Annotated in this window: 51 protein-coding genes (1 of these 51 only partly in view); 29 read left to right on the top strand and 22 right to left on the bottom strand. The window is 74.2% G+C overall.

Features of this window, described 5'->3' with window-relative positions; all coding sequences use genetic code 11:
* The 3 genes in view from ACGFZL_RS03245 to ACGFZL_RS03235 are tightly spaced (at most 38 nt apart) and all read right to left on the bottom strand, a layout consistent with a single transcriptional unit that may run on beyond the window.
* Positions 1–471: the 5' portion of a nuclear transport factor 2 family protein gene (locus ACGFZL_RS03245; RefSeq protein ID WP_393688767.1), read on the bottom strand. The gene continues 36 nt to the left of window position 1, outside the view; 471 of the gene's 507 nt are visible here — the first part of the coding sequence; the start codon lies at positions 469–471; its stop codon lies off the left edge, out of view.
* Complete coding sequence (folP, locus tag ACGFZL_RS03240; RefSeq protein WP_393688765.1) at positions 468–1,328, bottom strand: dihydropteroate synthase; 861 nt, start codon at positions 1,326–1,328, stop codon at positions 468–470. The genes ACGFZL_RS03245 and folP overlap by 4 nt, the downstream gene beginning before the upstream one ends.
* 38 nt (positions 1,329–1,366) lie before the next feature.
* A complete protein-coding gene (locus tag ACGFZL_RS03235) occupies positions 1,367–3,196 on the bottom strand; it encodes a phosphatidylglycerol lysyltransferase domain-containing protein (RefSeq protein ID WP_393688763.1) in 1,830 nt (609 codons plus the stop codon).
* A gap of 164 nt (positions 3,197–3,360) precedes the next feature.
* On the opposite strand from ACGFZL_RS03235, the gene ACGFZL_RS03230 reads away from it, so the two are divergent.
* Both ACGFZL_RS03230 and ACGFZL_RS03225 read left to right on the top strand, forming a co-directional pair.
* A complete protein-coding gene (locus ACGFZL_RS03230; RefSeq protein WP_393688761.1) occupies positions 3,361–4,494 on the top strand; it encodes an alpha/beta hydrolase in 1,134 nt (377 codons plus the stop codon).
* Positions 4,495–4,628: 134 nt separating this feature from the next.
* Positions 4,629–5,759, top strand: coding sequence for a hypothetical protein (locus ACGFZL_RS03225; RefSeq protein WP_393688759.1), 1,131 nt, complete (start codon positions 4,629–4,631; stop codon positions 5,757–5,759).
* 21 nt (positions 5,760–5,780) lie between these two features.
* On the opposite strand, the gene ACGFZL_RS03220 is transcribed toward ACGFZL_RS03225, so the two are convergent.
* On the bottom strand, positions 5,781–7,325 hold the full coding sequence (locus tag ACGFZL_RS03220) for a PH domain-containing protein (protein WP_393688757.1): 1,545 nt from the start codon (positions 7,323–7,325) through the stop codon (positions 5,781–5,783).
* Positions 7,322–7,831, bottom strand: coding sequence for a PH domain-containing protein (locus tag ACGFZL_RS03215; protein WP_393688755.1), 510 nt, complete (start codon positions 7,829–7,831; stop codon positions 7,322–7,324). Before ACGFZL_RS03215 ends, ACGFZL_RS03220 begins: the two co-directional genes overlap by 4 nt.
* 31 nt (positions 7,832–7,862) lie before the next feature.
* On the opposite strand from ACGFZL_RS03215, the gene ACGFZL_RS03210 reads away from it, so the two are divergent.
* Positions 7,863–9,014: an NADH-quinone oxidoreductase subunit D gene (locus ACGFZL_RS03210; protein WP_355176121.1), complete on the top strand. Its 1,152-nt coding sequence runs from the start codon at positions 7,863–7,865 to the stop codon at positions 9,012–9,014.
* Here ACGFZL_RS03210 and ACGFZL_RS03205 read toward each other — a convergent pair.
* Complete coding sequence (locus ACGFZL_RS03205) at positions 8,979–10,049, bottom strand: SAM-dependent methyltransferase (protein ID WP_393688752.1); 1,071 nt, start codon at positions 10,047–10,049, stop codon at positions 8,979–8,981. The two genes, ACGFZL_RS03210 and ACGFZL_RS03205, sit on opposite strands and share 36 nt — an antisense overlap.
* Before the next feature lie 118 nt (positions 10,050–10,167).
* On the opposite strand from ACGFZL_RS03205, the gene ACGFZL_RS03200 reads away from it, so the two are divergent.
* The 3 genes from ACGFZL_RS03200 to ACGFZL_RS03190 are packed head-to-tail and all read left to right on the top strand — an operon-like array spanning position 10,168 to position 12,781.
* On the top strand, positions 10,168–11,391 hold the full coding sequence (locus ACGFZL_RS03200) for a sensor histidine kinase (RefSeq protein ID WP_355176123.1): 1,224 nt from the start codon (positions 10,168–10,170) through the stop codon (positions 11,389–11,391).
* Between the two features lie 46 nt (positions 11,392–11,437).
* Entirely contained in the window at positions 11,438–12,109 is a 672-nt protein-coding gene (locus ACGFZL_RS03195) for a response regulator (RefSeq protein ID WP_393688750.1), read from the top strand.
* Between the two features lie 39 nt (positions 12,110–12,148).
* Complete coding sequence (locus tag ACGFZL_RS03190) at positions 12,149–12,781, top strand: AAA family ATPase (RefSeq protein WP_393688748.1); 633 nt, start codon at positions 12,149–12,151, stop codon at positions 12,779–12,781.
* Between the two features lie 27 nt (positions 12,782–12,808).
* Here the strand turns inward: ACGFZL_RS03190 and ACGFZL_RS03185 are convergent, their stop codons facing one another.
* The gene (locus ACGFZL_RS03185) at positions 12,809–13,915 is read right to left on the bottom strand and encodes a DUF5937 family protein (protein WP_393688746.1); all 1,107 of its coding nucleotides are present in this window, start codon (positions 13,913–13,915) and stop codon (positions 12,809–12,811) included.
* 160 nt (positions 13,916–14,075) lie between these two features.
* On the opposite strand from ACGFZL_RS03185, the gene ACGFZL_RS03180 reads away from it, so the two are divergent.
* Entirely contained in the window at positions 14,076–14,291 is a 216-nt protein-coding gene (locus ACGFZL_RS03180) for a hypothetical protein (RefSeq protein ID WP_393688743.1), read from the top strand.
* Between the two features lie 104 nt (positions 14,292–14,395).
* Here the strand turns inward: ACGFZL_RS03180 and ACGFZL_RS03175 are convergent, their stop codons facing one another.
* Complete coding sequence (locus ACGFZL_RS03175) at positions 14,396–15,577, bottom strand: threonine aldolase family protein (RefSeq protein ID WP_393688741.1); 1,182 nt, start codon at positions 15,575–15,577, stop codon at positions 14,396–14,398.
* 172 nt (positions 15,578–15,749) lie between these two features.
* On the opposite strand from ACGFZL_RS03175, the gene ACGFZL_RS03170 reads away from it, so the two are divergent.
* From ACGFZL_RS03170 to ACGFZL_RS03125, 10 genes are all read left to right on the top strand, one after another.
* Positions 15,750–16,700 carry a Rossmann-like and DUF2520 domain-containing protein gene (locus ACGFZL_RS03170; protein ID WP_393688739.1) on the top strand — a complete coding sequence of 317 codons (951 nt, stop codon included), beginning with the start codon at positions 15,750–15,752 and terminating at the stop codon, positions 16,698–16,700.
* Positions 16,697–17,779, top strand: a complete 1,083-nt coding sequence (gene panC / locus ACGFZL_RS03165; RefSeq protein ID WP_393688737.1) for a pantoate--beta-alanine ligase — start codon at positions 16,697–16,699, stop codon at positions 17,777–17,779. The genes ACGFZL_RS03170 and panC overlap by 4 nt, the downstream gene beginning before the upstream one ends.
* Positions 17,776–19,521 (top strand): L-aspartate oxidase, encoded by a 1,746-nt coding sequence (locus tag ACGFZL_RS03160; protein ID WP_393688736.1) that lies wholly within the window; start codon positions 17,776–17,778, stop codon positions 19,519–19,521. Before panC ends, ACGFZL_RS03160 begins: the two co-directional genes overlap by 4 nt.
* Before the next feature lie 5 nt (positions 19,522–19,526).
* Positions 19,527–20,507, top strand: a complete 981-nt coding sequence (gene nadC / locus ACGFZL_RS03155; RefSeq protein ID WP_393689574.1) for a carboxylating nicotinate-nucleotide diphosphorylase — start codon at positions 19,527–19,529, stop codon at positions 20,505–20,507.
* Positions 20,508–20,511: 4 nt separating this feature from the next.
* Positions 20,512–21,309 carry a type III pantothenate kinase gene (locus ACGFZL_RS03150; protein ID WP_355176131.1) on the top strand — a complete coding sequence of 266 codons (798 nt, stop codon included), beginning with the start codon at positions 20,512–20,514 and terminating at the stop codon, positions 21,307–21,309.
* Positions 21,310–21,628: 319 nt separating this feature from the next.
* On the top strand, positions 21,629–22,237 hold the full coding sequence (locus tag ACGFZL_RS03145) for a hypothetical protein (RefSeq protein WP_393688733.1): 609 nt from the start codon (positions 21,629–21,631) through the stop codon (positions 22,235–22,237).
* A gap of 23 nt (positions 22,238–22,260) precedes the next feature.
* Positions 22,261–22,440, top strand: coding sequence for a hypothetical protein (locus ACGFZL_RS03140; protein WP_355176133.1), 180 nt, complete (start codon positions 22,261–22,263; stop codon positions 22,438–22,440).
* An 86-nt stretch (positions 22,441–22,526) separates the two neighbouring features.
* Positions 22,527–22,964: a BlaI/MecI/CopY family transcriptional regulator gene (locus ACGFZL_RS03135; RefSeq protein ID WP_393689572.1), complete on the top strand. Its 438-nt coding sequence runs from the start codon at positions 22,527–22,529 to the stop codon at positions 22,962–22,964.
* A gap of 9 nt (positions 22,965–22,973) precedes the next feature.
* Positions 22,974–23,483, top strand: a complete 510-nt coding sequence (locus tag ACGFZL_RS03130) for an amino-acid N-acetyltransferase (RefSeq protein WP_355176135.1) — start codon at positions 22,974–22,976, stop codon at positions 23,481–23,483.
* A gap of 220 nt (positions 23,484–23,703) precedes the next feature.
* Entirely contained in the window at positions 23,704–24,039 is a 336-nt protein-coding gene (locus tag ACGFZL_RS03125) for an Lsr2 family protein (protein WP_355176136.1), read from the top strand.
* Here the strand turns inward: ACGFZL_RS03125 and ACGFZL_RS03120 are convergent, their stop codons facing one another.
* On the bottom strand, positions 24,040–24,627 hold the full coding sequence (locus tag ACGFZL_RS03120; RefSeq protein ID WP_393688730.1) for an SCO3374 family protein: 588 nt from the start codon (positions 24,625–24,627) through the stop codon (positions 24,040–24,042). It abuts the gene before it with no gap.
* 430 nt (positions 24,628–25,057) lie between these two features.
* On the opposite strand from ACGFZL_RS03120, the gene ACGFZL_RS03115 reads away from it, so the two are divergent.
* A complete protein-coding gene (locus ACGFZL_RS03115) occupies positions 25,058–27,583 on the top strand; it encodes an ATP-dependent Clp protease ATP-binding subunit (RefSeq protein WP_355176138.1) in 2,526 nt (841 codons plus the stop codon).
* A 74-nt stretch (positions 27,584–27,657) separates the two neighbouring features.
* On the opposite strand, the gene ACGFZL_RS03110 is transcribed toward ACGFZL_RS03115, so the two are convergent.
* Positions 27,658–30,198 carry an NACHT domain-containing protein gene (locus tag ACGFZL_RS03110; RefSeq protein ID WP_393688728.1) on the bottom strand — a complete coding sequence of 847 codons (2,541 nt, stop codon included), beginning with the start codon at positions 30,196–30,198 and terminating at the stop codon, positions 27,658–27,660.
* A 375-nt stretch (positions 30,199–30,573) separates the two neighbouring features.
* Here ACGFZL_RS03110 and ACGFZL_RS03105 point away from each other — a divergent pair, with 375 nt between their 5' ends.
* On the top strand, positions 30,574–31,266 hold the full coding sequence (locus tag ACGFZL_RS03105) for a M23 family metallopeptidase (RefSeq protein WP_393688726.1): 693 nt from the start codon (positions 30,574–30,576) through the stop codon (positions 31,264–31,266).
* Between the two features lie 12 nt (positions 31,267–31,278).
* On the opposite strand, the gene ACGFZL_RS03100 is transcribed toward ACGFZL_RS03105, so the two are convergent.
* The gene (locus tag ACGFZL_RS03100; protein ID WP_355176141.1) at positions 31,279–31,875 is read right to left on the bottom strand and encodes a helix-turn-helix domain-containing protein; all 597 of its coding nucleotides are present in this window, start codon (positions 31,873–31,875) and stop codon (positions 31,279–31,281) included.
* A 157-nt stretch (positions 31,876–32,032) separates the two neighbouring features.
* On the opposite strand from ACGFZL_RS03100, the gene ACGFZL_RS03095 reads away from it, so the two are divergent.
* A complete protein-coding gene (locus tag ACGFZL_RS03095) occupies positions 32,033–33,616 on the top strand; it encodes an MDR family MFS transporter (RefSeq protein ID WP_355176142.1) in 1,584 nt (527 codons plus the stop codon).
* Positions 33,617–34,056: 440 nt separating this feature from the next.
* Here ACGFZL_RS03095 and cseC read toward each other — a convergent pair whose 3' ends face one another.
* From cseC to ACGFZL_RS03070, 5 genes are all read right to left on the bottom strand, one after another.
* The gene (cseC, locus tag ACGFZL_RS03090) at positions 34,057–35,418 is read right to left on the bottom strand and encodes a two-component system sensor histidine kinase CseC (RefSeq protein WP_355176143.1); all 1,362 of its coding nucleotides are present in this window, start codon (positions 35,416–35,418) and stop codon (positions 34,057–34,059) included.
* An 8-nt stretch (positions 35,419–35,426) separates the two neighbouring features.
* The gene (gene cseB, locus ACGFZL_RS03085) at positions 35,427–36,131 is read right to left on the bottom strand and encodes a two-component system response regulator CseB (RefSeq protein WP_355176144.1); all 705 of its coding nucleotides are present in this window, start codon (positions 36,129–36,131) and stop codon (positions 35,427–35,429) included.
* Positions 36,132–36,209: 78 nt separating this feature from the next.
* Positions 36,210–36,911: a hypothetical protein gene (locus ACGFZL_RS03080; RefSeq protein WP_393688722.1), complete on the bottom strand. Its 702-nt coding sequence runs from the start codon at positions 36,909–36,911 to the stop codon at positions 36,210–36,212.
* A complete protein-coding gene (locus ACGFZL_RS03075) occupies positions 36,899–37,438 on the bottom strand; it encodes a SigE family RNA polymerase sigma factor (protein ID WP_355176145.1) in 540 nt (179 codons plus the stop codon). Before ACGFZL_RS03075 ends, ACGFZL_RS03080 begins: the two co-directional genes overlap by 13 nt.
* Before the next feature lie 189 nt (positions 37,439–37,627).
* Positions 37,628–38,557, bottom strand: a complete 930-nt coding sequence (locus ACGFZL_RS03070; protein ID WP_393688720.1) for an A/G-specific adenine glycosylase — start codon at positions 38,555–38,557, stop codon at positions 37,628–37,630.
* A 221-nt stretch (positions 38,558–38,778) separates the two neighbouring features.
* Between ACGFZL_RS03070 and ACGFZL_RS03065 the strand changes: the two genes are divergently transcribed.
* Complete coding sequence (locus tag ACGFZL_RS03065; RefSeq protein WP_393688718.1) at positions 38,779–39,648, top strand: hypothetical protein; 870 nt, start codon at positions 38,779–38,781, stop codon at positions 39,646–39,648.
* 18 nt (positions 39,649–39,666) lie between these two features.
* On the opposite strand, the gene disA is transcribed toward ACGFZL_RS03065, so the two are convergent.
* A complete protein-coding gene (gene disA, locus ACGFZL_RS03060) occupies positions 39,667–40,791 on the bottom strand; it encodes a DNA integrity scanning diadenylate cyclase DisA (RefSeq protein WP_355176148.1) in 1,125 nt (374 codons plus the stop codon).
* An 80-nt stretch (positions 40,792–40,871) separates the two neighbouring features.
* On the bottom strand, positions 40,872–42,281 hold the full coding sequence (gene radA, locus ACGFZL_RS03055) for a DNA repair protein RadA (protein WP_393688715.1): 1,410 nt from the start codon (positions 42,279–42,281) through the stop codon (positions 40,872–40,874).
* 220 nt (positions 42,282–42,501) lie between these two features.
* On the opposite strand from radA, the gene ACGFZL_RS03050 reads away from it, so the two are divergent.
* On the top strand, positions 42,502–44,238 hold the full coding sequence (locus ACGFZL_RS03050; RefSeq protein WP_393688713.1) for a BACON domain-containing protein: 1,737 nt from the start codon (positions 42,502–42,504) through the stop codon (positions 44,236–44,238).
* Positions 44,239–44,243: 5 nt separating this feature from the next.
* Here ACGFZL_RS03050 and ACGFZL_RS03045 read toward each other — a convergent pair whose 3' ends face one another.
* Positions 44,244–45,083, bottom strand: a complete 840-nt coding sequence (locus ACGFZL_RS03045; RefSeq protein ID WP_393688711.1) for a hypothetical protein — start codon at positions 45,081–45,083, stop codon at positions 44,244–44,246.
* A gap of 61 nt (positions 45,084–45,144) precedes the next feature.
* On the opposite strand from ACGFZL_RS03045, the gene ACGFZL_RS03040 reads away from it, so the two are divergent.
* From ACGFZL_RS03040 to ilvD, 3 genes are all read left to right on the top strand, one after another.
* A complete protein-coding gene (locus tag ACGFZL_RS03040; protein WP_355176152.1) occupies positions 45,145–46,074 on the top strand; it encodes a Ppx/GppA phosphatase family protein in 930 nt (309 codons plus the stop codon).
* A gap of 236 nt (positions 46,075–46,310) precedes the next feature.
* Entirely contained in the window at positions 46,311–47,132 is an 822-nt protein-coding gene (locus tag ACGFZL_RS03035; RefSeq protein WP_393688708.1) for a sugar phosphate isomerase/epimerase family protein, read from the top strand.
* Between the two features lie 100 nt (positions 47,133–47,232).
* Positions 47,233–49,086 (top strand): dihydroxy-acid dehydratase, encoded by a 1,854-nt coding sequence (ilvD, locus tag ACGFZL_RS03030; protein WP_393688706.1) that lies wholly within the window; start codon positions 47,233–47,235, stop codon positions 49,084–49,086.
* Between the two features lie 31 nt (positions 49,087–49,117).
* On the opposite strand, the gene ACGFZL_RS03025 is transcribed toward ilvD, so the two are convergent.
* The gene (locus tag ACGFZL_RS03025) at positions 49,118–51,316 is read right to left on the bottom strand and encodes a protein kinase domain-containing protein (RefSeq protein WP_393688704.1); all 2,199 of its coding nucleotides are present in this window, start codon (positions 51,314–51,316) and stop codon (positions 49,118–49,120) included.
* Between the two features lie 196 nt (positions 51,317–51,512).
* On the opposite strand from ACGFZL_RS03025, the gene ACGFZL_RS03020 reads away from it, so the two are divergent.
* The 4 genes from ACGFZL_RS03020 (at position 51,513) to proC (ending at position 54,145) form a co-directional block, all read left to right on the top strand.
* Entirely contained in the window at positions 51,513–51,827 is a 315-nt protein-coding gene (locus ACGFZL_RS03020; protein WP_393688702.1) for an SH3 domain-containing protein, read from the top strand.
* 88 nt (positions 51,828–51,915) lie between these two features.
* On the top strand, positions 51,916–52,437 hold the full coding sequence (locus ACGFZL_RS03015; RefSeq protein ID WP_393688700.1) for an EamA/RhaT family transporter: 522 nt from the start codon (positions 51,916–51,918) through the stop codon (positions 52,435–52,437).
* A 41-nt stretch (positions 52,438–52,478) separates the two neighbouring features.
* On the top strand, positions 52,479–53,252 hold the full coding sequence (locus ACGFZL_RS03010; protein WP_393688698.1) for a class I SAM-dependent methyltransferase: 774 nt from the start codon (positions 52,479–52,481) through the stop codon (positions 53,250–53,252).
* Between the two features lie 80 nt (positions 53,253–53,332).
* Complete coding sequence (gene proC, locus ACGFZL_RS03005; protein WP_355176159.1) at positions 53,333–54,145, top strand: pyrroline-5-carboxylate reductase; 813 nt, start codon at positions 53,333–53,335, stop codon at positions 54,143–54,145.
* Between the two features lie 24 nt (positions 54,146–54,169).
* On the opposite strand, the gene ACGFZL_RS03000 is transcribed toward proC, so the two are convergent.
* Positions 54,170–54,754, bottom strand: coding sequence for a cysteine hydrolase family protein (locus tag ACGFZL_RS03000; protein WP_355176160.1), 585 nt, complete (start codon positions 54,752–54,754; stop codon positions 54,170–54,172).
* A gap of 15 nt (positions 54,755–54,769) precedes the next feature.
* Positions 54,770–55,795 carry a tryptophan--tRNA ligase gene (gene trpS, locus ACGFZL_RS02995; protein ID WP_393688695.1) on the bottom strand — a complete coding sequence of 342 codons (1,026 nt, stop codon included), beginning with the start codon at positions 55,793–55,795 and terminating at the stop codon, positions 54,770–54,772.
* Positions 55,796–56,340: the final 545 nt, after the last annotated feature.

Here is a 56,340-nt window from a genome sequence, read left to right as displayed (position 1 = left end):
CTCGGCCAGCACCGGTGAGGCGTGGTGCGACCAGAGCCGCCAGCCGGCCGGGGTACGCCGCCAGGCGTTGGTGGCGACGACGAGCTGGCCGACCAGCGGCCCCAGCTCTTCGTCCTCGCCCTCGGGGGCGGGCCCGCCGCTGAGGATGTTCTCGGTGCAGGTCACCAGGGCGGTGTCGCCGGTGACGGAGACGTGCACGTCGGTGAGGAAGAACTGGATGTAGTCGGTGTTCGCCATGATCAGCGCGTACGACCGCAGCACCTCGCCGCGCCCGGTCAGCACCGGCCAGCCCGGGTGCACGCAGGAGACCACGCCGGCGTCGGCCGGGTCGTGGTACGTCTCGTCCACGCCCAGGTCGGCCGGGGTCAGCCAGGCGGCCGAGACCCGCTCGAAGTCGCCCTGCTCCAGTGCCTCGTAGAAGGCGGTGTTGGCGGCCTCGACCTGTTCGACGTCGATGTGCGGGGCGTTCACCGGGCGGCCTCCACGGCGCGGGCGACGCGTACGGCGTCCGCGGTGGCGCGCACCTCGTGCACCCGTACCGCCCAGGCGCCGGCATGCGCCGCGAGGGCGGAGACGGCGGCGGTGGCGGCGTCCCGTTCGCGCGCGGGCGGCGGGGCGGCGCCGGGTCCTGCGAGCACCCGGCCGAGGAACCGCTTGCGGGAGGCGGCGACCAGGACGGGGTGGCCCAGGGCGAGCAGCCGGTCCAGGTGGGCGAGGAGCACCAGGTCGTGCTCGGCGTCCTTGGAGAAGCCGAGCCCGGGGTCGACCACGATCCGGTCGGCGGCCACGCCCCCGGCGAGGACGGCCTCCACGCGCGCGTGCAGCTCGTCCACGACCTCGCCGACCACGTCCGCGTACTGCCCCCGGACGTTGCCGCCCGCCAGGAAGCCGCGCCAGTGCATGACGACGAAGGGCGCGCCCGCGTCGGCGACGACCGGCACCATCCGGGGGTCGGCGAGGCCGCCACTGACGTCGTTGACCAGGGCGGCGCCGGCCGCGAGGGCCCGTTCGGCGACCGAGGCGCGCATGGTGTCGACGGAGACGGTCAGGCCCTCGGCGGCCAGCGCGCGCACGACCGGCACGACCCGGCGCAGCTCCTCCTCCTCGTCCACCCGCGCGGCGCCCGGGCGGGTGGACTCGCCGCCGACGTCGACCAGGTCGGCGCCCTCGGCGACCAGGGCGAGGCCCCGCTTGACGGCGGCCGTGGGGTCGAAGAACCGGCCGCCGTCGGAGAAGGAGTCGGGGGTGACGTTGACGACCCCCATGACGGCGCAGCGGTCCCACGCGGTCAGTCCCGCCAGGGGGCGGCGCCCGGTCTGCGTGCTCATGTTCCTCAGCCTAGGCCGTACGCCCGGAACGGCGGCGCTCACACCGCCTGGGCGGCCTCCCGCTCCCGTGTCTCCGCCACCCGTGCCCGGTGCGCGCACGGCCGGCCGGCCGGGGTGCGGTGGCGCAGGAAGCGGGGCCGTGGCAGGGCCAGGGTGAGGAAACCTTCCGCCTGCATGGCCGCGAGGCCGAGCCGGGGGAGGTCGGCGGAGTTGCGGTAGACGACGAAGCGGGGCTCCCAGCGGGGCTGGAACTTGGCGTTGAACTTGTACAGCGACTCGATCTGGAACCACCGGGAGAGGAACACCAGCAGGCCCCGCCAGGCCCGCAGCACCGGACCCGCCCCGATCTTCTCGCCGCGGGCGAGCGCCGAGCGGAACATGGCGAAGTTGAGCGAGACCCGCCGGATGCCGAGCCCCGGAGCCGCCTGGAGCGCGGCCACGATCAGCAGTTCGTTCATGCCGGGGTCGGCCGCCCGGTCCCGGCGCATCAGGTCGAGGGAGGCCCCGTCGGTGCCCCAGGGCACGAAGTGCAGGATCGCCTTGAGGTCGCCGTGCGCGCCGGGCGCCTCGTCGGCCTTGTGGGCGGTGGCGACCAGGCAGTCGCCGTCCCCGGGGTCGCCGATGCGGCCGAGGGCCATGGAGAAGCCGCGCTCGGTGTCGGTGCCCCGCCAGTCGTCGGCGGCGCGGCGGAGCCGGTCAAGCTCCGCCGCGCCGAGGTCGGCGACGCGCCGCACGCGGGTCTGGTAACCGGCGCGCTCGATGCGCTTGACCATCTGGCGCACATTGCGCATCGCGCGGCCGGCCAGGGAGAAATCCGCGACGTCCACCACCGCCTCGTCGCCGAGTTCGAGGGCGTCCAGGCCGGTCTCCCGGGTCCACACCTCGGCGCCGGTCTCGGAGCAGCCCATCACGGCGGGCGTCCAGGAGTGGGCGCGGGCCTCGTCCATGAACCGCTCGATGGCCCCCGGCCACGCCTCCACGTCGCCGACCGGGTCGCCGCTGGCCAGCATGACGCCGGAGACGACGCGGTAGGTGACGGCCGCCTTGCCGCTCGGGGAGAAGACGACGGCCTTGTCCCGGCGCAGCGCGAAGTGGCCGAGGGAGTCCCGGCCGCCGTGCCGGGCGAGCAGCTCGCGCAGCCGGATCTCGTCGTCCTCGGTGAGCCGGGCGGCGGGGTGTTCGGGGCGCAGCGCGAGGTAGGCGGTGGTGAGGGCGGTGAGCAGGCCGAGGGCGCCGAGCGAGAAGGCGACCGTCCAGGAGGTGTTGCCCCGGTAGTCGACGGGGCCCTCGAAGCCGAACAGCCCGTAGAGCACGTGGGCGAGGCGGTCGGCCAGGCTCGGGTCGCCGACCATGCGGCGCGGGTGGGCGTCCACGACGACCAGGCCGAGCAGCAGCGAACCGGCGCCCATCAGGACGAAGTTGGCGAGCGCCTTCCACCGGCTGCGCGGGTCGGGCAGCGCGGCGAACTGGTCGCGGTGGCGCAGCAGGGGCAGCAGCAGCAACAGCGAGACCAGGACGCCCGGGTAGGAGTGCCGGTAGGTGAGCTGGGCGAGGGCGCCGAGCGGCAGCAGGGCCACGGCGGCCCGCCAGGCCCGCCGCTTGCGGCGCTTGAGACCGTGGGCGAGCAGCAGGAGCAGCACCCCGGCGCTCAGCGAGAGCGCCGCCGCGAAGGGGCCGAAGGAGCCGGGCAGCACCTCGGCGAGGGCGTGCATCCGGCTGTGCCGGAAGCGCGGGAAGACCCCGGCGGCGACGTCGAGCAGGCCGACCAGCACGCACGCCCGGCCGACGAGGAGGGGCACGGCCTCCGGCCGGGGGCCGCGCAGTACCCGCCGCAGGCCCTGGGCCCGGGCCGGAACCCGGCCCGACATTTCCTCATCTGTCCTGACAGACATCGCACCTGTTTGTTCTGCGAGAGACGGTGGATCCGGGCCCGATCGGGCATCCGGCGACATTGCGCCCTTTAGGACGGTGTCTCGGTGGGGGAGGTTCACTCCACTCCGTACGGATCATCGGCACAGGCAGGTAACGACGCATGGGTCTCACGAGCAACACGGTGCTGGCGCTGGCCGTGCTGGCCGGGGTGCTGCTGTTCGGCGGCACGGTGTGGCTGTGGCCCCGCCTGGCACGGCGCGGCGTGCGGCCCGTGGCGGGCCGGATCGGCCTGCTGCTCGTCACCCAGGTGGCCGTGTTCGCCGCGGTCGGGCTGGTCGCCAACCAGTCGTTCGGCTTCTACGCCAGTTGGGCGGACCTGTTCGGCCAGGAGGACGGCCAGGGCGTGGTCGTGGACCACACGGGCGCCACCGGGGCCCCGTTGACGGTGACGGGCACGCGGCGCGTGGCGCAGGCGGGCGGTGCCCTGCCGCGGACGGCCGGCCAGGTGCAGGAGGTCCGGCTGGTCGGCCGGAACTCGCGGATCGCGACGCCCGCCTACGTGTATCTGCCGCCGGAGTACTTCCAGTCGTCCCACCGCGACCGGAAGTTCCCCGCGGCGATCGTCCTGACCGGTTATCCGGGCACGGCCAAGGCCCTGGTGGACAAGTTGAACTATCCGAGCACGGCGCTGAAGCTGGCCCGCGCGGGCCGGATGCGGCCGATGATCCTCGTCATGCTGCGGCCCACGGTGGCGCCGCCGCGCGACACCGAGTGCGTGGACGTGCCGGGCGGCCCGCGGACGGAGACCTTCTTCGCGCGGGACCTGCCCGAGGCCGTCGGCGCGCACTACCGGGTGGACGCGCGTCCGGGCGGCTGGGGCGTGGTCGGCGACTCGACCGGCGGCTACTGCGCGCTCAAGTTCGCGATGCACCACCCGGAGCGGTTCGGCGCGGGGGCCGGGCTCTCCCCGTACTACAAGGCGCCCATCGACCCCACCACCGGCGACCTCTTCCACGGCGACGAGGGGCTGCGCAGGCGCGCCGACCTGTGGTGGTGCCTGGACCACCTGCCGGCGCCGGACACCTCACTGCTCGTCACCAGCAGCAAGGTCGGCGAGACGAACTACCAGGAGACGCTGGAGTTCATCGACCGGGCCAAGCGGCGCGGCCCCACGCGCGTCTCGTCGATCATCCTGGACAGCGGCGGGCACAACTTCAATACGTGGCGGCGTGAGATTCCGGCGACCCTGGAGTGGCTCGGCGAGCGGCTGGACAGCGGCTCGCGCAACGGCTGACCAGGCACTCGGCGATCTCGATATCCGGCGCCGATCCGGCGTTCGGGAAAGCCGCATTACCGATTCCGCGCGAACGCCGGGAATTTGCCGGGCGGGGGCGCCAAGATTCGCCTACGCGCGGTAAGTTTCTGGCCATGCCACGTGGACGTCACCGCCATTCCCCGCCCTTGCACCGACTGCTTCCCCCGTCGGCCATCGCAGGCGTCTCCGTCGTCTGCGCCGCCGGACCCTGGGTGTTCGACCAGGCGCCGGTGCTGCGCGCGCTGGCCGCCGCCGCCGCGGTGACGGCGGTCGTCGGCGCGGTCGTGATGCGGCACTGGGACGCGCAGGCGGGCCGGCGGGTCGCCGACCTCACGCGCGCGCGGGCGAGCGACGAGTGGCGCTACGAGGAGCGGGTCGCCGAACTGGAGTCCGACCTGGAGGAGTCGCGCGAGCTGCGCCAGAAGCTGGAGCACCGGCTGCGCGCCAAGCGCACCGAACTGGCCGGGCTGCGCGGCGAGCACGCCGCCCTGCTGCGCCGGTACGCCACGGCGGAGACCGAGCGGGCCAGCGCCCTGGAGGGGCGCCGCCTGCTGGCGATCGAGGCCGCGCCCACGACCCGGGCCGCGCTGCCGGCCGCGCGGCCCGCGCCGCTCGCCGAGGCGGCGGCGGCGAAGACCGCCGAGCGGGCGCCCGGTGTCTTCTCGCCCGCCGGGGCGGGGTTGTACCAGCAGGCGGGGGAGGCGCTGGCCCGGCTGGAAGCCGCCCCCGCGACCGCGTCCCCCGACGGCGACGGCCCCGTGCCGGACGCGCCGGGAACGGAGGGCGACGCGCAGGGGAAGCCCTCGGCGGTCGACGGACACGGACATGAGCGCACCGCCGCCGCCGGCACGCCCGCGCACCCCACCGAGCCCACGGAGCCCGCCGAGCCCACGGAGCCCACCGGGCGTGCCGAGGGGCACTTCACGGTGCCGACCGCGGTGGCCGTCGCCCCGGCCGCGCCCGCCCGGCGCCGGCCGGTCGAGGGCGGCTTCGACTTCTTCGGCACCAAGGGCGAGGGCGCGGCGGAGGACGGGTCCGCGCCCGCCGCCCTGGCCGCCGTCCAGAACGAGGATCTCGCCGACGTGGTCGGCCAGGAGGCCCTCGCGCTGCACGAGGCCGAGGCGGAGACCGCCGTCAAGCCGGCCGGCCCGGAGTCCCGCGCCGTCGGCCAGGTCATCGACCTGACCGCCCACGACGAGACCGAGCAGATCGACGTCCAGGAGCTGCGCGGCGCGGTCTCCTGACCCCGTTGTCCGAGGGCGGCCTCAGGTCATCCAGCGGTCCGGCGGCGCGTCCCGGCGGCCCGTGCGGGAGCGTTCGGCCTGGGCGTCCAGCAGGTGGGCCGCCTCGTCCGCGTCGCGCAGGCGGGCGGTGACCGTCTTGTCGGCGCCGGTGTCCACATGGACGTCGGCCAGCCGCAGCGCCCGCTGCCAGGGCCCCTGCCTTCGGCGCACGCTCTGCACCTTGGCGTGCGGGACGAGGGCCAGGCTGCGGCGCAGCAGCCCGTACCGGGCGGCGAACACCGTGTCGGTGACGGCGAGTCCGTAGCCGCGCCACCACAGCGGGCGGCAGCGCCCGGCGCGGCGCGGCGGGCCGGGCAGCGAGGCCGGCGCCGGCACCGAGACGCCGGGCAGCACCCGGGCGACCAGTGACTCGGCGGTCTCGCGCGGCGCGACCGGCAGCAGCACGGAGTTCGAGGAGCCGGCCACGTCCAGCTCGACCCGCACCCAGCCCCGGCGCCGCCACAGCAGCGGCTCGACGATCCGCACGGTCTGCACCCGGCCCGGCGGCACCGTCTCGTGGGTCCGGTCGAGCAGCCCGTGGTCGATGCGCAGGCCGTCCGGCGACTCCGCCACCGCCCAGTCGTACTCGCCGACGAACCGACCGGCGCTGTTCGCGCCCGCCGCGCCGAGCAGCGGCAGGGCGGTGGCCAGCACCGTCCACAGGTTGTGGGTGGCGAGCCACAGCAGCGTCGGTACGACCAGGGCGGCGAGCGCCGTGCCCCAGGTGGCGCCGGTCAGCAGCAGGGCGACGGCGAGCACGCCGGGCGGCACCCGCAGCAGCTGCCGGGCGGGGGCCTCGCCGACCTCGTGCGCGGTCTCGGGCGCGAGCCCCGCGGCGCGGGCCAGCAGTTCGGCCCGCAGGGCGCGGGCCTCCGCCGCGCCGAGGAAGGCCAGCTCGTCCTTCTTGCCGGTGCCGATGACGTCCAGCTTCAGCTTGGCGACCCCGGCGATGCGGGCCAGGAGGGGCTGGGTGACGTCGATGGCCTGGACGCGTTCGAGGCGGATGTGGGCGGTGCGGCGGAAGAGGAGGCCGGTGCGGATGCGGAGTTCGGTGTCCGTGACCGCGTAGTGGGTGTACCACCAGGTGAGGAAGCCGTAGAGGGAGGCGGCGGGGATGAGTACGGCGAGGCCGATGAGGAGGGTGGTGGTGGTCAGGCGGGTGAGTTGCTGCTGGGCCTGGTCGGGGTCGTGGACGGCCCAGCCGACGAGTACGGCTATTGGTGCCCAGGCTCGGCGGAGGGGGGTGATGGGGTGGAGGCGGCGTTCGGTGGGGGCTTGGGTGGGTGTGGTCGGGTGCGGGTGGGTGGGGGCTGGTCGCGCAGTTCCCCGCGCCCCTGAGGCATCGGGGCTGGGGTCGGTTGTCGGGTGCGGGTGCGTCGTGGCTGGTCGCGCGGTTCCCCGCGCCCCTGGGGGGTTGGGGGTGGCGGGGTGTGATGCGTGCGGGTCGGGACGGTCGGAGTGCGCGGTTCCCCGCGCCCCTGGGGCATCCAGGGTGGGGTCGTTCTCGGCGGAGTCGTCTGGGGTCACAGGCCCGCCGACCTTGCCTCGCCCAGTTCCGTCAGGCGGTCGCGGAGGCGTTCCGCCTCGGTCGGGTCGAGGCCCGGGATGGTCGCGTCGGTGGCCGCGGCGGCCGTGTGCAGTTGCACGCTGGCCAGGCCGAAGTGGCGTTCCACCGGGCCCGAGGTCACCTCGACCAGCTGCATCCGGCCGTACGGCACGACCGTCTCCTCGCGCCACAGCACCCCGCGGCTGATCAGCAGGTCGTCGGCGCGCTCGGCGTACCGCCACGAGCGCCAGTTGCGGCCGAGCAGCACCCAGCCCCACGCGGCCACGGCCAGCGGCACCAGCGCGCACAGCGCCCAGGCCGGGCCGGCGAACAGCCCCGGCAGGACCCCGGCCGCCAGTGTCAGCAGTCCCAGCCACACCACCAGGAGCAGGCGCCGCATCCGCAGCAGGCCGGGCGGCAGCCCGGTCCACTCCGGCTGGCCCCGCACCGGCCCCGTGCCCGTCTCGCGCGGGCTCCCCGTCTCCATGAGCCCAGCGTACGTAGGGGAGACTGGGTCCATGACTCCCACGACGGAGACCATGGTCGGCATCGGCGGCGGCGCGGAGAGCACCGACATGGTGCTGAACATCGGCCCCCAGCATCCCTCCACGCACGGTGTGCTGCGGCTGCGGCTCGTCCTGGACGGTGAGCGGATCGTCAGCGCCGAGCCGGTGATCGGGTACATGCACCGGGGCGCGGAGAAGCTGTTCGAGGCCCGGGACTACCGGCAGATCATCGTGCTGGCCAACCGGCACGACTGGCTGTCGGCGTTCTCCAACGAGCTGGGTGTGGTCCTCGCCGTCGAGCGGATGCTCGGCATGGAGGTCCCCGCGCGCGCGGTGTGGCTGCGCACGCTGCTCGCCGAGCTGAACCGGGTGCTCAACCACCTGATGTTCCTCGGCTCCTACCCCCTTGAGCTGGGCGGCATCACGCCGGTCTTCTACGCCTTCCGCGAGCGGGAGGTCCTCCAGAACGTGATGGAGGAGGTCTCCGGCGGGCGCATGCACTACATGTTCAACCGCGTCGGCGGCCTCAAGGAGGACCTGCCGGCCGGCTGGACCACCCGCGCGCGTGCCGCCGTCGCCGCGGTGCGCCCGCGCCTGGACGTCTTCGACGACCTGGTGCTCGGCAACGAGATCTTCCGCGGCCGGACCCGCGGTGTGGGCGCCCTGAGCCCGGAGGCCGTGCACGCGTACGGCGTCAGCGGGCCCATCGCCCGCGCCTCGGGCGTCGACTTCGACCTGCGGCGCGACGAGCCCTATCTGGCGTACGGCGAACTCCAGGACGTCCTCAAGGTGGTCACCCGGCGCGAGGGCGACTGCCTCGCGCGCTTCGAATGCCTCCTGGAGCAGACGCACAACGCCCTCGACCTCGCCGACGCCTGCCTGGACCGGCTGGCCGAGCTGCCGCCGGGGCCGGTCAACCAGCGGCTCCCCAAGGTGCTGAAGGCGCCCGAGGGCCACACGTACGCCTGGACCGAGAACCCGCTCGGCATCAACGGCTACTACCTGGTGAGCAAGGGCGAGAAGACGCCGTACCGGCTGAAGCTGCGCTCGGCCTCGTACAACAACATCCAGGCGCTCACCGAGCTGCTGCCCGGCACGCTGGTCGCGGACATGGTGGCGATCCTCGGGTCACTGTTCTTCGTGGTCGGGGACATCGACAAGTAGCCCGTCGGCCGCCAGGGGGCCCACCGGCTGGGCCAGCCACCAGAAGTCGCCGAGGCCGCCCCGCGCGGTCAGCTCGGCGGCCTCGGAGGCGCGGGCGAGGGCGCGCACGTACGCCGCCGGGTCGGTGCCGGCCAGCGCGAGCGGGGGGCGTGCGCCGGTGACGCCGAGGGCGCGCAGGGCGTCGCGCTGGGGCAGGAGCAGTGCGCCCGGCAGCCCGGGGGCCGCCGCGCACGCGTCCAGGGCGACGTGCGCGGTCAGGTCGCGGGAGCCGTCGGGCACGGGCGGGACCTCCCGCCCCTCCCGGAAACCGGTGAGCGTCCCGAACGGCGGCCGGGCGTCGGCCAGGTGCCCGTAGTCCACGGCGACGGCCAGACCGGCCTTCAGCGCGCCGACGGCTCCGGCCCACGCGCGGTCCCGGGTCGTCCCGATCTCGGCGCGCAGCCCTTCCTCGCCCCCCGGCGGCCACCAGCGGGTCAGCCACGCCGTCTCCGCCGCGGTGAGCGGGCCGGCCAGGCGCTCGGTGCCGTCGGGGCGGACCTGGACGCGCCGGGGCACGCCCTCGGGGTCGGTCTGGGCGATGTCCAGGGGGACGTTGTCCAGCCACTCGTTGGCGAACAGCAGGCCGGTGATGCCGGGCGGCGCCTCGGGGAGCCAGGTGACGCGCGGGTCGAGGCCGGGCGGGCGGTCGGCGATCTCGACGGCGTACGCGCGCGTGCGGGCCGCCACCTCGGCGGGCAGGGCCGCCAGGACGCCGGTGACCAGCTCGCCGCGCCCGGCGGCCAGGTCCACGAGGTCGAGCCGGGCCGGCCGGCCGAGTGCCGCGTCGACCCGGCACAGCAGCCGCGCCACGGCCCCGGCGAAGAGGGGCGAGGCGTGCACGGAGGTGCGGAAGTGGCCGGCCGGGCCCTCGGGGCGGCGGTAGAAGCCGGCGGGGCCGTACAGGGCGTCCTGGGCGGCTTCCCGCCAGTCCCGCCAGTCCCGCCAGTCCCGCCAGCCGTCCGATGCCCCGTGCGTCTCCTGCGCCCCTGCTGCCACGTGCCCAGGCTAGACGGGCCGCGTGGGGCCGACTCCACCTTGCGGAGTAGGCGCCGCCGGCCCGGATCGACCCTCCGGTTGACCCCTGCACCTATCCCGCGTCCCTAGGCTGGACACCGTGCAGCGCCTCTACGACTTCCTCCGCAGACACCCGACCGGGGTCGACTGCTTCTGGGCCCTCGTCCTGTTCGGGGTGTCCGTGGTCTCCGCGGTGTCCACCGGCGCCGGAGGGGGCGAGAACGGCACGGAGCGCGGGACGGACGACCTGGCGCGGATCGTCCCCGTCGCCCTGCTGCTCTCCCTGGTGATCGCGCTGCGCCGCAGGACGCCGGAGCGCATGCTGCTGCTCGCCATCGGGCTCGGGCTGCTCCAGCTCGTCCTCGACGTGGCCGTGATGGCGGCCGACTTCGCGCTGCTCGTGATCGTCTACACGGTCGCCGCCACCGCCGCCCGCTGGGCGTCGCGCACCGCCCTGGCCACCAGCCTGATCGCCGCGCCCGTCGCCCAGCTGCGCTGGCCGAACCACGAGACGAGCCTGGCGAACAACATCGCCATCACCGTCTTCCAGGCGGTGCCCTTCGCCCTCGCCTGGGTGCTCGGCGACTCCATCCGCACCCGGCGCGCGTACTTCGCGCAGCTGGAGGAGCGCGCCGCCCGGCTGGAGAAGGAGCGCGAGGCGCAGTCCAAGGTCGCCGTCGCCGCCGAGCGGGCCCGCATCGCCCGCGAGCTGCACGACGTCGTCGCGCACAACGTCTCGGTGATGGTGGTGCAGGCCGACGGCGCCGCCTACGTCCTCGACGCGGCCCCCGACCAGGCGAAGAGGGCCCTGGAGACCATCTCCTCCACCGGCCGCCAGGCCCTCGCCGAGATGCGCCGCCTGCTCGGCGTGCTGCGCACCGGCGAGCACGAGGAGGCCGGGGAGTACGTCCCGCAGCCCGACGTCGAGCAGATCGAGGACCTGGTCGAGCACTGCCGGGGCTCCGGGCTGCCCGTCGACTTCAAGGTGGAGGGCACCCCGCGCCCGCTGCCGAGCGGCGTCGAGCTGACCGCGTACCGGATCGTGCAGGAGGCGCTGACCAACACCCGCAAGCACGGCGGGCCCAACGCCGGCGCCAGCGTGCGCCTGGTCTACTTCGACGACGGCCTCGGCCTGCTGATCGAGGACGACGGCAAGGGCGCCCCGCACGAGCTGTACGAGGAGGGCGGCCTGGACGGCCAGGGTCACGGCCTGATCGGCATGCGCGAGCGGATCGGCATGGTCGGCGGCACCCTGGACGCGGGCCCGCGCCCCGGCGGAGGATTCCGCATCAGCGCGCTGCTGCCGCTGAAGGCCGCGCACTGACACCTGTCACATCCCCGATGGACGACACCCCGATGGAAGAGGCCCGATGACGATCCGCGTGATGCTCGTCGACGACCAGGTGCTGCTGCGCACCGGGTTCTCGATGGTGCTCGCCGCCCAGCCGGACATGGAGGTCGTCGCGGAGGCGGGGGACGGCGTCGAGGCGCTCCAGGTGCTCGCCGCGACCGCCGTGGACGTCGTCCTGATGGACGTGCGCATGCCGAAGCTGGACGGCGTGGAGGCCACCGCCCGGATCTGCGCGCGCCCGGACGCCCCGAAGGTGCTCATCCTGACCACCTTCGACCTGGACGAGTACGCCTTCTCGGGCCTGAAGGCGGGCGCGTCCGGCTTCATGCTCAAGGACGTGCCGCCCGGCGAACTCCTCGCCGCGATCCGCTCCGTGCACAGCGGCGACGCGGTGGTCGCCCCCTCGACCACCCGCCGCCTGCTCGACCGCTTCGCCCCGATGCTGCCCAACACCGCCCAGGAGCCCGGCAGCGACCGCCTCCAGCGGCTCACCGACCGCGAGCGCGAGGTCATGCTGCTGGTCGCCCAGGGCCTGTCCAACGGCGAGATCGCGGCCCGCCTGGTCCTCTCCGAGGCGACCGTGAAGACCCACGTCGGCCGCATCCTCACCAAGCTCGACCTGCGCGACCGGGTCCAGGTGGTCGTCCTGGCCTACGAGACGGGCCTGGTCCGGGCCGGCGGCCACGGCTGACCCGCCCCCGTGCCGGGGCCCCGCCGGTACAGTCCCGGCATGCTGCTGTGGATCAACGGTCCCCACGGGGGCGGCAAGACGCAGGTCGCCCACGAGATACACGGCCGGCTGCCCGGCAGTGTGATCTGCGATCCCGAGTACGCCGGCTTCGGGCTGCACCGGATGCTGCCGCCCGCGCTGCGCGGGGACTTCCAGGACCTGGCCGCCTGGCGGCAGGGCGTGGTGGAGGTCCTTGACCTCGCGCTGACCCGGCAGCAGGGGGTGGTGATCGTCCCGATGACGGTCACCGACGCCGGGTACTTCGCCGAGACCGTCGGCCGGCTGCGGGAACTGGGGCACGACGTACGGCACTTCACGCTGCTCGCCGAGCGCGAGACCGTGCTGCGGCGGCTGCGCGAACGCGGTCCCCTGCACCACCTGAAGGCCCTGGCCGGGCGGCACCGCGAGCCGCGCGGCGAGAGCTGGGCGGTGCGGCGGCTCGACCACTGCCTGGAGCGGCTCGCCGGGCCGGAGTTCGCCGAGCACCTGTGGACGGACCGCAGCACCGTGCCCAGGACCGCCGACCGGATCGCCGTCCTGGCCGGCCTCGACCTCGCCCCGCACCGCGGCGGCCGGCTCCGCACCCGGCTGCGGCAGACCGCGGTCGGCCTGCGGCACATCCGCTTCGACTGAGCGCCCCGCGGTTGACCCCCGGAGGGATCAGCGGAGGATGCCCTCCAGGAAGTCGCTGCCCAGCCGGGCCACCACCGTCACGTCCAGCTGGTGCAGCACGTAGCGTCCGCGACGGCGCGTGGTCACCAGGCCCGCCTTCTTCAGCACCGCCAGGTGCCGGGATATCTCCGGCGCCGACATGCCGTGCACCTGCGCCAGCTCGCCCGTGGTGTACGCGCTGCGCGCCAGGAAGCGGCACAGGCGCATGCGGACCGGGTGGGACAGCGCGGTCATCCGCAGGCCGAGCTGCTCGACCGACGGGGGCGCGGCGGGCTCCGGGGAGGCCACCGGGTAGTGCAGCACGGGCTGCCAGTCGCGGCGGTGCAGCACCATCAGGTGCGGCCGGCCCAGGCTGGTCGGGATCAGCAGCAGGCTGCCGTCCCCGGTCGTGGTGCGGCCCTCGCCCAGCTTGTCCACCGTGATCCGCCCGGCGCCCTCTTCCAGCGTCACCGCCGGGGACACCGCCGCCAGCGCCTGGGCGAGGCCCTTGCGGCGCAGCAGCTCCGTCTTGTGGCGGGCGTCCTGCGCGAGCTGGTGGCTCAGCCGGGACCACGCCTCGGCGAAGAACGCCTCCTCGCAGTCCCGCGCGAACCGGCGCAGCCAGTCGCGGATCCGCGGCGGGTCGGCCAGCAGCCGCTCGCCGAAGTGCAGCTGCCGGGGCCCGCGCGCGGCGGCCAGCTCCAGGACGCGCCGCCGCACCTCGGGGTCGGTGAGCGCGGACGCCCCGCCGCTGCTGTACGGCGGGGCGCAGGTGAACTCCAGGGCCGCGTCGACGAACTGCTCGTCGGAGAGCTTGTCGAGCAGGTCCAGTTCCTCGGCGAGGGTGGCGCCGGGCAGGGTGGCGCGGCCGGGGACGCCGGCGGCGGGCAGGAACAGGTCCGAGAACGTGGTGCGCCACAGGAAGTCGGCCTCGCACATCCGGTCGGCCAGGTGCGGGTCGAGCCGGGCCGTGACGCCGGTGACCCAGGCATGGAGCCCCGGGTGGTGCGCCGGCTCGGACAGCGCGTGCAACGCCATGCCCAGCTCGGCCAGTGGGGAGGGCACCACGGCGACCCTCTCCGGCCGCAGCCCCGCGATGTCGATGCGCACGCTCATGCCCTCATGGTGCACCCCGCCACCGACAACGCCCCGCCCGATTGACGTCCGCCGTCAATCGACGCGACGCGGGGCGGCGGGCGGGAGCAGCCTGGAGGGGCCGGGGCAGCCGCGGAGCCCTCGCCCCTCGTCCCTCCATGCCCTGACAAGGCGGTTCGCCATGAGCGTCACGCAGCAGTACCTCCTCGACACCTACCGCGCCCGGCAGCACGGCGAGCCCGCGCCACCGGCGCCCGGCACCCACGACTGGCGGGTCGTGCGCGAGTGGCGCGGCCGGCGGGAGTTCGCGGCCGTCCTGGCCGGCCGCCCGGCACGCGGCCGACTGCGATCCGCCCTGCGCCGCCGGCTGTCGCACCGGGCGCGGGCCGCGGGCTGAGCCCGGTGGGTCCGAGAGCTGCCGGGCGAGGGTGGTGGGCTGAGGCCGGTGGGTCCGGGCGCTACCGGCCGAGGGTGGCGGGCCGAGCCCGGTGGGTCCCGGCGCTACCGGTCGAGGAGTCTGGCGGCGAAGTCCGACGCCGCCGCTCGCGCCTCCTCGGCCGTCCAGTCCAGGCCCGCGGCGCCCAGCTCGACCTCGGCCATGGCCAGGCCGGGCCCGGGGCTGCTCCAGGGGCGGGGGAACAGCAGCCTGCCGGTCTCCTCGCCCTGGCGGACCGCGGCCTCGCCCGCGACGTCGGCGTCGTGCGGCACCCACACCTGGAACTCATGGGTGTGCGGCACCTCCGGATGCACCCGCGCCCACGGCAGCCCGGCCGCCGCGAACCCCTCGCGCAGGGCCTCGGCGACCACGCGCGCGTGACGCACGTACTCCGGCAGCCGGGGCAGCTCCCGCTCCAGACCTGTCAGCGCCGCCAGCGCCGTCGGGAACTGCTGGAACACCGTCCCGCCGTACCGGTGCCGCCAGGCCCTCGCCTCCTCGACCAGCGTGCGCGGGCCGGCCAGGGCGGCGCCGCCGTAGCCGCCGAGGGACTTGTAGAACGAGACGTACACGCTGTCCGCCAGACCGGCGATCTCGGCCAGCGGGCGGCCGAAGTGGACCGTGGACTCCCACAGGCGGGCCCCGTCGAAGTGCACGACCGCGTCCCGCTCCCGCGCCGCCGCGACCAGGTCGGTCAGCTCCTCCCAGGTGGGCAGCAGATAGCCGGCGTCCCGCAGCGGAAGCTCCAGCATCAGCGTGCCGAACGGCTCCTCGAAGTCCCGCACCTCCGCCGCGGTCGGCTGCCGCGGCTCGCTGGTCAGCCGCAGCGGGCGCAGGCCGCTGACCCGGCTGAACGCGTTGCGTTCGTGCACCTCGGGGTGGGCGAGCCCGTGCAGCGCCACCGCCGGGTCGCCGGTGCGCCCCGCCCAGCAGCGCAGGGCGACCTGCTGGGCCATGGTGCCGGTCGGGAAGAAGGCGGCGGCCTCGGTGCCGAGCAGGGCCGCCACGCGGTCCTCCAGGGCGGCCACGACGCCGCTGCCGTAGACGTCGGGGCGCTCGTCCAGGTCGTACACCTCGCCCGCCGCCTCCAGCAGGGCCAGCCGCTCGCGCAGGCTGGCCCCGGGGCCGGACGCCGCCAGGACCCGGGCCCCGCCGCGCTGCAGGGCCTGCCGCCGCTCGCGCAGCCGGACGCCCCGCTCCTCGGCCTCCACCGCCACCTGCTCCGCCGCCTCACCGTCATCGCTCATGCGGCCGATCATGCCCTGCGGTCGCACGGCGGCGCACCGCCTGTGGACAACCCGCGGCCGGTGGAGAACCCACAGCCTGTGGACAACCGGACACCGCCCGAACCGATCGCGTTAACATGACGAGAAATCGTCCGGTACCCCGAGCGGACTGGAACGGGAAGGCCGCCGTCGCGTGAACACAAGCCCACTGCCAGACCCCAAGGACCGCCCCGCGCGGCTCACCGTAGGCGTCGTCGGCGCCGGCCGCGTGGGCCCCGCCCTGGCCGCGTCCCTGCAGCTCGCCGGGCACCGCCCCGTGGCCGCCTCCGCCGTCTCCGACGCCTCCCGGCGCCGCGCCGCCGCCCTCCTGCCCGACGTGCCGCTGCTGCCGCCCGCCGAGGTCCTCCGGCACGCCGAGCTGGTCCTGCTCACCGTCCCCGACGACGCCCTGCCGGGACTGGTGACCGGCCTCGCCGAGACCGGCGCGATCCGCCCCGGCCAGCTCCTCGTGCACACCTCGGGGCGGTACGGCGCCAAGGTGCTCGACCCGGCGCTGCGGGCCGGCGCCCTGCCGCTCGCCCTGCACCCGGCGATGACCTTCACCGGCACCCCGGTGGACGTCCAGCGGCTGGCCGGCTGCTCCTTCGGCGTCACCGCGCCCGAGGAGCTGCGGCTGGCCGCCGAGGCCCTGGTCATCGAGATGGGCGGGGAGCCGGAATGGATCGCCGAGGAGCGCCGCCCGCTCTACCACGCGGCCCTCGCCCTCGGCGCCAACCACCTGGTCACGCTGGTCGCCCAGTCCATGGAGCTGCTGCGCACGGCCGGCGTCGCCGCCCCCGACCGGATGCTCGGCCCGCTGCTCGGCGCCGCCCTGGACAACGCCCTGCGCTCCGGGGACGCCGCCCTGACCGGCCCCGTCGCGCGCGGCGACGCCGGCACGGTCGCCGCGCACCTCGCCGAGCTGACCGAGCACGCCCCGCAGGCCGTCGCCGGATACGTGGCGATGGCCCGGGCCACCGCCGACCGGGCCCTGGACCACGGGCTGCTGCGCCCGGAACTCGCCGAGGACCTGCTCGGCGTGCTGGCCGGCCGCGCGGACCGCACCGACGGCGGCCCCGGCCGCACCGAGGGAGACGCCCGATGACCACCTCCGCCTCCGCCTCCACCCACGCCCCCGCCCTGCTGCGCACCGCCGCCGAACTGCACGCGCGCGTGCGGCACGGCCGCCGGGCCGTCGTGATGACCATGGGCGCCCTGCACGAGGGCCACGCCACCCTGGTGCGCACCGCCCGCGAGATCGCGGGCCCGGACGGCGAGGTCGTCGTCACCGTCTTCGTCAACCCGCTCCAGTTCGGCGCCGGCGAGGACCTCGACCGCTACCCGCGCACCCTGGACGCCGACATCGAGATCGCCGGCCGGGCCGGCGCGGACGCGGTGTTCGCCCCGTCCGTCGAGGAGGTCTACCCGGGCGGCGAGCCCCAGGTGCGCGTCACGGCCGGGCCCATGGGCGAGCGCCTGGAGGGCGCCTCCCGACCCGGCCACTTCGACGGCATGCTCACCGTCGTCGCCAAGCTGCTGCACCTCACCCGCCCGGACGTGGCCCTCTACGGGCAGAAGGACGCCCAGCAGCTCGCCCTGATCCGCCGCATGGCGCGCGACCTGAACTTCGGCGTGGAGATCGCCGGCGTGCCCACCGTGCGCGAGGAGGACGGCCTCGCCCTCTCCAGCCGCAACCGCTACCTCTCCGCCGCCGAGCGCCGCACCGCCCTCGCGCTCTCCCAGGCCCTCTTCGCCGGCCGCGACCGGCACGCCGCCGAGGAGGCGCTGCGCGCCCGGGCCCGCGAGGTGCCCGCCACGCACGCGCGTGCCGCGGCGCTCGGCGCGCTCGGCGAGTCCCGCGCCGCCGCCGACGCCCACGCCGTCGCGCAGGCCGCCCCCGGCCGTCCGGCGGCCGTGCGCGCCGCGGCCCGCCTGGTCCTGGACGAGGCGGCCCGCCTCACCCCGCCCCTGGAGCTGGACTACCTGGCCCTGGTCGACCCCGCCGACTTCACCGAGATCGGCGAGGACCACACCGGCGAGGCGATCCTCGCCGTGGCCGCCCGGGTCGGCGCGACCCGGCTGATCGACAACCTCACCCTCACCTTCGAAACCCTCGAGACCACCGAAGCCCTCGACATCCCCGCAACCCCTGAAACCCCCGCAACCCCCGGAGCCGCCTCGTGACCAGCACAGGCACCAGCAACAGCACCGGTACCGGCATACGCCTGCACGCGGGCGCCCCCGGCTGGGCCCTCACCGCGGACGTCGTGGTCGTCGGCTCCGGCGTGGCCGGCCTCACCGCCGCCCTGCGCTGCCAGGCGGCCGGCCTGGAGACGGTCGTCGTCACCAAGGCCCGCCTGGACGACGGCTCCACCCGCTGGGCGCAGGGCGGCATCGCCGCGGCCCTCGGCGAGGGCGACACCCCCGAGCAGCACCTGGACGACACCCTGGTCGCCGGGGCGGGCCTGTGCGACGAGGACGCGGTGCGCCTGCTGGTCACCGAGGGCCCCGACGCCGTACGCCGGCTCATCGCCACGGGCGCGCACTTCGACGAGTCCGCCGAGGGCACCCTCCAGCTGACCCGCGAGGGCGGCCACCACCGGCGCCGCATCGCCCATGCCGGCGGGGACGCCACGGGCGCGGAGGTCTCCCGCGCCCTGGTCGAGGCGGTCCGCTCGCGCGGCCTGCGCACCGTCGAGAACGCCCTCGTCCTGGACCTGCTCACCGACGCCGAGGGCCGCACGGCCGGCGTCACCCTGCACGTGATGGGCGAGGGCCAGCACGACGGGGTCGGCGCGGTGCACGCGCCCGCGGTGGTGCTGGCCACCGGCGGCATGGGCCAGGTCTACTCGGCGACCACCAACCCGGCCGTCTCCACCGGCGACGGCGTGGCCCTGGCGCTGCGGGCCGGCGCCGACGTCAGCGACCTGGAGTTCGTCCAGTTCCACCCCACCGTGCTCTTCCTGGGCGCGGACGCCGAGGGCCAGCAGCCGCTGGTCTCCGAGGCGGTGCGCGGCGAGGGCGCCCACGTGGTGGACGCCGGCGGCGTGCGCTTCATGGTCGGCCAGCACGAACTGGCCGAGCTGGCGCCCCGGGACATCGTCGCCAAGGGCATCACCCGGCGCATGCAGGAGCAGGACGCCGAGCACATGTTCCTGGACGCCCGGCACTTCGGCGCCGACATGTGGGCTCGGCGCTTCCCGACGATCCTCGCCGCCTGCCGGGCGCACGGCATCGACCCGGTCACCGAGCCCGTCCCCGTCGCGCCGGCCGCGCACTACGCCTCCGGAGGCGTGCGCACCGACGCCCACGGCCGCACCACCGTGCCCGGCCTGTACGCGTGCGGGGAGGTCGCCTGCACCGGCGTGCACGGCGCCAACCGGCTGGCCTCCAACAGCCTCCTGGAGGGCCTGGTCTACGCCGAGCGCATCGCGGCGGACATCGCCTCCGCGCCGCCGCGCACCCGCACCCCGGTCCCCGTCCCGCACCCGGCCCGCCCGGCGCACCCGCTCCTCCCCCCGGAGGCCCGCTTCGCCGTCCAGCGGATCATGACCGAGGGCGCCGGCGTGCTGCGCTCGGCCGCCTCGCTCGCCCGCGCCGCCGAGCAGCTCGACGCCCTGCACACCGAGGCCCGCGAGGCGCTGCGCGAGCAGGGCAAGACGGCCGAGCCGGGCGTCGACACCTGGGAGGCCACCAACCTGCTGTGCGTGGCCCGCGCCCTGGTCGCCGCGGCGGCCCGGCGCGAGGAGACCCGGGGCTGCCACTGGCGCGAGGACCGCCCCGACCGCGACGACGCGGCGTGGCGCCGCCACATCGTCGTACGCCACGACGCGGACCGCGGCCTGACCACGCACCCCACGGACACCGCGCACTTCCCCCCGACCGTCCCGCCCTTCCCGACCGCCCCCCTCGCCCAGGAGCAGTGACAGCAGTGAACACCCCCGACCTCCCTCTCGCCGGCGGCTGCGGCGACGGCTGCGCCTGCGGCGCGGACACCGACACCGACGGCGAGACGTATCTGGAGTGCGGTCTCGACCCCGCGCTCGCGGCGCTCCTGCTCGACTCCGGCCTCGACCCGGTCGAGGTCGAGGACATCGCCAACGTGGCCCTCCAGGAGGACCTGGCGGGCGGCGAGGACGTGACGACGGTCGCCACGATCCCCGAGGACGCGGTCGCCACCGGCGACTTCACCGCGCGCGAGGCGGGCGTGGTGGCGGGCCTGAGGGTCGCCGAGGCGGTCCTCTCCCTCGTCTGCACGGACGAGTTCGAGGTCGAGCGCCACGTCGAGGACGGCGAGCGCGTGGAGCCCGGCCAGAAGGTCCTGTCGGTCACCACCCGCACCCGCGACCTGCTCACCGCCGAGCGCAGCGCGCTGAACCTCCTGGGCCGCCTCTCCGGCATCGCGACGGCCACGCGCGCGTGGGCGGACGCGCTGGACGGCACGAAGACCCGGGTCCGCGACACCCGCAAGACGACCCCCGGGCTGCGCTCCCTGGAGAAGTTCGCGGTCCGCTGCGGCGGCGGCGTCAACCACCGGATGTCGCTCTCCGACGCGGCGCTGGTCAAGGACAACCACGTGGTCGCCGCGGGCGGCGTGGCGGCGGCCTTCGAGGCCGTGCGCGCCCGCTACCCGGAGCTGCCCATCGAGGTCGAGGTCGACACCCTGCACCAGCTCCGCGAGGTCATGGACGCGGGCGCCGACCTGATCCTGCTCGACAACTTCACGCCGGGCGAGTGCGAGGAGGCGGTCGCCCTGGTGGCCGGCCGCGCGGCCCTGGAGGCGTCGGGCCGGCTGACGGTGGACAACGCCAAGACCTACGCCGCCACCGGCGTGGACTACCTGGCGGTGGGCGCCCTCACCCACAGCTCGCCCGTCCTGGACATCGGCCTGGACCTGCGAGCGGCGGAGTAGGGCCATGCTGCTGACGATCGACGTGGGCAACACCCACACCGTCCTCGGGCTCTTCGACGGCGCGGACATCGTCGAGCACTGGCGCATCTCGACGGACCCGCGCCGCACGGCCGACGAGATGGCGGTGCTCCTCAACGGCCTCATGGGCGTGCACCCCCTCCTCGGGCAGGAACTGGGCGACGGCATCGACGGCATCGCCATCTGCGCGACCGTGCCCTCGGTCCAGCACGAGCTGCGCGAGGTGACGCGGCGCTACTACGGCGACGTCCCCGCGATCCTGGTCGAGCCGGGCGTCAAGACCGGCGTGCCGATCCTCACCGACCACCCCAAGGAGGTCGGCGCCGACCGGATCATCAACGCCGTCGCGGCGGTCGAGCTGTACGGCGGGCCGGCGATCGTCGTGGACTTCGGTACGGCGACGACCTTCGACGCGGTGAGCGCGCGGGGGGAGTACGTGGGCGGGGTCATCGCGCCCGGCATCGAGATCTCGGTCGAGGCCCTGGGCGTGAAGGGCGCGCAGCTGCGGAAGATCGAGGTCGCACGGCCGCGCAGTGTGATCGGCAAGAACACGGTGGAGGCGATGCAGGCGGGGATCGTCTACGGCTTCGCGGGGCAGGTCGACGGGGTCGTCACGCGGATGGCGCGGGAGCTGGCGGCCGACCCGGACGATGTCACGGTGATCGCGACGGGGGGTCTGGCGCCGATGGTCCTGGGCGAGTCCTCGGTGATCGACGAGCACGAGCCGTGGCTGACGCTGATCGGGTTGCGGCTGGTGTACGAGCGGAACATCGCCCGCATGTGAGCGGTGTGTCCGCAGACGCTTCGCCGCAGCGGCCCGGCGTGCCCTGGGTGCTCGGTGTGGCGCTGAGGGGCGGGGCGTGGCGCAGCCCGGCGCAACGGGGTGCCGCTGCGCCCACCCGTGCCGCCCCAGCGGCACGACTGCCCGCAGCGGCGGCTGAGCGGCCGACGTGACTGCAGCGCCTCAGGGGCGCGGGGCTGTGACACTTGCGGCTCCGCCGCGGGGCGCGACCAGCCACGGCGTACCCGCAGACGGAAGTCGGGCCCGCAGACACACCCACCCCTTATGCCAAGTTTGTCTGATTAGCGCGTATCGTCGCCGCATGCCCACGCCATACGGATCCCGCGGCGGCATGGCCTTCGGTGCCCAGGAGCTGCACGTGCTGCGCCGGGCCCTCGCCCTCGCCCTGAACCCCAGCAGCCCCGTCCAGGCCCAGGACGTCCGGGACTGCCTCCACCTCGCGGAGTCCCTCGACGAGGCGAGCCGGGAGAGCGCCCGGCTGCGCGCCTTCCTCGTGGCGGACCTGGCCCGCTACCGCGCGGCCCTCCCCGGCAGCGTCACCGGCTACCTCGCCCTCCTGCGCGAGGCGCTGGAGGCCGGCCACCGCCCGGGCGCCGACGACCTCGCCGCGCTCGGCGCCCTGCGCGGCAACCCCGAGGCCGCCGCCCTCCTCGCCCGCTGGGCCCCGGCACCCACCGTCCCCGCTGCCCGCACCCACCTCCACGCCCTTCCCGGCGGCCGGGCCGCGTCCGGCGACGACGGGGACGAGGACGGGGACAGGGACAAGGGCAAGGAGAAGGAACGACCCGGCGCCAGGCCCGCGCAGCGGCCGGCCCCCAAGCGCCCCGTCCCCACCCCCGGTGAGGTCTTCCCGCGCCGCCGCCCGGCCCCGCCGGCCCCCGGATCCCGGCACCACCTCGCCGCCGGCTGACCCGCCCTGGCTACCCTGGGTCCATGGACTACGTCTCCGCGCTCGTTCCCCCGGTCGTCATGGCCGTGTTCTTCATCGGCGTGATCCGGGTGATCGTGAAGACCCAGGGCGGCGCCAACAAGGCCAAGGAGGACGGCCTCGTGGACGCCGCCCTCGCCCGCGCCGAGGCCACCCGCCAGGCCGCCCCGCGCTCCGAAGCCTGACGCGTTCACCTCGGTCACCCTTTTCGCGCACGTCTGTCCCGCGTCGGGCGGTATTTCCCACTATTGTGCTGAGGGTGCCTCGCCCACTGGGAGAACTCGAAGACGCGGTCATGACGAGGGTGTGGAGATGGAACCGCCCGGTGACCGTTCGAGAAGTCCTGGAGGATCTCCAGCAGGAACGCTCCATCGCCTACACCACGGTGATGACCGTGCTGGACAATCTCCACCAGAAGGGCTGGGTCCGCCGCGAGTCGGAAGGCCGCGCCTATCGATATGAGGCCGTCTCCACCCGCGCCGCCTACGCCGCCGCGCTGATGAACGACGCCTGGTCGCAGAGCGACAACGCCGCAGCCGCCCTCATCGCCTTCTTCGGCATGATGAGCGAGGAGCAGCGCCAGGCCCTCAGGGACGCCATCCGGATCGTCCAGGGTCCCGAAGCCGTCCCGCCCGAAACGGCCACCCCCGAAACCGCCGCGCCCGAAACCCCCGGCCCCGGCTCGGTACCGGACGCCGACGGGCGATAGCGTCGGCGCATGTCGAAAGCCCTTACCGTCCGCCGGGCCCGCACCAGCGATGTCCCGGACGTGCGCCGGCTCCTGGACACCTACGCCCACGAGCGCATCCTGCTCGACAAAGCGACGGTGACGCTTTACGAGAGCATCCAGGAGTTCTGGATCGCGGAACGGGACGACAACGCCGAGGTGGTCGGCTGCGGCGCCCTGCACGTGATGTGGGAAGACCTCGCAGAAGTGCGCACCCTCGCGGTCAAACCCGGTCTCAAGGGCGCGGGTGTCGGGCACCGGCTGCTGGAGAAGTTGCTGGAGACCGCCCGCGACCTCGGCGTTCGCCGGGTTTTCTGCCTCACCTTCGAAGTGGACTTCTTCGGCGGGCACGGCTTCGTGGAGATCGGGGAGACGCCCGTCGACCCCGATGTCTACGCGGAGCTGCTGCGTTCCTATGACGAGGGTGTTGCGGAGTTCCTCGGACTCGAACGAGTGAAACCGAACACCCTGGGCAACAGCCGGATGCTTCTGCATCTGTGATCGCCCCACCACACCCCGGTGCCCTTTGTCCGATACGCGTATCTTTCCGGGCCGGGAAGGCGCGCAGAGAGCGCGGGTCTCCCCGAAGGGTTTGTGTTTTTCCGGCAAAGGCGGTTTGCTCTCCGCAGTAGTGCTGCACTGCATATAACAACGGACGGCGATACGGCGGGGACGCCGGCGACCTCCGCCACCCCCTCGATATCGATGAAAGGAAAATCCGGTGGCACAGAAAGTTCAGGTCCTTCTTGTCGACGACCTCGACGGCGGTGAGGCCGACGAGACCGTGACGTTCGCGCTGGACGGCAAGACGTACGAGATCGATCTCACCACCTCGAATGCGGACAAGCTCCGGGGACTTCTCGACCCCTATGTGAAGGGCGGCCGACGCACCGGGGGCCGCGCCGCCGGCGGCCGGGGCAAGACCCGCGCCGCGGCGCCCGACGGCGGCGACACCGCGGCGATCCGCGCCTGGGCGAAGGAGAGCGGCTACGACGTCAACGACCGCGGCCGCATCCCCAAGCCCATCCGCGAGGCCTACGAGAAGGCCAACGCCTGATCAGCCGGCCTCCAAGGCCCGTCGCGGCCCCAGGGTCCCCAGCCGCATCCGGTGGACCTGTGTCGCGAGGGTGTGGACCAGCCGCACCAGACCGGGGGCACCCCCCACATCCCCGGCCCACCCCGCGGTGGACAACGCGGGCAGCGAGGACTCGACCTCGCGACCCGGTTCCGGGGGCCGCAGCCACTCGGCGGCCCCCCGGAAGTCCGCCCCGGCGCCCGGCGGCGGGGGCGCCTCGAGCAGGCCGCCGGCGCCGAGGGCCGTCAGGTCCAGCGGCAGCGAGCCCCACTCCAGCCAGTCGAGCAGCCCCGGCACCTCCTCCGCGCTGCCCGCGGCCACGAGGAGCAGCATCCGGTCGCCCCGCACGGCCACCGGGAACCCCGGCTCCGGCCGCCCGTCCGGCCCGAGGGGCGCCAGCCGCCCCAGCGCCGCCCGGCCGGCCCCGGCCGGGACGTCCAGCACATCGAAGCGCAGGCCCGTCCGCAGCCGTAGCGGCGTCCCGGGCGCGGTCGCCCAGCCGAGCACGTCCTCGTACCAGCCGCGCACGCACTCCACCGCGGGGACCGAGGACGACGGGGCTCCAGGCATGCCCCACCAACCGCCCCGAGGGCGCTCGGGTCACGTGGCGTCCCTGCTCGAACACGGCCAGTGACCACCCGTGGGGGCGTGCGGGGGCGCGGGGTGGTGCAAGGGTGTTCGCCCGTAGCGGAGGGAACCGGGGCGCGCGGCATGGAGTGTCAGTGCGTGCGGGTAAGACATCCCTAGTGGGAGGGGGCGACACGCAGGACGGACCGTCTCACGTTCGCCATCGGCGTACTGGCGACTGGGGTAAGTGCTTGGCCTGCGGGAACATCGTCTCGCACCATCGGGTTGTGGCAGATGTCGGCGTTCGGGGTCAGGAGGCCATCGACGGTGTCGGCAGTTGGAATGAGCGGTCCCTGCTTGCGGGACTAAGCTGCGGAAGGACAGGGAGGGGAAGTTCCCCTTACTGCCTGACCGCTCTGAGGAGCGATTAACGATGTTCGAGAGGTTCACCGACCGCGCGCGGCGGGTTGTCGTCCTGGCTCAGGAAGAAGCCCGGATGCTCAACCACAACTACATCGGCACCGAGCACATCCTCCTGGGCCTGATCCACGAGGGTGAGGGTGTCGCCGCCAAGGCCCTTGAGAGCCTCGGGATCTCGCTCGAGGCGGTCCGCCAGCAGGTGGAGGAGATCATCGGCCAGGGCCAGCAGGCCCCGTCCGGCCACATCCCCTTCACCCCCCGTGCCAAGAAGGTCCTGGAGCTGTCGCTCCGCGAGGCCCTCCAGCTCGGTCACAACTACATCGGCACGGAGCACATCCTGCTCGGCCTGATCCGCGAGGGCGAGGGCGTCGCCGCCCAGGTCCTGGTGAAGCTGGGCGCCGATCTGAACCGGGTGCGGCAGCAGGTCATCCAGCTGCTCTCCGGTTACCAGGGCAAGGAGACCGCCGCCGCCGGCGGTCCTGCCGAGGGCACGCCCTCCACGTCCCTGGTCCTCGACCAGTTCGGCCGCAACCTCACGCAGGCCGCCCGCGAGTCCAAGCTCGACCCGGTCATCGGGCGCGAGAAGGAGATCGAGCGGGTCATGCAGGTGCTGTCCCGCCGCACCAAGAACAACCCGGTGCTCATCGGCGAGCCCGGCGTCGGCAAGACCGCCGTCGTCGAGGGCCTCGCCCAGGCCATCGTCAAGGGCGAGGTGCCCGAGACCCTCAAGGACAAGCACCTCTACACCCTGGACCTCGGCGCCCTGGTCGCCGGCTCCCGGTACCGCGGTGACTTCGAGGAGCGCCTGAAGAAGGTCCTCAAGGAGATCCGCACCCGCGGCGACATCATCCTGTTCATCGACGAGCTGCACACGCTGGTCGGTGCGGGTGCCGCCGAGGGCGCCATCGACGCGGCGAGCATCCTGAAGCCGATGCTGGCCCGCGGCGAGCTGCAGACCATCGGCGCCACCACGCTGGACGAGTACCGCAAGCACCTGGAGAAGGACGCGGCCCTGGAGCGCCGCTTCCAGCCCATCCAGGTCGCCGAGCCCTCGCTCCCGCACACCATCGAGATCCTCAAGGGCCTGCGCGACCGGTACGAGGCGCACCACCGCGTCTCCATCACCGACGAGGCCCTCGTCCAGGCCGCCACCCTGGCCGACCGGTACATCTCGGACCGCTTCCTGCCGGACAAGGCGATCGACCTGATCGACGAGGCCGGCTCCCGGATGCGCATCCGCCGGATGACCGCGCCGCCGGACCTGCGCGAGTTCGACGAGAAGATCGCCGGCGTCCGCCGCGACAAGGAGTCCGCGATCGACTCGCAGGACTTCGAGAAGGCCGCCTCGCTGCGCGACAAGGAGAAGCAGCTCCTCGCCGCGAAGGCCAAGCGGGAGAAGGAGTGGAAGGCCGGCGACATGGATGTCGTCGCCGAGGTCGACGGCGAGCTGATCGCCGAGGTCCTCGCCACCGCCACCGGCATCCCGGTCTTCAAGCTGACCGAGGAGGAGTCCTCGCGCCTGCTGCGCATGGAGGACGAGCTGCACAAGCGGGTCATCGGCCAGAAGGACGCCGTCAAGGCGCTCTCGAAGGCGATCCGCCGTACGCGTGCCGGTCTGAAGGACCCGAAGCGCCCCGGTGGCTCGTTCATCTTCGCCGGCCCGTCCGGTGTCGGTAAGACCGAGCTGTCCAAGGCGCTCGCCGAGTTCCTCTTCGGCGACGAGGACGCGCTGATCTCCCTCGACATGTCGGAGTTCAGCGAGAAGCACACGGTCTCGCGCCTCTTCGGTTCGCCCCCCGGTTACGTGGGCTACGAGGAGGGCGGCCAGCTGACGGAGAAGGTGCGTCGCAAGCCGTTCTCGGTGGTCCTCTTCGACGAGGTCGAGAAGGCCCACCCGGACATCTTCAACAGCCTTCTGCAGATCCTGGAGGACGGTCGCCTGACCGACTCCCAGGGCCGGGTCGTGGACTTCAAGAACACGGTCATCATCATGACGACCAACCTCGGCACCCGGGACATCTCCAAGGGCTTCAACCTCGGCTTCGCCGCCGCGGGCGACACGAAGTCCAACTACGAGCGCATGAAGAACAAGGTCCAGGACGAGCTGAAGCAGCACTTCCGGCCCGAGTTCCTCAACCGCGTGGACGACGTGGTCGTCTTCCCGCAGCTCTCGCAGGAGGACATCCTCGCCATCGTCGACCTGATGATCGACAAGGTGGACGAGCGCCTGAAGGACCGGGACATGGGCATCGAGCTCTCCCAGTCCGCCAAGGAGCTGCTGTCCAAGAAGGGCTACGACCCGGTTCTCGGCGCGCGTCCGCTGCGCCGCACGATCCAGCGCGAGGTCGAGGACACGCTGTCGGAGAAGATCCTCTTCGGCGAGCTGCGCCCCGGTCACATCGTGGTCGTGGACACGGAGGGCGAGGGCGACGCCAAGACCTTCACCTTCCGAGGTGAGGAGAAGGCGGCCCTCCCCGACGCCCCGCCCATCGAGCAGGCCGCGGGCGGCGCGGGCCCGAACCTGAGCAAGGAGGCGTAAGCCTCCCGACCGACGGTCCCCGAAGGGGCCGGTGCCCTTCCCTTACCGGGAGGGCGCCGGCCCCTTCGGCGTCGTCAGCTGCGCCCCATCACGATGATGGTGGCCTTCGGGAAGAGGCTCCGGTACTCCCCGAGGTCGAGAGACACGTACGGGGCGGGCTCGAAGCGGAACGTGCGCAGCGCCGGGAACGCGCTGTCCGGACCGGCTCCGTCCCCGACGAAGCCGCGCAGTCCCGTGCCGACGAGGATCAGCTCCTCGACCGCCTCGTGGGCCGGCGTGACGTCGATGATCTCGGAGAGGGAGCGGTCCCCGTCGAACCGCAGCCGGGTCCACGGCCTCATCCGGGCGAGGGCCTCACGCTCCGCGTGGCACGTGCAGACCAGGATGAGGTCGGTGCGGTCCAGGTGGTCCAGGACCTCCTCGGCGTACTGTCGCGTGTCGAACCGGTCCCACGTCCCCACCAGCTGCCGCCGCACGACCAGTGACGGGTGCTCCCGGAACCGGCGCAGCACGGCCAGCGCGCCGGCCGGTTCGGCGTCGGCCAGCAGGGACGCCGCGACCGTCACTCCGTGGGCCTCCTCATCGGTCAGGCCGTCCGGGCCCGGCAGCAGCTCCAGAACCAGGGGGCCCGCCTCTCTGAGGGTCTTCGCGTCTTTCGGGGAGCGGGGCGGGATCAGGGCCGCCGCCCGCTGCTCGACCTCCGCCCGCACCCCCGGGTCCAGCGCTGCCGCGTGTTCCAGGCACGCGAGGGCCAGCAGGGTCAGACGCGGGGTGTCCGCGGCCAGGAGCCGGCGGAGCAGCACCGCGCGCTCGCCCGGGCGGGCGTGGGCCACCGCCATGCGGATGACGTCCTCCCACCCGGTCTCCCCGGCGTGCGCGGCGAGGACGTCCAGGTGGCCCTCCTCCACGGCGTACCGCGCGCCCAGGTAGTCCTGGAAGGTGCGGTGGACGAAGGACAGCACCTCCTCCTCGGGTCGGCGCAACAGGCCGCTGCGGAGCAGCAGGGTGTGCAGCACCGCCCTCGCGTCGCCCGGGACCGCCACCGTCGGCAGGGCGCGCTCCACGATGCCCTCGGCCGTGGCGACCTCCATCTCCGACCGCCCGCTCAGCACCAGCGCGTACGCGAGGCGCTGCAACAGCTCCAGCTGGGCCTCCTCGCCCAGCTCCACCCCCGCCACGCCCCGCTCACGGTCCCGGCGGGCCAGCAGCATCGTGAGGGCGGCGTCGTACAGCTCCTTGCGGCCGGTGGGGAGGTAGCCGCGCCGCTCGCGGTGCAGGGCGCAGATCAGGCCGCACATCAACGGGTTCGTGGCGAGCCTGGCCAGGTCGCGCTTGGTGCGGAGGGCGTCCAGGAGGGCCGCCTCGTACTCGGGCGCCCGCGCCGCCGCGTGCCAGCGGGAGACGAAGGTCGCCACCTCCGGCGCGCGCATGGGCGTGAGTGACAGCTCGTGGAAGCCCTCCGGGGTCAGCCAGTCGGGGCGTACGGCCGTGGGGCGGGAGGTCAGCAGCCAGCGGTTGCCCGGGAACGCGCGGATCAGGGCGAGCAGCCAGTCCCGAACGCGGTGCCGATCCGCGGCCGGGATCTCGTCCAGGCCGTCGACCAGGAGCAGCCCGCGCCCGGCGGACAGGACCCGCTCGGCCCAGCCGTCCGGCGGGGTCAGCGGGCAGCCGACAACGTCCAGCAGGCCCGCCGGGGCGGGCAGCGCGCCGCTCCGGATCAGGGTGCGCAGTGGGAGCACGTACGGCACCCGGTCGCCGTCCCGCGCGGCCGTGACCGCCAGCCATTGCACCAGGGTCGTCTTGCCGGACCCCGCGTCGCCGCGCAGCAGCACCCGGTCGTGGTCCCGCAGGGCGTGCTCGGCGCGCAGCCGGAGGGTGAGGGCGGGCTCGTCGGGGCGCAGGGACCCCTCCTCGGCCGTCGCCTCCAGGCTCAGGTAGGCGACCTCCAGCGGCCACCGGTCGGGGGAGTCGCGCAGGTCGAGGCCGAAGATGGTGATCTGGTCGTAGCGCTCGGCGACGTACGGCAGGTACCGCCGCTCGAAGGCCGTGTCGCGGGCGTCCGGGCGCGGGACGCGGGTGATCAGCTCGTCGACCTTGGCGATCAGCTCCGCCTGCGCCCGGGTCTGCTCCACCAGTGTCCGGGCGACGAAGGCGGAGCGCCGGGTGAAGAACTCCAGGACGTGCAGGCAGGCCCACTCCGTGGCGGAGTCGAGGAAGAGGCCCGCGTCGGTGGAGAGGCCGTGCGCCCCCGCCCCGCTCCGCAGCCGCGCGGCCAGCTCCCGGTGCCCCAGCCGCACCGCCTGGACGTCGTCCATGTCCAGGTCGCCGAGGGCGAGCAGCCGCCCGGCGAGGGCCCCGGCGACGGCGTCCTCCTCGCCGGGCGGAAAGGGCGGCTCGCCGGGGGAGTCGAGGGCGTCCCGGACCAGCCGCCCCGCCAGCCGCCGCACCTCGCGCTCGCCTAGTTCGCGCCGCTCGCCCCGGAAGGAGACGAGCCGGTCGAGCCGCACCGGCCGGTCCACCAGACCGGCACCCGGGCCGCCCCCGGCGAACAGCTTCCTCACCAGCGGGCCGATCAGCCCGGACACCAACTTGCCGCCGAGAACCGCCGGTTCCATGATCCCCACCCCCAGGGTCATACAACACGACGCGGGCCGGCACGGTCGGATTACCGGCGAGTACGGGGGTGCGCCGGTGATGTGCCGCACAGGACTTTCGGTCCGTACTACGCGGAATAGGAGAAGTCGCAGAAGCTGAGGAAGCAGGCATAACGGACAGAGGTGCGGCCTGATTGCCGAGGCTGTGGCCTCCCGCTGTCCGAAATGGGTGCTGTGTCGGAAGGAGGGAAGTTCGACCCTGTAGTACTACCTATCGTCGTACGTCACACCTTTGTGCCGGTAAGGCCGGGTGGGTTACCAAGGTGGAGCCCGCCCGGCGACCGCCTGTGCGACCTCCGGACGGGCGTCCCATGTCCCCGTCCCCATGAGGTTCGAATGTTCCCGCGCGTCACGTCCCGTTCTTCCCGTACGACCACCCTGCGCACCCGCGCCGCCGTCCTGACCGTCGGCATCGGGGCCTCGGTCGCACTGGGAGCCGGGGTCGCGGCCGCCGACGGCACCACCACGGCGGCTCCCTCCTCCTCCAGCGTCGCGAGCGCCGTGGAGGCCCAGGCCCAGGCTCAGGCCAAGGCCGCGCAGACCGCCAAGGCGGCGAAGGCCGAGAAGGCCGCCGCCGCGAAGAAGACCGCCGCCGCCAAGAAGAAGGCCGCCTCCTGGGTCGACCCGGTGAAGAAGTACGAGCTGAGCGCCAAGTTCAACCAGGCCGGCGGCATGTGGTCGCACAAGCACAGCGGCCAGGACTTCGCCGTGCCCACCGGCACCAACGTGGTCGCCGCGCACGGCGGCACCGTCGTCAAGGCCGGCGGCAACGGCGCCGGTGACGGCCCCGCCTACGGCAACGCCGTCGTCATCAAGCACGGCAACGGCACGTACTCGCAGTACGCGCACCTGTCCCGGATCGACGTGAAGATCGGCCAGGTCGTCACGACCGGCCAGCACATAGCCAAGTCCGGCTCCACCGGCAACTCCAGCGGCCCGCACCTGCACTTCGAGATCCGTACCACCCCGAACTACGGCTCGGCCGTCGACCCGGTCGCCTTCCTGCACCGCCAGGGCGTGACCGTCTGACGGTGACGGGCGTCAGCCCTCCGCGCCCCGGTGGGCGCGGGTGATCAGCTCCGTGGCGACCTCGAGAACGGCCTCGCGCTTCTTCTCGGGGTCGTGCTGGAGGTCCTGGAGGACGAACATCCCGGCGTGCAGGGTGAACAGCGCGCTGACGCAGCGGACCTGGTCGGCCAGGTCCGCTTCGGGGTCCACCAGGATGTCGCGCAGCTGGAGCGTGCGGGACTTGAACGTCTCGCCCACCCGCAGGTCGCGGATGGCGGCCTGGTTCTCCTGCATGAAGCGGAAGAGCGGCGCCGCGCCGATCAGCGCGTCGCTGTAGCGGCGGACGATCTCCCGCTTGGTCTCCAGGGTCGGCGGCTGGCTCCGCCCCCAGGTGATGACGTCCTCGATCGGACGCGCGAGATCCTCGAAGATGCCGACGAGGATCTCTTCCTTGGTCTTGAAGTGGTAGTAGAGCGCGGCCTTCGTGACGTCCAGGCGCTCGGCGATCTCGCGCAGCGAGGTCTTCTCGTACCCCTGCTCGGCGAAGAGTTCGAGGGCCACGTCCTGGATGCGCTGGCGGGTGTCCCCGCGGCGTCGCTGCTGCTTGGTGCCGTCCATCGTGCCGCCCATCCTCCTACGAGACCGCCGGTCCGCGCACTCGGCGAAAACTTACTTGACGCCCGGCTAGTTACCCGGCTACCTTCTCAGTGTAGTCAACTTGCCGGTCGGCAAGTAAGTGCAGAAGCGGAAGAGCGGACGGACAGCGGTGGCTGGGGGATCGGGAGCGATGACGGAGCAAACGAAGGCGGCCGGGGCCAAGGCGGCGCCGCAGCCGAAGAGTGTGCGGGTCGTCCTGCTCGCACTGATGATCGCGATGATGCTCGCGATGCTCGACAACATGATCATCGGCACGGCGATGCCGACGATCGTCGGGGAACTGGGCGGCATGGAACACCTGTCCTGGGTGGTCACCGCCTATACGTTGGCCACCGCGGCCTCCACCCCGATCTGGGGCAAGCTCGGCGACATGTACGGGCGCAAGGGCGTCTTCCTGACCTCGATCGTGCTCTTCCTGATCGGCTCCGCGCTCAGCGGCATGGCCCAGGACATGGGCCAGCTCATCGGCTTCCGCGCGATCCAGGGCCTCGGGGCCGGCGGTCTGATGGTCGGCGTGATGGCGATCATCGGTGACCTGATCCCGCCGCGGGAGCGCGGCAAGTACCAGGGGATGATGGCCGGCGTCATGGCGCTGGCGATGATCGGCGGCCCGCTGATCGGCGGCACGATCACCGACCACTGGGGCTGGCGCTGGTCCTTCTACATCAACCTCCCGCTCGGCGCGGTCGCGCTGGCTCTGGTCACCGCGGTGCTGCACCTGCCGAAGAAGCAGTCCGACTCCCGGATCGACTATCTGGGCGCCGTGCTGCTGGCCGTCGGCATCACCGCCATCGTGCTGGTCACCACCTGGGGCGGCACGGAGTACGCCTGGAGCAGCGCCCGGATCATGGAGCTGATCGGCATCGGCGTGGCCGCGCTGGTCGGGTTCGTGTGGTGGCAGACCCGGGCCGCCGAGCCCATCGTGCCGCTGCACATCTTCCGCAGCCGGAACTTCACGCTCATGGCGGTCATCGGCTTCATCGTCGGCTTCGTGATGTTCGGCGCCACGCTCTTCCTGCCGCTGTACCAGCAGGCGGTGCAGGGCGCGTCCGCGACCAACTCGGGGCTGCTGCTCCTGCCCATGCTGGGCGCGATGCTCGTCACCTCGATGGTGGCCGGGCGGATCACCACCAGCACCGGAAAGTACAAGGTCTTCCCGGTGGCGGGCGGCGTGCTGATGGCGATCGGGCTGTACCTGCTGTCCCTGATGGACACCGACACCAGCCGCTTCACCTCCGGCCTGTACATGGCCGTGGTCGGGCTCGGCATGGGCTGCCTGATGCAGATCACCATGCTGGTGGCGCAGAACAGCGTGGAGATGAAGGACATGGGCGTCGCGTCCTCGTCCACCACCCTGCTGCGCACCCTGGGCGCCTCCTTCGGTGTCGCCATCATGGGTGCCCTGTTCAACAACCGGGTCCAGGACGTCATGACCGAGCGGGCCGGCGCGATGGGCGCCAAGGTGACCCAGCAGTCGGCGCAGCTCGACCCGACCAAGCTGGACAGCCTGCCGGCGCTGGTCCGCGACGCCTACCAGCACGCGGTGTCCTCCGGCGTCCACAGCGCGTTCCTGCTGGGCGGGGCGGTGGCGATCGTCGGCCTGATCGCGGCCCTCTTCGTCAAGGAGGTCCCGCTGAAGGGCGCGGGCCCCGCCGCCCCGCAGGGCCCGGTCGACGACCCGGCCGCCAAGCTCCCGCTGGGCGAGCCGGTCTGACCCACCCCGCACCTGCGCCGAAGGCCCCCGGGACACCCCGGGGGCCTTCGGCGTGCCGGGACGGCGTGCCGGGCGGCGGACCGGGACGGCGTGCCGGGCGCCGAACGGGACGGCGGACCGTGCCGGGCTCGGACCGCCGGGAGGGGGAGAGCCGCCGCCCGGAAGGCCGTCGCTGTGCTCGGCGGCGACTGAGTGCGGGTCGGCCGGCGCGCGCCGCCGGGCTCCTGGGCGGTCGGGGGGCCGTCGCGGGGCCGTGTCGGAGTCCGGGCCCCGCTCGGCGCGGCGGCGGCGCCGGGGGCGGGTCGCCCGGCGCGCGCCGCCGGGCTCCCAGGGGCGACCGGACGGCCGTCGCGGCCCCGCATCAGAGCCATCGCGGCCCGTCGCGGCCCCGCCATCAGAGCCATCACGGCCCTTCACCGGGCCCCGCGCCCCGGCCCCGCTCAGCGCGCCGGGCGGGCCTCCGGCAGGGTCGGGTAGCTGCCAGTGTTCGTCGGTGCGTGCTCCGGGAGCCAGAGGACCGCGACCGCGCCCTCGGAGGGCACCTCGGGCGGTGCGCCCGCCGGGCGGACGTTGCGGAAGGTGAGGCGGGCGCCCAGGACGCGGGCCTGCCCCGCGGCGATGGTCAGCCCGAGCCCGTGCCCGTGCCCGGCCCGGTCCGCGCTGCCGGTGCGGAAGCGGCTCGGGCCCTCCGCGAGCAGCGTCTGGGGGAAGCCGGGGCCGTGGTCGCGGACCCGGATGACCCGGCCCTCCACGCTCACCTCGACCGGCGAGCGCCCGTGCCGGGCCGCGTTGGCGAGCAGGTTGTACAGCACCCGCTCCAGGCGCCGCGGATCCGTCGTCACCTCGGACTCGTGCACCACCCGCACCGAGATGGCCGGGTCCTTGACCGCCACCCGCCGGGAGACGAAGTCGCCCAGCAGGATGTCCTGCAGCTCCGCCCGCTCCGAGGCCCCGTCCAGGCGGGCCACCTCCAGGACGTCCTCGACCAGCGTGCGCATCGCCTTCGCCCGGTCCAGGACCAGCTCGGTGGGCCGGCCGGGCGGCAGCAGTTCGGCGGCGGTCAGCAGCCCCGTCACCGGCGTGCGCAGCTCGTGCGCGATGTCCGCGGTGACCCGCCGCTCGGCCTCCAGGCGCTGCTGCAGCGCGTCCGCCATCGCGTCCACGGCCCGTGCGAGGTCGTCGGTCTCGTCCCGCACCACCCCGCCGATGGCGTCCCGCACCCGCACCTCCGGCTGCCCCTTGGCGACCTGGTTCGCCGCGGTCGCCGCCTTGCGCAGCCGCCGGGAGAGCTGCGCGCCGATCAGCACGCCCAGCGCGCTGCCGCCGAGCACCACCGCGATGGAGCCGATCACCAGCGCCTTGTCGAGGTCGGTGAGGATGTCCGCGCTGCGGTCGGTGAACCCGGTGTGCAGGGACATCACCTTCCCGTCCTTGAGCGGCACCGCCGCCCAGATGTCCGGCACGCCGTTCGTCCGGTCGGAGACGTACGTCGCCCGCCGCCCGTCCTCCACCCGGCGCCGCAGCTCGGGCGGCAGCGCCGGGTCGTCGAGCTGGGCGCCGGGGAAGTTGGCCCGGCCCGACAGCTCGTAGTTGCGCTGCGCGACCAGGATCCGCTCGTCGGCGAGGTCGCGGGCGTTGTCCAGCATCGACACCCGGGCCGCGTTGTGCACGACCAGGCTCAGCGCGACCGCCACCAGCGCGCCGACCAGCGCGATCGCCGCGCTCAGCTTCCATCTCAGCCCGGTGCGGATGCCGGTGCGCCGCAGCGACGAGGCGACCGGGCGCCGCGGGAACCCCCGCATGCCGCCGCTCAGCCCTTGAGCTTGTAGCCGAAGCCGCGGACCGTCTCGATCCGGTCCTGGCCGATCTTCGTGCGCAGCCGCTGCACATGGACGTCGACCACCCGCGTGTCCCCGCCCCAGCCGTAGTCCCACACCCGCTCAAGGAGCCGGTCGCGCGAGAGCACCGTGCCCGGCGCCGCGGAGAACTCGAGGAGGAGCCGCATCTCGGTCGGCGTCAGCGCCACCGTCCGCCCGGCCCGCCGCACCTCCATGCCGTCGGTGTCCACCTCCAGCTCCCCGAAGGTCAGCACGCCCCCGTCGTCCCCGGCGCCCGGCGCGTCCGCCCGGTCCCCGCCGCCGGCGTGCCCGAAGCGGCGCAGCACCGCGCGGATCCGGGCCACCAGGACGGCCCCGTCGAAGGGCTTGGTGACGTAGTCGTCGGCGCCCGCCTCCAGGCCGAGCACCACGTCGATGGCGTCCGCCCGCGCCGAGAGCATGATCACCGGCACCGTGGACTCGTCCCGGATCCGGCGGCACAGGCTCACCCCGTCCAGGCCCGGGACCATCACGTCGAGCAGCGCGATGTCCGGCCGGTCGGCGCGGAACGCGGCGAGCCCCGAGAGCCCGTCGGGCATCGCGGTGACCGCGAAGCCGTCCCGCTCCAGGGCGAGCTGGGTGGCCTCGCGGATGACGTCGTCGTCCTCGACGAACAGGACGTGGGTCTGGTCTGCCATCCCGGTGCTCTCAGTCCTCGTGGTCTCTGGTCAGGGTGGGGGGCTCAGGGGGCTCAGGGGGCGCGGCGGGGGACCGGCTCACGGGTCCGGCGCCTGGCTGGCATCGCCCCCGGCGGCGTTGCTGTAGTCGTTGTGCGTGCGGTACGCCTCGGTGAACCGGCCCGCGGTCCAGCGGTACGTGATCACGCTCTCGCCGGACGGGCTGGAGACCGGGTCGCCCTTCTCGTAGACCTGCTTGGTCACCACCAGGTCGCCGCGGTCGATCTCCGCGTAGACCGGGGGCTCCTCGGCCCGGAAGACGTTCACGTACCGGCCGTCCTTCTCCCGGTACACGTAGCTGCCCACCCCCACCGCGTCCCCGCAGGTCAGCACGTTCACGACGACGTCCTCGGCCGATCCGGGGCCGCGGGTGAGGTCCCCGTAGGAGACGTCGACCGGGTACTCGTCCGCGACGCACGGCTTCAGCTCGCGCTTGACCTCGGCGGAGACCGTCGGGTCGTCCTTGACGAGGCGGACCGGGTTCACCCGGTCGGCGGTCTTGGACGGGGCGGCCGCCGGGGCGGAGGAGGGCGCGGAGACCTTGCCGCCCACGGTGTCCGCGTGGGCCGGGCCCTCGTCCCGCGCGCCGGTGCCGCCCGCGGCGCAGCCGGACAGCGACACACCGACGGCGACGGCCACGGCCGCCGCCATGCCCGTCGCCTGCCCGCTCCTGCGGACGCCCCGGCGGGCGCCCTCGCGGACGCCCCGCCGTGTCCGACCACCCTGGGTCAGGCCGCGCAACTCTCCCGCTCCTCACGCTCCAGCGCCCGCGCGTCGAGATCGCGGGCGACCAGCTCCTCACGGAGCCGGGCGAGCGCCCGGTGCAGGGTGCTCTTGACCGTGCCGGCCGACATGCCGAGGGCCGCGGCCGTCTCCTCCGTCGACATCTGCTCCCAGTGTCGCAGCACCACGACGCTGCGCTGCTTCGGGGCGAGCACCTTCAGGACGTCCATGAGCAGGGCGCGGTCCGCGTGCTGCTCGGTGGAGTCCTCCACCGGCGCCTCCGGAAGCTGCTCGGTGGGCACCTCGTCCAGCTTGCGCGCCCGCCACCACTCGGTCCGGGTGTTGATCATGACCCGGCGCAGGTAGGCGTCGGCGAGGCGCTTGTCCGCGATGCCGTCCCAGCGGCCGAACGTGCGCGCCAGCGCGGTCTGGAGCAGGTCCTGGGCGTCGACGGGGTCCGGGACCAGGCGCCGGGCGCTGCGCAGCAGCGCGTCCTGCCGGGTGCGCACGTACTCCTCGAACTCGAGCACCTCTCCCTGCGCCATGGTCAACCGCCTTCCGATCCCCGTGTTCCGCAGCTCCCCGTATCCCGCGGTGTGCTCACCGCCGGGCCACTGCCTGCTTCCGGGAACGAAGGTAGGGAAGCGTTGTCACGGCGCTGTGCGCAGCAGCCTGCGGCTGCACCTCGGCTGTCCGTCGGTTGTGTAACGGCGCCGGTCGCGTGACGGCGGGTGTCAGGTCAGCGGCAGCCGGTACCGGCCGTCCGCCAGCGGCTCCACCAGACCGTCGGCGACCAGCCCGTCCAAGGCGCGGGCGCGCTGCACCGGTTCGTGCCACACCTGGTCCAACGCCCGCTGCGGCACCGGCGCGTGGGCCTCCCGCAGCACCGCGAGCAGCCGGCCGCGCACCTGCCGGTCGGTGCCGGCGTACGTCTGCCCGCGCCGCGGCGGGCCGTCGTGCGCGGGCTTGCCGGCCAGCCGCCAGGCGCAGGCGCCGGCCAGCGGACAGCTGTGGCAGTCCTCGTTGCGGGCCGTGCACACCAGCGCGCCCAGCTCCATCGACGCCGCCGCCCAGCGCGCGGCCGTCTCCTCGTCGTCCGGCAGCAGTTCGCGGGCGAGCCGGCGCTCGGCGGCCGTCGTCGCGTTCGGCGGGTACTGCACGCCGGTCACCGCGCGGGCCAGCACCCGGCGGACATTGGTGTCCAGGACGGCGTGCCGCCGGCCGAAGGCGAAGGAGGCGACGGCCGCGGCCGTGTACTCGCCGATGCCGGGCAGCGCGAGCAGCGCCGCGTGGTCCTCCGGTACGTCGCCGCCGTGCCGCTCCGTTATGGCCGCGGCGGCGCCGTGCAGCCGCAGCGCCCGGCGCGGGTATCCGAGCCGCCCCCAGGCGCGCACGGCCTCACCGGGGGCCTCGGCGGCCAGGTCGGCGGGGCGCGGCCAGCGGGCCAGCCACTGCTCGTAGACCGGCAGTACGCGGCTGACCGGCGTCTGCTGGAGCATGAACTCGCTGACCATCACCCCCCACGCCCCGGCCTCGGGGCGTCGCCACGGCAGATCGCGGGCGTGGTCGTCGAACCACCCGATGACGGGGGAGTGCAGATCGGCGCCGGCCTCGTGGCCGCCGACGGCGGAGTCGAGGTGCGTGGGCTTCGGGGACACAGTCATGACCCTCCGATCCTGCCACGCCGGGGGCCCGGCCGGGCACACCGTCGCGCACGACGCCGGTACGGGTCCAGCGCCCGGCCCTGGTGGGCGACCGGCGGAGCCCGGACACGGCGCCCTCGAGGAGGTGTTGGGGCGGTAACCGAGATGATGATCGTGAAAGGTTGGCGGTCGGCGCGGCGGTGCGCCCGGTGAACGCGGCGATCTCTCGTACAGTTTGCGCCGTGGGATCTCTGCGCAATCCGGTCGGGCCGCTTCCCTCCTCCATCTACTGGCGTCGGAGGGCCGTACTGCTGTCCCTACTCGCCCTGTTGGTGCTGCTTGTCACCTTGATCGTGGTCTCCGGCGGCGGGGACGGCAAGGGTGGCGGGGGCGATGCCGACGGCAAGAATCCGATGCCCTCGATCACCCCCGGGCCCTCGGGCACCGGGCCGGTGGTCCCCGGGGCGACGGGCGGTGGGGACGGTTCGGGCGGCGGCGATTCCGGCGGCGGCGACTCGGGTGGTTCCGGGGCGGGTTCGGGCTCCGGGGGCGGTTCCGGTGGGGCGTCCGGTGGCGGTTCGGGCGGCGGTTCCGGTGACGGTGCTTCCGGCGGTGGCGCCGGGTCCGGCTCCGGCTCCGGCGGTGCCGGCGCGGGTGGCCCGGCCACCGGGGTCGGAGCCGGTGACGTGCTCGCCGGTGGGTCGGCCCTGCCCGACTGCGCGCCGGGCGCGGTGCGGATCTCGGTGCGCAGTGTGCGCAACAGCTACGCGCCCGGCCAGACACCCGAGTTCGAACTCACCGCGCGCAACGGCTCCGGGGCCGACTGCAAGATCGACCTCGGCCCGGAGCACACGGTGCTGACGATCACACCCGCGAGCGACGACGACGCCTTCTGGTCCTCCGACGACTGCCCCAAGGGTGCGAAGAGCCTGTCCTACCGGGTCGGCGCGGGCAGCGGCATCGCCTACACCGTCAAGTGGGACCGCCGGCCGAGCACCCCGGAGTGCGGTACGCCGCCGGCCGGGACGGCCGAGGCCGGCACCTACCTGGTGGAGGCGAAGGCGCCGGGGTTCGAGAAGGCGCGGACGTCCTTCGTGCTCAAGGCCGACTGAGGCCCGCCGCCCGCGTCCTCAGACGTAGCGCTCCAGGATCGAGGACTCCGCCAGCCGGGACAGGCCCTCGCGGACGCTGCGCGCGCGGGCCTCGCCGACGCCGTCCACCGCCTGGAGGTCGTCCACGCTGGCGGCGAGCAGCTTCTGCAGCCCGCCGAAGTGCTCCACCAGGCGGTCGATGATCGCGCCCGGCAGCCGCGGCACCTTCGCCAGGAGCCGGAAGCCGCGCGGCGAGACCGCCGAGTCCAGCGTCTCGGGGGAGCCGGTGTAGCCGAGGGCGCGGGCCACCGTGGAGAGTTCGAGCAGCTCGGCGTGGCTCAGCTTGTCCAGCTCGGCGAGCGCCTCGTCCACCGTGCGGGAGCGCTTGGCGGTGGGCTCGGGCACGTAGTCCCGCACCACCAGCTCGCGTTCGGGCTCGACGCCCGCGATCAGCTCGTCCAGCTGGAGGGCGAGCAGGCGGCCGTCGGTGCCCAGCTCCACCACGTACTCGGCGATCTCGGTGGCGATGCGGCGCACCATCTCCAGGCGCTGGGCGACCGCGGAGACGTCCCGCACGGTGACCAGGTCCTCGATCTCCAGCGCGGACAGCGTGCCCGCGACCTCGTCCAGGCGGAGCTTGTACCGCTCCAGCGTCGCGAGCGCCTGGTTGGCGCGGGACAGGATGGCCGCCGAGTCCTCCAGGACGCGGCGCTGGCCGTCGACGTAGAGCGCGATCAGCCGCATGGACTGGGAGACGGAGACGACGGGGAAGCCGACCTGCTTGCTGACCCGGTCGGCGGTGCGGTGCCGGGTGCCGGTCTCCTCGGTGGGGATCGTCGGATCGGGCAGCAGCTGCACGCCCGCGCGCAGGATCTTCGACAGGTCGGCGGAGAGCACGATGCCGCCGTCCAGCTTGCACAGCTCGCGCAGCCGGGTCGCGGTGAACTCGACGTCGAGGACGAAGCCGCCGGTGCACATCGACTCGACCGTGCGGTCCGAGCCGAGCACGATCAGCCCGCCGGTGTTGCCGCGCAGGACCCGCTCCAGGCCGTCCCGCAGGAGCGTGCCGGGTGCCACGGCGCTCAGCGAGGCGCGCATCAGGCGATCGGAACCGGCACTCCCACCGGACTTTCCGGGAGCTCCTGCCCGGTCGTTGGCTGCCACTGCACTCCTCCGGTCGCGGGTCTGTGGGCGCTCCCGTGCCCGCACCCGGCGGGTACGGACGGGCGAGACCAGGGCAAAGTCTACCGGCGGTCCTCCGACTCCTGGGGGGCCTCTCGCCGACGGGAGCGCGGGAGGACCCGCAGGGCGTCCCCCATGTCGGCCACCTCGACCACCTTCATGCCGTCCGGGACCCGCCCCGGATCGCCCGGCACCAGGGCGTGCGTGAAGCCGAGCCGGGCCGCCTCGGCGAGCCGGCGCTGCACGCCCGTGACGCGTCTCACCTCACCGGCCAGGCCCACCTCGCCGATCGCCACGAGGTTCTTCGGCAGCGGGGTGTCGGAGGCGGCCGAGGCGAGCGCGAGGGCCACGGCGAGGTCGGCGGCCGGCTCGGTGAGCTTCACGCCGCCGACGGTCGCGGAGTAGATGTCCCGCTTGCCCAGCGCGCTGATCCGGCCGCGCTGCTCCAGGACGGCCAGCATCATCGACACCCGGGAGGTCTCCAGGCCCGAGGTGGTGCGGCGCGGGGAGGGGATCTGGGAGTCGACGGTGAGCGCCTGCACCTCGGCGACCAGCGGGCGGCGGCCCTCCAGGGTGACGGTCAGACAGGTGCCGGGCACCGGTTCGGCGCGGCGGGTGAGGAACAGGCCGCTGGGGTCGGCCAGGCCGGTGATGCCCTCGTCATGCAGCTCGAAGCAGCCGACCTCGTCGGTGGTGCCGTAGCGGTTCTTCACGCCGCGCACCAGGCGCAGGCGGGCGTGCCGGTCGCCCTCGAAGTGCAGGACGACATCGACCAGGTGCTCCAGGAGGCGCGGGCCCGCGATGGCGCCGTCCTTGGTGACGTGGCCCACCAGGAGGGTGGACATCCCGCGCTCCTTGGAGGCGCGGATCAGGGCGCCGGCGACCTCGCGGACCTGGGCCATGCCGCCGGGCGCGCCGTCGATCTCGGGGGAGGCCACCGTCTGCACCGAGTCCAGGATCAGCAGGGACGGCTTCACCGCGTCCAGGTGCCCGAGCACCGCCGCGAGGTCGGTCTCCGCCGCCAGGTACAGATGGTCGTCGATGGCCTTGATGCGGTCGGCGCGCAGCCGGACCTGGCTGGCGGACTCCTCGCCGGTGACATAGAGGGTGCGGTGCTGCTCGCTCGCCGACTTGGCGGCCACGTCGAGCAGCAGCGTCGACTTGCCGACGCCGGGCTCGCCGGCCAGCAGCACCACCGCGCCGGGCACCAGGCCGCCGCCGAGCACCCGGTCCAGCTCGGGCACGCCGGTGGGGCGGGCGGTGGCCTGCCGGCCGTCGACCTGGCCGATGGGGACGGCGGAGGTGGTGACGCGGCCCGGCGTCGTGGTGCGGACCGCGGGCGCGCCGTACTCCTCGACCGTGCCCCACGCCTGGCACTCGGGGCAGCGGCCGAGCCACTTGGCCGTCTGCCAGCCGCACTCCGTGCAGCGGTAGGACGGCCGTTCCTTGGTGGTCTTCGTACGGGCAGCCATGCACGAACCGTAACCGGGGCCACCGACAACGCCCTGCGCCGTCGCCGCCGGAAGCCCGCCGCTCCGCGCGTCCGGGGCGCGAACCGGCCATCGGCCGACCCGAACCGGCCAGGCGTTCCCGACCCGCTGTCCCCTTATGAGGGATCGTTTCACCCGTACGGGTTAAAAGGGTCCGACGTGCCGGTTCGGGCTCCCTATGGGCGCCTACGGTCGCCAGGTGATGAGCAGCAGTCCGCAGACCACGACCCGCACGACCGGCACCCACCGGGCGCAGCGAGAGGCGCGTGACCGTGCGGCGGCGCGCACGCTGGCCGAGCGCCCGCCCGCACCCCACGACGACTGCCTGGACGGCCTGTTCACCTACTGCCTCTCCGTCCTGTGCGACCACGTGGCCGCCACCGCGGCCCTGGCCGACGCCCTCGCGCTCGCCGGCCGCCGCGGCCACCGCGGCCCGGCCGCGCCCGAGGACCGCCGCGCCTGGCTCTACGCGCTGGCCCGCTGGGCCTGCCTGCGCAAGCTCGCCGAGGCCCGGCAGAAGCGGCACGGCGGGCACGCGGCGGGTCGCGAACCCCGGGCCGCGGCCCCACCCGTGGCCGAGCCGGCGAGCGTCCCCGCCTCCCCGGCTTCCCCCGCCTCCCCGGACGACGACACCCGCCGGCGCCAGCGCCGCGAACTGGCCCGGCTCGCCTGGCCGGAGGCGGCCGGCACCACCCCGGAGCAGCGCGAGGCCCTCGAACTGGCCGTGCGCCACCACCTGGCCCCCCGGGAGGTCGCCGCCGTCCTCGGCATGGAGCCGGCCGCCGCCCGCGAGCTGCTCGCCTCCGCCGCCTGCGAGGTCGAGCGCACCCGCGCCGCCCTCGCCGTGGTCGAGACCGGCACCTGCCCCGGCGTGGCCCGGCTCACCGGCGACCAGCAGCTGGTCCTCGGCGCCGCGCTCCGCCGCGAACTGGTCCGGCACGTGGACGACTGCCCGCGCTGCCGCCGCACCGCCGAGCGCGCGACCCCCGGGCGCTGGCCCGGCACCACCGTCACCCCCGCCGAACTGCCGGTGCTCACCGCGCCCCGCGCGGCACTGCGCTCCGCCCCGGCGCACCTCCCGCGCGCGCGTGGGGACGTCCCCCGCTTCGACCGGCGCGGCTTCCCGATGGACCCCAAGGACCGCGCGGCCCGCCGGGACCGGCTGCGCGCGCGGGCCGTCACCACGACCGTCGTGGCCACCGTCGTCGCGGCCCCCGTGCTCGCCCTGTGGGCGGCCTACCGGGGCACCCCGATCGGCGAGGGCGAGGACGGCCCCCCGTCCAGCACCACCGAGGCGCACGGCCCGGACGGCGACGCGTCCGGCGGCGGCCGTGGCTACGAGAACGCGGGCAACGCCTCCACCCCTCCCGGCGCCCGAGCCGGCAAGAACGGCAAGGCGGACGTCTCCGTGGAGGTCGTCAGCGTCGCCGGCGCCGGCGGCCGTACGGCCACCGCCATGACGGTGACGGCGAGCAACTCCGGCGACACCACGCTGATCACCCTCACGGCGACCGGCGACACCCCGGTGCGCTGGTCCGCCACCACCGGCACCGCCTGGCTCTACCTCAGCCGCTCCTCGGGCACCCTCGCCCCCGGCGAGAGCGTCACCACCCGGGTCTACGTCGACCACCTGCGCGAGCCGTCCGGCGCGTGGAACGCGCGCGTGGCCATCGCCCCCGCCGGCGCGGTGGTCTCCATCCACGGCCACGGCGCGGCCCCTGACCCGTCCGGTCCCGACCCGCGTCCCAGCGCCACACCGCGCCCGACCTCGCCGGACCCGGACCCGACCCCGTCGCCCACCCGCTCGCCCGACCCGACCCCGACCATCGACCCGTCGTCGCCCACCCCGGACCCCACGCCACCGTCACCGTCCCCGACGGACGGCGGAGGCGACCCCACCGCGCCGACCGGGGACCCGACGGGCGACCCCGCGTCCTGAGAGACCTAGGACCGCGCGGGATCGGCCGGGTGCGGTGCCAGCAGCGGCAGCTGCGACGCCAGCCGCTCCTCGCACAGCTCGACGAGCCGGTCGTAGCCCGCCTTGCCCATCAGCTCGATCAGCTCGGGGCGGTAGGAGACGTAGACCGGGTCGCCCGCGCCGTGCGCCGAGGTGGCCGAGGTGCACCACCAGTGCAGGTCGTGCCCGCCCGGACCCCAGCCGCGCCGGTCGTACTCGCCGATCGACACCTGGAGCACGCGCGTGTCGTCGGGCCGGTCGATCCACTCGTACGTCCGCCGCACCGGCAGCTGCCAGCACACGTCCGGCTTGGTCTCCAGCGGCTCCCGGCCCTCCTTCAGGGCGAGGATGTGCAGCGAGCAGCCCGCGCCGCCGGCGAAGCCGGGACGGTTCTGGAAGATGCACGAGCCCTCGAAGGGGCGGGTCTGCCGGCTGCCCTCCTCGTCCTCGGCGACCCAGCCGTTCCGGGTGCCCTCGGCGTGGTGCTGCCAGATGTCCGGGGTGAGCCGCGCCACGTGCCCGGCGACCCGCTGCTCGTCGTCCTCGTCGGAGAAGTGCGCGCCCAGCGTGCAGCAGCCGTCCGCCGCGCGGCCGGCCTGGATGCCCTGGCAGCCGCTGCCGAAGATGCAGTTCCAGCGCGACGTCAGCCAGGTGAGGTCGCAGCGGAAGACCTGCTCGTCGTCGGCCGGGTCCGGGAACTCCACCCACGCGCGCGCGAAGTCGAGGCCCTGCTCGTCGTCGGCCGGCGGTCCGCTCGGCCTGTCCTTCTTGCTCTTCATGTCCCGCTTGCCCGACTTCTCGACCTTCGCCTGCTTCGTCTTTGGCACGCGTCCAGGGTAAGTCGCCGCGGGCGGAACAGAAGCCCTGGTCGGCAGTAGCGTTTCCGGTATGAGACTCGGTGTCCTCGACGTGGGATCGAACACGGTGCACCTGCTGGTGGTGGACGCGCACCCCGGTGCGCGCCCGCAGCCCGCGCACTCGCACAAGGCGGAGCTGCGCCTGGCCCAACTCCTCGACGGGGACGGTGCCATCGGCGCGGACGGCGTCGACCAGCTGGTCGCGGTGGTCCGGGAGGCCCTGGAGGCCGCCGAGGACAAGGGCGTGCAGGACCTGCTGCCGTTCGCCACCTCCGCGGTGCGCGAGGCGCGCAACGCCGATGACGTCCTCGCGCGCGTGCGGGAGGAGACCGGCGTCGAACTGACGGTGCTCACCGGCGCCGAGGAGGCCCGGCTGACCTTCCTCGCCGTGCGGCGCTGGTTCGGCTGGTCCGCGGGCAAGCTCCTGGTCCTCGACATCGGGGGCGGCTCCCTGGAGATCGCCTACGGCATCGACGAGCAGCCCGACACCGCGGTGTCGCTGCCGCTGGGTGCCGGGCGGCTGACCTCGGCGTGGCTGCCCGGGGACCCGCCCGACCCGGACGACGTGCGGGCGCTGCGGCGGCACGTGCGGGCGGAGATCGCGCGTACGGTCGGGGAGTTCAGCCGGGCCGGTTCTCCCGACCACGTGGTCGCCACGTCGAAGACGTTCCGGCAGCTGGCCCGGATCACCGGCGCGGCGCGCTCCGCGGAGGGGCCGTACGTGCAGCGGGAGCTGAAGCGGGCCTCGCTGGAGGCGTGGGTGCCGCGGCTGGCCGCGATGACGGGGGCGGAGCGGGCCGAGCTGCCGGGGGTCAGCGCCGGGCGCGCGGGGCAGCTGCTCGCGGGGGCGCTGGTGGCGGAGGCCGTGATGGACTTGCTGCGCGTGGAGAGCCTGGAGATCTGCCCGTGGGCTTTGCGGGAGGGCGTGATCCTGCGTCGCCTGGACCACATGGGTTCGTAGTCGTCTGCGGGTCCGCTGTGGCTGGTCGCGCAGTTCCCCGCGCCCCTAGGGCATGCAGTCCCGCCCGCCTGCACAGCTGCGGGCAGTCGTGCCGCTGGGGCGGCACGGGTGGGCGCAGCGGCACCCCGTCGCGCCGGGTTGCGCCACCCCCCCGGCCCGCACCCCCACCGTGGCGAACCCCACAGCCGTCCACAGCCGTCCACAGGCCCCCGCGCCCACCCCGTAACCTGTCCCCCATGGCAGAGCCCACCCGCATCCCGGATGCGAAGGTCGCCCTGTCGACGGCCTCCGTCTATCCGGAGTCGACGGCGACGGCGTTCGAGATCGCCGCCCGTCTCGGGTACGACGGGGTGGAGGTCATGGTCTGGACCGACCCGGTCAGCCAGGACATCGACGCCCTGCGCCGCCTCAGCGACCACCACCGCGTCCCGATCCTCGCCGTGCACGCCCCCTGCCTGCTCATCACCCAGCGTGTCTGGTCCACCGACCCCTGGACCAAGCTCCAGCGCGCCCGCACCGCTGCCGAGAGGCTCGGCGCGAGCACCGTCGTCGTGCACCCCCCCTTCCGCTGGCAGCGCCAGTACGCCCGCGACTTCGTGACCGGAATCTGGCGCATGGCCGGCGAGACGGACGTCCGCTTCGCCGTCGAGAACATGTACCCCTGGCGCTACCGCGACCGCGAGATGCTCGCGTACGCCCCCGACTGGGACGTCACGAAGGAGGACTACCGCCACTTCACGATCGACCTCTCCCACGCCGCCACCGCCCGCACCGACACCCTCGGCATGCTGGACCGCATGGCCGACCGCCTCGGCCACGTCCACCTCGCCGACGGCAGGGGCTCCGCCAAGGACGAGCACCTCGTCCCCGGCCGCGGCACCCAGCCCTGCGCCGAGGTCCTGGAGCACCTCGCCCGCACCGGCTTCGACGGCCATGTCGTCATCGAGGTCAACACCCGCCGCGCGATGTCAGGCGCCGAACGCGAGGCCGACCTGGCGGAGGCCCTGGCCTTCACCCGCCTGCATTTGGCGACGGCGACGAGAGTCCCGCGCCCCTGACCGAGACCGGTGTCCCGCAATCCGGACACCCCGTCCCGAACGCTGGATGAGCGGCGTACGCTCGACAGCATTCGGAGTATCCACTGAGAGGCGAGCGACGATGCCCGAGCTGAGGTCCCGCACAGTCACCCACGGCCGCAACATGGCGGGCGCCCGCGCCCTGATGCGCGCCTCCGGTGTACCCGGCGCGGACATCGGGCGGAAGCCGATCATCGCGGTCGCCAACAGCTTCACCGAGTTCGTGCCCGGCCACACCCACCTCGCCCCGGTCGGCCGGATCGTCAGCGAGGCGGTCGTCGCGGCCGGCGGCATCCCGCGCGAGTTCAACACCATCGCGGTGGACGACGGCATCGCCATGGGTCACGGCGGGATGCTCTACTCCCTCCCCTCCCGCGACCTGATCGCGGACAGCGTGGAGTACATGGTCGAGGCGCACTGCGCCGACGCCCTGATCTGCATCTCCAACTGCGACAAGATCACCCCGGGCATGCTCAACGCCGCCCTGCGGCTGAACATCCCCACCGTCTTCGTCTCCGGCGGCCCGATGGAGTCCGGGCGCGCCACCCTGGTCGACGGCACGGTCCGCACCCTCGACCTGGTCGACGCGATGTCGGAGGCGGTCAACGACAAGATCTCCGACGAGGACATCCTCCGCATCGAGGAGAACGCCTGTCCCACCTGCGGCTCCTGTTCCGGCATGTTCACCGCCAACTCGATGAACTGCCTCACCGAGGCCATCGGCCTCTCCCTCCCCGGCAACGGCTCGGTCCTCGCCACCCACACCGCCCGCAAGGCGCTGTACGAGCGCGCCGCGCACACGGTGCTCGACCTGACCCGCCGCTACTACGAGCAGGACGACGACTCGGTCCTGCCCCGCAGCATCGCCACCCCCGCGGCCTTCGGGAACGCCATGGCGCTGGACATCGCGATGGGCGGCTCCACCAACACGATCCTGCACCTGCTGGCCGCCGCCCAGGAGGCCGAGGTCCCCTACGGCCTCGCCGAGATGGACGCCCTCTCCCGCAGCGTCCCCTGCCTGGCCAAGGTCGCGCCGAACGTCGCGAAGGACCGCACGTACTACATGGAGGACGTGCACCGCGCCGGCGGCATCCCCGCCCTCCTCGGCGAACTGCACCGCGGCGGCCTGCTCAACGAGGACGTGCACTCCGTGCACAGCCCCTCCCTGGCCGACTGGCTGAAGACCTGGGACGTGCGCGGCGGCTCCCCCTCGCAGGAGGCCGTGGAGCTGTGGCACGCGGCCCCCGGCTGCAAGCGCTCCGCCGAGGCGTTCTCCCAGTCCGAGCGCTGGGACTCCCTGGACGAGGACGCCGAGGGCGGCTGCATCCGCTCCGTCGAGCATGCCTACTCCGTGGACGGCGGCCTCGCGGTGCTCCGCGGCAACCTGGCCGTCGACGGCTGCGTGGTGAAAACGGCCGGCGTCGACGAGACCATCTGGACCTTCGAGGGCCCGGCCGTGGTCTGCGAGTCGCAGGAGCAGGCCGTCGAGAAGATCCTCACCCAGCAGGTCAAGGAGGGCGACGTCGTCGTCATCCGCTACGAGGGCCCCAAGGGCGGCCCCGGCATGCAGGAGATGCTCTACCCGACCTCGTACCTGAAGGGCCGCGGCCTCGGCAAGGCGTGCGCCCTGGTCACCGACGGCCGCTTCTCCGGCGGCACCTCGGGCCTGTCCATCGGCCACGCCTCACCCGAGGCGGCGGCCGGCGGCACCATCGCCCTGGTCGAGGACGGCGACCGGATCCGCATCGACATCCCGAACCGCTCCATCGACCTCCTGGTCGACGACGCCGAACTCACCCGCCGCGAGCAGGCGCTGAACGGCGCGTACGTCCCGAAGAACCGCGAGCGCAAGGTCTCCGCGGCCCTGCGCGCCTACGCCGCGATGGCGACCAGCGCGGACAAGGGCGCGGTGCGCGACGTCTCCAAGTTGGGCTGACCGAAGGGCCGGCCCCGCTCCGGGCGGGGCCTCACCAGTCGGCCGGGTCCCGCCCGTCCACGCCGAACACGCTGCCGTCCGGCGCCCCGGCGTACACGTGCCCGCCCGCGAGCACCGGCGCCGGCAGCGCCGAGGGCACCCGGTCGCCCTCGCCCCCGAGCCGGGGCGGCGTCTGCCCGAGCAGCCGGCCCGTGACCGCGTCGACGCCGAGCAGGCGCCCGTCGGGCGCGGCCACGTACACGTGCCGCCCGTCGGCGACCGGCGCCGAGCCCCGGCTCACCCCCGTCTCCAGCCGCCAGCTCTGCTCGCCGGCCGCCAGGTCCACCGCGGCCAGCGCGCCGCCCGAGCCCATGAGGTAGACGGTCTGCCCGCGCACCGCGGCCTCCGCCTGGACGACCGGCACGGGCAGCGCCACCCGCCGCACCGAGCCGTCGGCCGGCCGGTAGCGCACCACCGCGTCCACGTCCCCGGTGACCGTGCCCCCCGCCCCGCCCGCGGTGAAGTACACGGACCCGCCCTCCGCGCCGACCGGCGTCAGCGCCCCCGCCAGCTCCCTGTCCCAGCGCACGGCCCCGGTCGCCGGATCGAGGGCGGTGACGCGGGTCCGTTTCCCGTCCTCCGCCGGCCGCGCCACGTAGGCCGCCGCCTCCCCGCCCGCCACGGTGACCGTGGCCCCGGTGCGGCCGGGCAGGTCGCGGGTCCAGCGCACCGCGCCCGAGGCGCCGTCCAGGCCGCCGACCCGGCCGGTCCTCCCGGCCACGCCGGTGAGCAGCAGCATCCCGCCGGCGGGCCGCGCCGCGCCGTACGCCGGCCCCTCCGCGGCGCCGTGCCGCCAGGCCGGCTCACCCGTGGCCGGGTCGAGCCCCTCCAGCGGGCCGACCCGGTCGAGGGCCGGCTGGACGAACCCGCCCGCCACCACGGGCGGCGCGCTGCGCGCCCCCGGCGCGACGGGGTGCCGCCACAGTGTGTCGCCGTCGGCCGGGTCGAGGGCGTAGACGAGCCCGGACCGCGCGCACAGCAGCCGGCCGGCGCCGTACGAGCACTGCGAGGCGCCCTCGCCCCCGTCCGGCGTGCTCCGCCACGCGCCGAACCCGCCCGGCGCGGCCTCCCCGCCCCGCCCGGCCGGCCCCGCGTCGCCCCGCCCCTGCACGGCGACGACCCCGCCGACCACGGCGAGGCACAGCGCCGCCGCGCCGGCCACGAGCGCGAGCGTCCGCCGTCCAGGGCGCCGGCGCGGCGGGGAGGCGGCGGCCACCGGGTCGTCCGGGGCCGGGCCGCCCACCGCCGGACCGTTCACCACTGGAGCGTCCACTGCCGGTTCCGCCGCCGATCCGTCCCGCTGCGCCGGTATGAACGTCTGCGTGTCGTACGACGCCGCGACCGAGCGCAGCTCCCGCATCAGCTCGTCCGGGGTGGGCCGCTCGTCGGGGTCCTTGGCGAGGCAGCGCCGCACGAGGGGCGCGAGCGAGCCGGGCACGCCGGTGAGGTCGGGCTCGTCGTGCACGACCTGATAGGCGACGACGTAAGGGCTGTCCGAGTCGAAGGGCCCGCGCCCGGTCGCCGCGTGGACCATGAGCGAGCCGAGCGCGAAGACGTCGGCGGCCGGCCCCACCTGCCTCGGCCGCCGGAACTGCTCCGGCGCCATGAAGGGCGGCGTGCCGATCAGCTTGCCCGTCTCGGTGCGCAGCTCGCTGTCCTTGGGGCGTGAGATGCCGAAGTCGATGACCTTGGGCCCGTCCTCGGCCAGCAGCACGTTGCTCGGCTTCAGATCCCGGTGCACCACGCCCACCCGGTGGATGTCCCGCAGCGCCTCCGCGAGGCCCGCCATCAGCTGCCGCACCTGCCCGGCCTCCATCGGGCCGCTCAGCTTCACGTGCTCGGCGAGGGTGGGGCCGGGGATGAACAGCGTGGCCATCCAGGGCCGTTCGGCGTCCGGATCGGCGTCCACGACCGGCGCCGTGAACGCGCCGCTCACCCGCCGCGCCGCCGCGACCTCCTGCCGGAACCGCCCCCGGAACTCGGGGTCCTCGGCGAACTCGGCGTGCACCACCTTCACCGCGAGCCGCATCCCGGAGGCGCTGCGCGCCAGATGGACCACGCCCATGCCACCGGAGCCCAGACACGACTCCAGGCGGTAGTGCCCGGCCTGCGCCGGACGCTCCGCCGGTACCGGACGTGCCGTTTCCGCAGCCGCTTCCTCGCCCGCGCCGGCGTTCCGCGATGCCGCCATGGGACCACCCCCGTGCTGTTCCCGTGTGTCGCCGCCGCGCGCGCGACGTTCGGAGCCTAGTCGAACGGGTCGTACGGGACAGCGGCGGCTTGCTAGCCTCCGCGTGCGAGTTGCGAACTCGTGTGCCCGGTGTGCTCCGGGTGACAGAACACGACCCCGCGCGGACACCGCGGGGCGGGACGGGGGAGGTACCGCGATGTCGTCGGAAGAGGTCAAGAACGCGCAGGCCGGGGAGCGCGCGGAGGCAGTCGCCACGGCCGCCGCCACGTCGTACCCGATCGCGCCGGGCTACACCGTCAACGTGCGCAGCGGCCCCGGCACCAGCTACGCGGCCATCGGCAGCCTGCAGCCGGGCGCCCGGGTCTCGATCATCTGCCAGTCGCCCGGCACCCGGGTGAACGGCCCCTACGGCACGTCGAACATCTGGGACTGCATCGGCAACGGCAAGTTCGTCTCCGACGCCTACGTCCACACAGGCAGCGACGGCTACGTGGCCCCGCGCTGCTCCTGACCCCACCCGGCACCGGGCGCCACCGCGTGCCGCCGGGCGCGGGCTCCCCACCCGGGACCCGCGCCGCCGGCGGCGCCATAATCGAACCGTGAGCGCAGCGAACGGCACGAACGGCACCCCGGACACCCCGGCGGGCCCCGCCACCCCCACCGGACCCCGCCCCGAGCCCCTCAGGTTCTTCGGCACCACCTGGGTCGCCCACGACCACGGCTACGCCGCCCGCCGGGCCGGCGTCGCGGCCGGCTCGCTCGCCCTCGCGGCGGCCTCCTGCTTCGTACTGCGCATCGCCTACGAGGGCCTGCAGATCGCCGACATCGGCGGCTTCGTCACCGCCCTCATGGTGCTGATGTTCGCGGTGTGCAGCGCGCTGGCCTTCCGGCACACCTGGTCCGCCTTCACCACCCGCCCCGACCCCGACCGCCTGGCGTCCCTGCGCGGCCTGCTGGCCATCGGCTTCATCGGCTCCCTCCTCGCCTACTTCCTGCGCAGCCTCACCGAGGCCCCGGGCGAGGCCCTCCACCGCGCCGAGTACGACCGCGCCCGCGAACTCCACGAGCAGCGCACCACCCGCCGCACGGGCAACCCCGCCAAGAAGCGCCGCCGCTCCTGAACGCCCTTCCGGATCATCGGCGGAGCGCGCATGCTGCCGTCATGACGACGTCCCCGCCGCCCCATGCCCGCGCCCACTCCTTCAACGCCGCCGCGGCCCAGTACGCCGCCAACCGCCCCTCCTACCCGCCCGCCCTCTTCGACGCGATCGAGGAGCTGGCCGGCCGCCCCCTGGCCGGCGCCCGCGTGGTGGACACCGGGGCCGGCACCGGCATCTCGACGGCCCGCCTGCACGCGCGCGGCGCCGACGTGATCGCCGTGGAGCCCGGCGCCGGCATGGCGGCCGAGCTGCGCCGCGCCCTGCCCGGCGTGCCGGTGGTGCGGGGCGACGGCAACGCCCTGCCGCTGGCCGACCACAGCGCCGACCTCCTCACCTACGCCCAGGCGTGGCACTGGACCGACCCGGCCCGCTCGGTCCCGGAGGCGATCCGCGTGCTGCGCCCCGGCGGCGCGCTCGCCCTGTGGTGGAACACCTCCGCCGCCGGCATCGGCTGGATCGCCGAGGCCGGCGCCCGCGCCGCCCGGCACTTCGGCCTCGACACCCGCGCCGAGAACCGCGACCTCGAGCCCGCCGGCGTCGACCCCTCGGGCCGCCTGGAGTTCACCCGCCGCGTGGTCCGCTGGAGCCGCCGCGTCCCCCTCGACACGCACCTGGCGAACCTCGGCAGCCACTCCGTCTTCCTCATCGACACCCCGGACCGCTCGGCCGCCTACCTCGCCGAGGAGCGCGAGCACGTGCTGGCCGTCTTCCCGGACGGGGTGGTGGAGGAGACGTACGACGTGGTGCTGCTGCTTGCGCGAACCCCGGCCGCCTGACCCCCCCCGACGGGCCACGGCCGGTCCGCCCACCGGACGTCCCGCCCCCGCGCGACGGCGCCGGTGCGAGACTGACCCCCATGACCCAGAAAGTCGCCGTCCTCGGCACCGGAAAGATCGGCGAGGCCCTGCTCAGCGGCATGATCGGAGCCGGCTGGGCGCCCGCCGACCTCCTCGTCACCGCCCGCCGCCCAGAACGCGCCGACGAGCTGCGCACCCGCTACGGAGTGACCCCCGTCGGCAACGCCGAGGCGGCCGAGGGCGCCGACACCCTCATCCTCACGGTCAAACCGCAGGACATGGGCACCCTCCTCGACGAACTCGCCCCGCACGTGCCCACCGACCGCCTGGTCATCAGCGGCGCGGCCGGCATCCCGACCGCCTTCTTCGAGGACCGCCTCGCCCCCGGCACCCCGGTCGTCCGCGTCATGACCAACACCCCGGCCCTGGTGGACGAGGCCATGTCCGTCATCTCCGCCGGCACCCACGCCACCGCCGCCCACCTCGCCCACACCGAGGAGATCTTCGGCGCCGTCGGCAAGACCCTGCGCGTCCCCGAGTCCCAGCAGGACGCCTGCACCGCCCTCTCCGGCTCCGGACCGGCGTACTTCTTCTACCTGGTCGAGGCCATGACCGACGCCGGCATCCTGCTCGGCCTGCCCCGCGACAAGGCCCACGACCTGATCGTGCAGTCCGCGATCGGCGCCGCGACCATGCTCCGCGACAGCGGCGAACACCCGGTCAAGCTCCGCGAGAACGTCACCTCACCCGCCGGCACCACCATCAACGCCATCCGCGAACTGGAGAACCACGGCGTCCGGGCCGCCCTCATCGCCGCCCTGGAGGCCGCCCGCGACCGCAGCCGCGAACTGGCCTCCGGCACCAAGGACTGACCCGCCGCCCGGGGGCGGGCGGGTTCACCCGGCGGCGGCCACCACCTCCGCCGTCCGCACCACCCGCGCGAACCCGCCCCCGTGCAGCGAGACGGCCGACGCCCGCGCCAGCTCCTCCGCGCTCTGCCGCCACCCGAAGGGCCCCGCCAGGTCGAAGGTGTACGTCGCGTCGAAGGCGACCAGCACGTCGAAGCCGAGGTTCCCGCCCATCCGCGCCGTCGTCTCGACGCACATGTTGGTCTGGATCCCGGCCAGCACGACCTGCCCGATCCCCTCCCCCTCCAGCCACGCCCGCAGATCGGGCGCCCCGAGGAAGGCGGAGTTCACGCTCTTCGTCACCAGCAGCTCCGCCCCGGCCCCCTTCCCGCGCCGCCGCTCGACGTACTCCTTGAAGCCGTTGCCCTCCTGCCCCGGCCGCAACGGCGACCCGGCCTCCACCGAGTCGTGCCGCACGAAGACGACCGGCCGCCCGGACGACTGCCATACGTCGATGAGGGCGGCGATGTTGCCATCGGCCCCCGGGTTGTTGCGCTCCCCCCAGAAGCCGGCCTCCTCGAAGCCCTGCTGCACGTCCACGACCACCAGTGCTGCGTTCCGCGCGATGTCCATGCCCCGATCCTGCCGCTACCGGACCGCCCCGGGCACCACGTCCTCCACCGGCGCCAGCAACCCGATGGCCCGATAGGCGGCGTCGACCGTCGGCCGCGCCACCGCCCGCGCCTTCTCCGCCCCCGCCCGGAGCACACCCTCGACGTACCCGGGATCCCCGCACAGCTCCCGGTGCCGCTCCCGCACCGGCCGCAGCACCTCCACCACCGCCTCCGCGGTGTCCTTCTTCAACGCGCCGTACGAGGAGTACCCGGCGGCCAGCGCGGCCGGGTCCCCGCCGGTGCAGGCGGCGAGGATCTCCAGCAGGTTGGCGAGCCCGGGCCGCGCCGCCCGGTCGTGGACGACCTCGCTCCCGCTGTCCGTCACGGCCCGCATCACCTTCCTGCGCACCACGCCCGGCTCGTCCAGCAGATAGACGATCCCCGGCCCGACGTCCTCGGACTTCCCCATCTTGGAGGCCGGGTCCTGGAGGTTCATGACCCGCGCGGCCACCTTCGGCAGCGTCACCTTGGGCACCACGAAGGTGTGCCCGTACCGCTGGTTGAACCGCACCGCCAGATCCCGCGCCAGCTCCACGTGCTGCGCCTGGTCGTCGCCCACCGGCACCTCGTCGGCCCCGTACGCCAGGATGTCGGCGGCCATCAGCACCGGATACGTCAGCAGCGACAGCCGCACGCTCCCGCCCCGCACCCGCTCCCGCGCGGCCTTCTCCTTGTACTGGATCATCCGCCGCATCTCCCCGTCGGTCGCGACGCACTCCAGCAGGTACGACAGCCGCGCGTGCTCGTCAACGTGGCTCTGCACGAAGACGGTGCACAGCTCCGGATCGAGCCCGGCCGCCAGCAGCAGCGACGCCGCCTGCCGGCTCAGTCTGCGCACCCGCGCGGGGTCGTGGTCCACGGTGAGCGCGTGCAGGTCGACCACGCAGAACAGCGCGTCCGACCGGTGCTGGTCCTCGGCGACCCACTGCCGCAGCGCCCCCAGGTAGTTCCCCAGCGTCAGATGCCCCGTCGGCTTGACCCCGCTGAACACCCGTGTCATCTCTCCACCTCCTGGTCAGGGCCGCCGCCACCGGGTGGCCGCCCCTCCTGGAGGGAGATACGCGAACGGCCGCCGAAGCGGCGGCCGTTGTCTACGCGTACGTGAGCGCGGCCGCCGTCAGGCGGTCCGCCAGCACTGGGTGCAGGTACGCGTCGTCATGCGGCTCACCGTACGCCCCGCCGAGGCTCCCCGCCCAGAGTTGACACACCCGGACCCCGTCCGTAGTGTTCTCCGAGTTGTCCGACGTGAGCGCCGGCCCCGGTCGGTCCCCGGACAGCGATTCCCGAAGTACCCATCAATCAAGCGGCAACAGCTGTCTTCTTTGGTGCGCGTAATTCGAGAAAGCCCCCGATTAGCTCGGGAGCCCGGAATCGGCTAAAGTCTCACTCGTCGGAACGGCCCAACAGCCGGGAAGACAACCCCCTCTGACTGGGAATCAGGGCCCGAAAGGATCTGATAGAGTCGGAAACGCAAGACCGAAGGGAAGCCCGGAGGAAAGCCCGAGAGGGTGAGTACAAAGGAAGCGACCGTTCCTTGAGAACTCA

The organism is Streptomyces sp. NPDC048182 (genome assembly GCF_043202555.1).
In the GTDB taxonomy this organism is placed as follows: Bacteria; Actinomycetota; Actinomycetes; order Streptomycetales; family Streptomycetaceae; genus Streptomyces.
The sequence above is the reverse complement of the archived record's forward strand: the minus strand, read 5'-3'. Positions and strand labels throughout refer to the sequence as shown.

Bases quoted from the DNA above. Each gene is read 5' to 3' on its own strand.
- trpS (WP_393688695.1), bottom strand. From the start codon at position 55,795: ATGACACGGGTGTTCAGCGGGGTCAAGCCGACGGGGCATCTGACGCTG.
- ACGFZL_RS03070 (WP_393688720.1), bottom strand. From the start codon at position 38,557: ATGACTGTGTCCCCGAAGCCCACGCACCTCGACTCCGCCGTCGGCGGC.
- ACGFZL_RS03105 (WP_393688726.1), top strand. From the start codon at position 30,574: ATGTTCCCGCGCGTCACGTCCCGTTCTTCCCGTACGACCACCCTGCGC.
- ACGFZL_RS03050 (WP_393688713.1), top strand. From the start codon at position 42,502: ATGAGCAGCAGTCCGCAGACCACGACCCGCACGACCGGCACCCACCGG.
- ACGFZL_RS03120 (WP_393688730.1), bottom strand. From the start codon at position 24,627: ATGCCTGGAGCCCCGTCGTCCTCGGTCCCCGCGGTGGAGTGCGTGCGC.
- cseB (WP_355176144.1), bottom strand. From the start codon at position 36,131: ATGGCAGACCAGACCCACGTCCTGTTCGTCGAGGACGACGACGTCATC.
- ACGFZL_RS03130 (WP_355176135.1), top strand. From the start codon at position 22,974: ATGTCGAAAGCCCTTACCGTCCGCCGGGCCCGCACCAGCGATGTCCCG.
- ACGFZL_RS03075 (WP_355176145.1), bottom strand. From the start codon at position 37,438: ATGGCGCAGGGAGAGGTGCTCGAGTTCGAGGAGTACGTGCGCACCCGG.
- ACGFZL_RS03095 (WP_355176142.1), top strand. From the start codon at position 32,033: ATGACGGAGCAAACGAAGGCGGCCGGGGCCAAGGCGGCGCCGCAGCCG.
- proC (WP_355176159.1), top strand. From the start codon at position 53,333: ATGACCCAGAAAGTCGCCGTCCTCGGCACCGGAAAGATCGGCGAGGCC.
- ACGFZL_RS03175 (WP_393688741.1), bottom strand. From the start codon at position 15,577: ATGAGCGATGACGGTGAGGCGGCGGAGCAGGTGGCGGTGGAGGCCGAG.
- ACGFZL_RS03035 (WP_393688708.1), top strand. From the start codon at position 46,311: ATGGCAGAGCCCACCCGCATCCCGGATGCGAAGGTCGCCCTGTCGACG.
- cseC (WP_355176143.1), bottom strand. From the start codon at position 35,418: ATGCGGGGGTTCCCGCGGCGCCCGGTCGCCTCGTCGCTGCGGCGCACC.
- ACGFZL_RS03235 (WP_393688763.1), bottom strand. From the start codon at position 3,196: ATGTCGGGCCGGGTTCCGGCCCGGGCCCAGGGCCTGCGGCGGGTACTG.
- ACGFZL_RS03195 (WP_393688750.1), top strand. From the start codon at position 11,438: ATGACGATCCGCGTGATGCTCGTCGACGACCAGGTGCTGCTGCGCACC.
- ACGFZL_RS03110 (WP_393688728.1), bottom strand. From the start codon at position 30,198: ATGGAACCGGCGGTTCTCGGCGGCAAGTTGGTGTCCGGGCTGATCGGC.
- ACGFZL_RS03225 (WP_393688759.1), top strand. From the start codon at position 4,629: ATGCCACGTGGACGTCACCGCCATTCCCCGCCCTTGCACCGACTGCTT.
- ilvD (WP_393688706.1), top strand. From the start codon at position 47,233: ATGCCCGAGCTGAGGTCCCGCACAGTCACCCACGGCCGCAACATGGCG.
- ACGFZL_RS03215 (WP_393688755.1), bottom strand. From the start codon at position 7,831: ATGGAGACGGGGAGCCCGCGCGAGACGGGCACGGGGCCGGTGCGGGGC.
- ACGFZL_RS03040 (WP_355176152.1), top strand. From the start codon at position 45,145: ATGAGACTCGGTGTCCTCGACGTGGGATCGAACACGGTGCACCTGCTG.
- ACGFZL_RS03115 (WP_355176138.1), top strand. From the start codon at position 25,058: ATGTTCGAGAGGTTCACCGACCGCGCGCGGCGGGTTGTCGTCCTGGCT.
- ACGFZL_RS03020 (WP_393688702.1), top strand. From the start codon at position 51,513: ATGTCGTCGGAAGAGGTCAAGAACGCGCAGGCCGGGGAGCGCGCGGAG.
- ACGFZL_RS03190 (WP_393688748.1), top strand. From the start codon at position 12,149: ATGCTGCTGTGGATCAACGGTCCCCACGGGGGCGGCAAGACGCAGGTC.
- ACGFZL_RS03210 (WP_355176121.1), top strand. From the start codon at position 7,863: ATGACTCCCACGACGGAGACCATGGTCGGCATCGGCGGCGGCGCGGAG.
- ACGFZL_RS03150 (WP_355176131.1), top strand. From the start codon at position 20,512: ATGCTGCTGACGATCGACGTGGGCAACACCCACACCGTCCTCGGGCTC.
- ACGFZL_RS03025 (WP_393688704.1), bottom strand. From the start codon at position 51,316: ATGGCGGCATCGCGGAACGCCGGCGCGGGCGAGGAAGCGGCTGCGGAA.
- ACGFZL_RS03010 (WP_393688698.1), top strand. From the start codon at position 52,479: ATGACGACGTCCCCGCCGCCCCATGCCCGCGCCCACTCCTTCAACGCC.
- ACGFZL_RS03100 (WP_355176141.1), bottom strand. From the start codon at position 31,875: ATGGGCGGCACGATGGACGGCACCAAGCAGCAGCGACGCCGCGGGGAC.
- ACGFZL_RS03140 (WP_355176133.1), top strand. From the start codon at position 22,261: ATGGACTACGTCTCCGCGCTCGTTCCCCCGGTCGTCATGGCCGTGTTC.
- folP (WP_393688765.1), bottom strand. From the start codon at position 1,328: ATGAGCACGCAGACCGGGCGCCGCCCCCTGGCGGGACTGACCGCGTGG.
- ACGFZL_RS03185 (WP_393688746.1), bottom strand. From the start codon at position 13,915: ATGAGCGTGCGCATCGACATCGCGGGGCTGCGGCCGGAGAGGGTCGCC.
- panC (WP_393688737.1), top strand. From the start codon at position 16,697: ATGACCACCTCCGCCTCCGCCTCCACCCACGCCCCCGCCCTGCTGCGC.
- ACGFZL_RS03000 (WP_355176160.1), bottom strand. From the start codon at position 54,754: ATGGACATCGCGCGGAACGCAGCACTGGTGGTCGTGGACGTGCAGCAG.
- radA (WP_393688715.1), bottom strand. From the start codon at position 42,281: ATGGCTGCCCGTACGAAGACCACCAAGGAACGGCCGTCCTACCGCTGC.
- ACGFZL_RS03145 (WP_393688733.1), top strand. From the start codon at position 21,629: ATGCCCACGCCATACGGATCCCGCGGCGGCATGGCCTTCGGTGCCCAG.
- ACGFZL_RS03230 (WP_393688761.1), top strand. From the start codon at position 3,361: ATGGGTCTCACGAGCAACACGGTGCTGGCGCTGGCCGTGCTGGCCGGG.
- ACGFZL_RS03180 (WP_393688743.1), top strand. From the start codon at position 14,076: ATGAGCGTCACGCAGCAGTACCTCCTCGACACCTACCGCGCCCGGCAG.